The sequence below is a fragment of the Ramlibacter rhizophilus genome, assembly GCF_004681965.1.
In the GTDB taxonomy this organism is placed as follows: Bacteria; Pseudomonadota; Gammaproteobacteria; order Burkholderiales; family Burkholderiaceae_C; genus Ramlibacter; species Ramlibacter rhizophilus.
This window is the reverse complement of sequence record NZ_SMLL01000001.1, coordinates 221360-276808: the sequence shown is the minus strand read 5'-3', so window position 1 is coordinate 276808 and position 55449 is coordinate 221360. Positions and strand designations below refer to the sequence as shown.

General features: G+C 71.5%; 52 protein-coding genes (2 of these 52 only partly in view). 29 read left to right on the top strand and 23 right to left on the bottom strand.

Annotated features, from left to right (window positions below):
* On the bottom strand, window positions 1-217 hold the 5' portion of the coding sequence (locus EZ242_RS01325) for a FadR/GntR family transcriptional regulator (RefSeq protein WP_240786940.1). 584 nt of this gene lie to the left of the window's left edge; 217 of the gene's 801 nt are visible here — the first part of the coding sequence; it begins with the start codon at window positions 215-217; its stop codon lies off the left edge, out of view.
* Window positions 218-359: 142 nt separating this feature from the next.
* On the opposite strand from EZ242_RS01325, the gene EZ242_RS01320 reads away from it, so the two are divergent.
* The gene (locus EZ242_RS01320) at window positions 360-557 is read left to right on the top strand and encodes a CsbD family protein (protein WP_135283304.1); all 198 of its coding nucleotides are present in this window, start codon (window positions 360-362) and stop codon (window positions 555-557) included.
* 36 nt (window positions 558-593) lie between these two features.
* Here EZ242_RS01320 and EZ242_RS01315 read toward each other — a convergent pair whose 3' ends face one another.
* Window positions 594-1304, bottom strand: coding sequence for a type 1 glutamine amidotransferase domain-containing protein (locus EZ242_RS01315; RefSeq protein ID WP_135283303.1), 711 nt, complete (start codon window positions 1302-1304; stop codon window positions 594-596).
* 121 nt (window positions 1305-1425) lie between these two features.
* Between EZ242_RS01315 and EZ242_RS01310 the strand changes: the two genes are divergently transcribed.
* Complete coding sequence (locus tag EZ242_RS01310; RefSeq protein ID WP_135283302.1) at window positions 1426-2148, top strand: ankyrin repeat domain-containing protein; 723 nt, start codon at window positions 1426-1428, stop codon at window positions 2146-2148.
* Window positions 2149-2194: 46 nt separating this feature from the next.
* Here EZ242_RS01310 and EZ242_RS01305 read toward each other — a convergent pair whose 3' ends face one another.
* Complete coding sequence (locus tag EZ242_RS01305) at window positions 2195-2488, bottom strand: hypothetical protein (protein WP_135283301.1); 294 nt, start codon at window positions 2486-2488, stop codon at window positions 2195-2197.
* A 647-nt stretch (window positions 2489-3135) separates the two neighbouring features.
* Here EZ242_RS01305 and EZ242_RS01300 point away from each other — a divergent pair.
* Entirely contained in the window at window positions 3136-3489 is a 354-nt protein-coding gene (locus tag EZ242_RS01300; RefSeq protein WP_205960573.1) for a DUF1622 domain-containing protein, read from the top strand.
* 74 nt (window positions 3490-3563) lie between these two features.
* On the opposite strand, the gene EZ242_RS01295 is transcribed toward EZ242_RS01300, so the two are convergent.
* From EZ242_RS01295 to EZ242_RS01280, 5 genes are all read right to left on the bottom strand, one after another.
* A complete protein-coding gene (locus tag EZ242_RS01295; protein WP_240786939.1) occupies window positions 3564-4523 on the bottom strand; it encodes a Bug family tripartite tricarboxylate transporter substrate binding protein in 960 nt (319 codons plus the stop codon).
* A gap of 159 nt (window positions 4524-4682) precedes the next feature.
* Window positions 4683-5606, bottom strand: coding sequence for a LysR family transcriptional regulator (locus EZ242_RS01290; RefSeq protein WP_135283300.1), 924 nt, complete (start codon window positions 5604-5606; stop codon window positions 4683-4685).
* Between the two features lie 235 nt (window positions 5607-5841).
* Window positions 5842-7512 (bottom strand): response regulator, encoded by a 1671-nt coding sequence (locus EZ242_RS01285; RefSeq protein ID WP_167784601.1) that lies wholly within the window; start codon window positions 7510-7512, stop codon window positions 5842-5844.
* A 46-nt stretch (window positions 7513-7558) separates the two neighbouring features.
* Window positions 7559-8212, bottom strand: coding sequence for a hypothetical protein (locus EZ242_RS21885; RefSeq protein WP_167784600.1), 654 nt, complete (start codon window positions 8210-8212; stop codon window positions 7559-7561).
* Window positions 8213-8757: 545 nt separating this feature from the next.
* Complete coding sequence (locus EZ242_RS01280) at window positions 8758-9606, bottom strand: IclR family transcriptional regulator (RefSeq protein ID WP_167784599.1); 849 nt, start codon at window positions 9604-9606, stop codon at window positions 8758-8760.
* A 109-nt stretch (window positions 9607-9715) separates the two neighbouring features.
* On the opposite strand from EZ242_RS01280, the gene EZ242_RS01275 reads away from it, so the two are divergent.
* From EZ242_RS01275 to EZ242_RS01260, 4 genes are read left to right on the top strand one after another with little or no spacing between them, the layout of a single operon-like run.
* Entirely contained in the window at window positions 9716-11260 is a 1545-nt protein-coding gene (locus tag EZ242_RS01275; protein ID WP_135283297.1) for an AMP-binding protein, read from the top strand.
* Window positions 11261-11283: 23 nt separating this feature from the next.
* Complete coding sequence (locus tag EZ242_RS01270; protein ID WP_135283296.1) at window positions 11284-12111, top strand: enoyl-CoA hydratase/isomerase family protein; 828 nt, start codon at window positions 11284-11286, stop codon at window positions 12109-12111.
* A gap of 10 nt (window positions 12112-12121) precedes the next feature.
* Complete coding sequence (locus EZ242_RS01265) at window positions 12122-12895, top strand: SDR family oxidoreductase (protein WP_135283295.1); 774 nt, start codon at window positions 12122-12124, stop codon at window positions 12893-12895.
* Window positions 12896-12939: 44 nt separating this feature from the next.
* Complete coding sequence (locus EZ242_RS01260; protein WP_135283294.1) at window positions 12940-14157, top strand: ABC transporter substrate-binding protein; 1218 nt, start codon at window positions 12940-12942, stop codon at window positions 14155-14157.
* A gap of 144 nt (window positions 14158-14301) precedes the next feature.
* Here EZ242_RS01260 and EZ242_RS01255 read toward each other — a convergent pair whose 3' ends face one another.
* From EZ242_RS01255 to EZ242_RS01235, 5 genes are read right to left on the bottom strand one after another with little or no spacing between them, the layout of a single operon-like run.
* Entirely contained in the window at window positions 14302-15498 is a 1197-nt protein-coding gene (locus tag EZ242_RS01255) for a CaiB/BaiF CoA transferase family protein (protein ID WP_135283293.1), read from the bottom strand.
* A 2-nt stretch (window positions 15499-15500) separates the two neighbouring features.
* Window positions 15501-16283 carry an enoyl-CoA hydratase/isomerase family protein gene (locus EZ242_RS01250; protein ID WP_135283292.1) on the bottom strand — a complete coding sequence of 261 codons (783 nt, stop codon included), beginning with the start codon at window positions 16281-16283 and terminating at the stop codon, window positions 15501-15503.
* Complete coding sequence (locus tag EZ242_RS01245; protein WP_135283291.1) at window positions 16270-17511, bottom strand: MFS transporter; 1242 nt, start codon at window positions 17509-17511, stop codon at window positions 16270-16272. The genes EZ242_RS01250 and EZ242_RS01245 overlap by 14 nt, the downstream gene beginning before the upstream one ends.
* Complete coding sequence (locus tag EZ242_RS01240; protein WP_167784598.1) at window positions 17508-18284, bottom strand: GntR family transcriptional regulator; 777 nt, start codon at window positions 18282-18284, stop codon at window positions 17508-17510. The genes EZ242_RS01245 and EZ242_RS01240 overlap by 4 nt, the downstream gene beginning before the upstream one ends.
* A 28-nt stretch (window positions 18285-18312) precedes the next feature.
* Window positions 18313-19086 (bottom strand): SDR family NAD(P)-dependent oxidoreductase, encoded by a 774-nt coding sequence (locus EZ242_RS01235; protein ID WP_135283289.1) that lies wholly within the window; start codon window positions 19084-19086, stop codon window positions 18313-18315.
* Window positions 19087-19224: 138 nt separating this feature from the next.
* Here EZ242_RS01235 and EZ242_RS01230 point away from each other — a divergent pair, with 138 nt between their 5' ends.
* The 9 genes from EZ242_RS01230 (at window position 19225) to hpxZ (ending at window position 27056) form a co-directional block, all read left to right on the top strand.
* Window positions 19225-20202: a Bug family tripartite tricarboxylate transporter substrate binding protein gene (locus EZ242_RS01230; protein ID WP_167784597.1), complete on the top strand. Its 978-nt coding sequence runs from the start codon at window positions 19225-19227 to the stop codon at window positions 20200-20202.
* Between the two features lie 4 nt (window positions 20203-20206).
* A complete protein-coding gene (locus EZ242_RS01225; RefSeq protein ID WP_240786938.1) occupies window positions 20207-21355 on the top strand; it encodes a CaiB/BaiF CoA transferase family protein in 1149 nt (382 codons plus the stop codon).
* On the top strand, window positions 21352-22149 hold the full coding sequence (locus tag EZ242_RS01220; RefSeq protein ID WP_135283287.1) for an enoyl-CoA hydratase/isomerase family protein: 798 nt from the start codon (window positions 21352-21354) through the stop codon (window positions 22147-22149). The genes EZ242_RS01225 and EZ242_RS01220 overlap by 4 nt, the downstream gene beginning before the upstream one ends.
* Before the next feature lie 4 nt (window positions 22150-22153).
* Window positions 22154-23101: a hydroxymethylglutaryl-CoA lyase gene (locus EZ242_RS01215; protein WP_135283286.1), complete on the top strand. Its 948-nt coding sequence runs from the start codon at window positions 22154-22156 to the stop codon at window positions 23099-23101.
* A 13-nt stretch (window positions 23102-23114) separates the two neighbouring features.
* Window positions 23115-24296: an acyl-CoA dehydrogenase family protein gene (locus tag EZ242_RS01210; protein WP_135283285.1), complete on the top strand. Its 1182-nt coding sequence runs from the start codon at window positions 23115-23117 to the stop codon at window positions 24294-24296.
* Between the two features lie 7 nt (window positions 24297-24303).
* Window positions 24304-25638: an MmgE/PrpD family protein gene (locus tag EZ242_RS01205; RefSeq protein ID WP_167784596.1), complete on the top strand. Its 1335-nt coding sequence runs from the start codon at window positions 24304-24306 to the stop codon at window positions 25636-25638.
* A gap of 64 nt (window positions 25639-25702) precedes the next feature.
* Window positions 25703-25954 (top strand): type II toxin-antitoxin system Phd/YefM family antitoxin, encoded by a 252-nt coding sequence (locus tag EZ242_RS01200; protein WP_135283283.1) that lies wholly within the window; start codon window positions 25703-25705, stop codon window positions 25952-25954.
* A complete protein-coding gene (locus tag EZ242_RS01195) occupies window positions 25951-26364 on the top strand; it encodes a type II toxin-antitoxin system VapC family toxin (RefSeq protein WP_135283282.1) in 414 nt (137 codons plus the stop codon). The genes EZ242_RS01200 and EZ242_RS01195 overlap by 4 nt, the downstream gene beginning before the upstream one ends.
* A gap of 314 nt (window positions 26365-26678) precedes the next feature.
* Window positions 26679-27056 (top strand): oxalurate catabolism protein HpxZ, encoded by a 378-nt coding sequence (gene hpxZ / locus EZ242_RS01190; RefSeq protein ID WP_135283281.1) that lies wholly within the window; start codon window positions 26679-26681, stop codon window positions 27054-27056.
* A 338-nt stretch (window positions 27057-27394) separates the two neighbouring features.
* On the opposite strand, the gene EZ242_RS01175 is transcribed toward hpxZ, so the two are convergent.
* Window positions 27395-27916 (bottom strand): response regulator, encoded by a 522-nt coding sequence (locus EZ242_RS01175; protein WP_135283280.1) that lies wholly within the window; start codon window positions 27914-27916, stop codon window positions 27395-27397.
* 328 nt (window positions 27917-28244) lie between these two features.
* Between EZ242_RS01175 and EZ242_RS01170 the strand changes: the two genes are divergently transcribed.
* A complete protein-coding gene (locus tag EZ242_RS01170) occupies window positions 28245-29501 on the top strand; it encodes a hypothetical protein (RefSeq protein ID WP_135283279.1) in 1257 nt (418 codons plus the stop codon).
* Here the strand turns inward: EZ242_RS01170 and EZ242_RS01165 are convergent.
* The gene (locus EZ242_RS01165) at window positions 29498-29695 is read right to left on the bottom strand and encodes a YqaE/Pmp3 family membrane protein (protein WP_135283278.1); all 198 of its coding nucleotides are present in this window, start codon (window positions 29693-29695) and stop codon (window positions 29498-29500) included. The two genes, EZ242_RS01170 and EZ242_RS01165, sit on opposite strands and share 4 nt — an antisense overlap.
* A 92-nt stretch (window positions 29696-29787) precedes the next feature.
* On the opposite strand from EZ242_RS01165, the gene EZ242_RS01160 reads away from it, so the two are divergent.
* From EZ242_RS01160 to EZ242_RS01150, 3 genes are all read left to right on the top strand, one after another.
* The gene (locus tag EZ242_RS01160) at window positions 29788-30777 is read left to right on the top strand and encodes an NADPH:quinone reductase (protein WP_135283277.1); all 990 of its coding nucleotides are present in this window, start codon (window positions 29788-29790) and stop codon (window positions 30775-30777) included.
* A gap of 127 nt (window positions 30778-30904) precedes the next feature.
* Window positions 30905-32095, top strand: a complete 1191-nt coding sequence (locus tag EZ242_RS01155) for an alpha-hydroxy acid oxidase (protein ID WP_135283276.1) — start codon at window positions 30905-30907, stop codon at window positions 32093-32095.
* Window positions 32092-33075 (top strand): Bug family tripartite tricarboxylate transporter substrate binding protein, encoded by a 984-nt coding sequence (locus EZ242_RS01150; protein ID WP_135283275.1) that lies wholly within the window; start codon window positions 32092-32094, stop codon window positions 33073-33075. The genes EZ242_RS01155 and EZ242_RS01150 overlap by 4 nt, the downstream gene beginning before the upstream one ends.
* Here the strand turns inward: EZ242_RS01150 and EZ242_RS01145 are convergent.
* On the bottom strand, window positions 33062-34051 hold the full coding sequence (locus EZ242_RS01145) for a LysR family transcriptional regulator (protein WP_135283274.1): 990 nt from the start codon (window positions 34049-34051) through the stop codon (window positions 33062-33064). The genes EZ242_RS01150 and EZ242_RS01145 overlap by 14 nt on opposite strands.
* An 85-nt stretch (window positions 34052-34136) precedes the next feature.
* Here EZ242_RS01145 and EZ242_RS01140 point away from each other — a divergent pair, with 85 nt between their 5' ends.
* Genes EZ242_RS01140 through EZ242_RS01125 form a run of 4 tightly spaced genes read left to right on the top strand, consistent with a single transcriptional unit; the run spans window position 34137 to window position 37564 of the window.
* Window positions 34137-34550 (top strand): nuclear transport factor 2 family protein, encoded by a 414-nt coding sequence (locus EZ242_RS01140; protein ID WP_167784595.1) that lies wholly within the window; start codon window positions 34137-34139, stop codon window positions 34548-34550.
* A complete protein-coding gene (locus EZ242_RS01135) occupies window positions 34547-35698 on the top strand; it encodes an iron-containing alcohol dehydrogenase family protein (RefSeq protein ID WP_135283272.1) in 1152 nt (383 codons plus the stop codon). The genes EZ242_RS01140 and EZ242_RS01135 overlap by 4 nt, the downstream gene beginning before the upstream one ends.
* 20 nt (window positions 35699-35718) lie before the next feature.
* Entirely contained in the window at window positions 35719-36633 is a 915-nt protein-coding gene (locus tag EZ242_RS01130; protein WP_135283271.1) for a TauD/TfdA dioxygenase family protein, read from the top strand.
* 10 nt (window positions 36634-36643) lie between these two features.
* Window positions 36644-37564, top strand: a complete 921-nt coding sequence (locus tag EZ242_RS01125) for a fumarylacetoacetate hydrolase family protein (RefSeq protein WP_135283270.1) — start codon at window positions 36644-36646, stop codon at window positions 37562-37564.
* 2 nt (window positions 37565-37566) lie between these two features.
* On the opposite strand, the gene EZ242_RS01120 is transcribed toward EZ242_RS01125, so the two are convergent.
* Genes EZ242_RS01120 through EZ242_RS01110 form a run of 3 tightly spaced genes read right to left on the bottom strand, consistent with a single transcriptional unit; the run spans window position 37567 to window position 39477 of the window.
* Complete coding sequence (locus EZ242_RS01120; protein WP_135283269.1) at window positions 37567-38226, bottom strand: glutathione S-transferase family protein; 660 nt, start codon at window positions 38224-38226, stop codon at window positions 37567-37569.
* A 49-nt stretch (window positions 38227-38275) separates the two neighbouring features.
* The gene (locus tag EZ242_RS01115; RefSeq protein WP_135283268.1) at window positions 38276-39094 is read right to left on the bottom strand and encodes a class I SAM-dependent methyltransferase; all 819 of its coding nucleotides are present in this window, start codon (window positions 39092-39094) and stop codon (window positions 38276-38278) included.
* Window positions 39091-39477, bottom strand: a complete 387-nt coding sequence (locus EZ242_RS01110) for a cupin domain-containing protein (protein WP_135283267.1) — start codon at window positions 39475-39477, stop codon at window positions 39091-39093. The genes EZ242_RS01115 and EZ242_RS01110 overlap by 4 nt, the downstream gene beginning before the upstream one ends.
* A 140-nt stretch (window positions 39478-39617) precedes the next feature.
* Between EZ242_RS01110 and EZ242_RS01105 the strand changes: the two genes are divergently transcribed.
* The gene (locus EZ242_RS01105) at window positions 39618-42752 is read left to right on the top strand and encodes an ATP-binding protein (protein WP_135283266.1); all 3135 of its coding nucleotides are present in this window, start codon (window positions 39618-39620) and stop codon (window positions 42750-42752) included.
* 203 nt (window positions 42753-42955) lie between these two features.
* On the top strand, window positions 42956-44176 hold the full coding sequence (locus EZ242_RS01100; RefSeq protein ID WP_135283265.1) for a glycoside hydrolase 100 family protein: 1221 nt from the start codon (window positions 42956-42958) through the stop codon (window positions 44174-44176).
* A 4-nt stretch (window positions 44177-44180) separates the two neighbouring features.
* On the opposite strand, the gene EZ242_RS01095 is transcribed toward EZ242_RS01100, so the two are convergent.
* Window positions 44181-44894 carry an alpha/beta fold hydrolase gene (locus tag EZ242_RS01095; protein WP_135283264.1) on the bottom strand — a complete coding sequence of 238 codons (714 nt, stop codon included), beginning with the start codon at window positions 44892-44894 and terminating at the stop codon, window positions 44181-44183.
* A 189-nt stretch (window positions 44895-45083) separates the two neighbouring features.
* Here EZ242_RS01095 and EZ242_RS22500 point away from each other — a divergent pair, with 189 nt between their 5' ends.
* From EZ242_RS22500 to glgP, 3 genes are read left to right on the top strand one after another with little or no spacing between them, the layout of a single operon-like run.
* A complete protein-coding gene (locus tag EZ242_RS22500) occupies window positions 45084-46373 on the top strand; it encodes a hypothetical protein (RefSeq protein ID WP_276606527.1) in 1290 nt (429 codons plus the stop codon).
* A gap of 60 nt (window positions 46374-46433) precedes the next feature.
* Complete coding sequence (locus EZ242_RS01085; protein ID WP_135283263.1) at window positions 46434-47372, top strand: 1-phosphofructokinase family hexose kinase; 939 nt, start codon at window positions 46434-46436, stop codon at window positions 47370-47372.
* A gap of 21 nt (window positions 47373-47393) precedes the next feature.
* Window positions 47394-49073 carry an alpha-glucan family phosphorylase gene (glgP, locus tag EZ242_RS01080; protein WP_135283262.1) on the top strand — a complete coding sequence of 560 codons (1680 nt, stop codon included), beginning with the start codon at window positions 47394-47396 and terminating at the stop codon, window positions 49071-49073.
* 11 nt (window positions 49074-49084) lie between these two features.
* Here glgP and EZ242_RS01075 read toward each other — a convergent pair whose 3' ends face one another.
* From EZ242_RS01075 to recB, 3 genes are all read right to left on the bottom strand, one after another.
* On the bottom strand, window positions 49085-50272 hold the full coding sequence (locus EZ242_RS01075; protein ID WP_135283261.1) for a sensor histidine kinase: 1188 nt from the start codon (window positions 50270-50272) through the stop codon (window positions 49085-49087).
* Between the two features lie 84 nt (window positions 50273-50356).
* Complete coding sequence (gene recD / locus EZ242_RS01070) at window positions 50357-52447, bottom strand: exodeoxyribonuclease V subunit alpha (protein WP_135283260.1); 2091 nt, start codon at window positions 52445-52447, stop codon at window positions 50357-50359.
* Window positions 52444-55449, bottom strand: partial view of an exodeoxyribonuclease V subunit beta gene (gene recB / locus EZ242_RS01065; RefSeq protein ID WP_240786937.1) — the 3' portion only. 618 nt of this gene lie beyond the right edge of the window; the window shows 3006 of its 3624 coding nt (coding positions 619-3624); its start codon lies beyond the right edge, outside the window; the stop codon is at window positions 52444-52446. Before recB ends, recD begins: the two co-directional genes overlap by 4 nt.

The window sequence follows — 55449 nt, the reverse complement described above, 5'->3', positions numbered from 1 at the left end:
GCAGCAGCCCGATGGACTTGAGCCGGCTCACCGCTTCGCGCACGACGGTGCGCGAGACACCGTACTCCAGCATGATGCGCTGCTCGGTCGGCAACTGGTGGCCCGGGGGCCAGTCACCCGAATCGATCCGCTCGCGCAGCTTGGCCGCCAGCCGGTCGCTCAGGCGATCGGGCTGCAGGAACGACGTGGTCTGGAGACTGGACCGGGAGGGCGGCACGGGAACGCGTACGGATGAAGTTGTCGGGTCATCGTACGAATCCCGAGCGCGCCACGCCTTGGTAGTTTCCCGTGCCGCACCGCTGGGAGGCACGTGGCGGACGGCGTATGCTTGCCATCACCTTGGCTTGGAAGCGGCTGCTATGCACGACCATCTCTGGCGAGACAACTGGATCGAGTTCAAGGCGCGCTTGATGGCGCAATGGGAACACCTCACCCACCACGAGCTGGACACCGCAGCAGACAAGCGTGAGCACGTCCTGCGGCACATCGAGCACCGCGAGGGCGTGGATCGGCCGGAAGCGGAACGGCGCTTGCGGGAAATCGAAACCAAGCGCTGACGCGCCCGGCGCGCGGCGCGTCAGCTCGGCGCCGACTCAGTTCGCCGGTGCGCCCTGGTTTGCCGTGCTCTCCTGCAGCGCCTGCAGCAGGGCCTTGGCGCCTTCGGCCGACGAGGCGGGGTTCTGCCCAGTGACGAGCAGCCCGTCGGTGACGACGTGCGACTGCCAGTCGGCACCCTTGCTGTACTGGCCACCGTTGGCCTTGAGCATGTCCTCGACCAGGAAGGGCACCACTTGGGTCAGCCCCACGGCCGCTTCCTCGCTGTTGGTGAAGCCGGTCACGCGCTTGCCCTTGACCAGCGGCGTGCCGTCGGGTGCCCGCACATGGCGAAGCACGCCGGGCGCATGGCATACGGCAGCGACGGGCTTGCCCGCGGCCAGCGTGGACTCGATCAGCGCGCGCGAGTCCTGGCTCTCGGCCAGGTCCCACAGCGGACCGTGGCCGCCGGGATAGAACACCGCGTCGAATTCGTCTGCCTTCACCGAGGCCAGGGGCTTGGTGCTGGCCAGGGCCTGCATCGCGTCGCGGTCGGCGCGGAAGCGCCGGGTGGCTTCGGTCTGCGCGTCGGGCTCGTCACTCTTGGGATCGAGCGGCGGTTGCCCGCCCTTGGGGGAGGCGAGCACCAGTTCGGCACCCGCGTCCTTGAACACGTAATAGGGCGCGGCCAGCTCCTCCAGCCAGAAGCCGGTGGGCTTGCCGGTGTTGCCGAGTTGGCCGTGCGAGGTGAGGACCAGGAGGATTTTCATGGGGGCACTCTTCGCTCGAAAGTGAGGGGGGGCCGATGGTAGGTGGCGACCCGCGGCTGGGCTTGTAGGCTTCGACGCCGCACCGACCGATGCGCCCCGGTCGCGTGCAAGAATCCGCGGCATGCGCGGCCTCCTCCATGACTCGTCCACATGGCGTACCGGCTTGCGCGCGGTGGTGCTGGCCGCGCTGCTCGGCAGCGCCGGGCTGCCCGCAGGCGCCCAGGTGGCGCCCTCCCCCGCCGAGGTGGCGGCCTACCAGGGGCTGCACGCCGCAGCGCACCGCGGCGACATCGAACTCATCGACAAGCTCGTGGCCGCGAAAGCCGACCTGAACGCACGCGATCGCCACGGCCGCACGCCCCTCCACGTCGCCACCTTCGCCAGGCAGCACGCCGCCATCCGCGCCTTGGCGCGCGCAGGCGCCGGGCTGGAACTGCTGGAACACGACCGCTACGACGCGGTCACCATCGCCTCGGTCGCCGATGACGTGGAGACCCTGGACCTGCTGCTGTCGCTGGGCGCGAGCGCGAAGCTCACGACCAGCCGCTACGACGGCACCGCCCTGATCGCCGCCGCGCACCTGGGCCACGACGGCGTCGTGCGCCGCCTGATCGCCGCGGGCGCGCCGCTGGACCATGTGAACAACCTGCACTGGACGGCTGTGATCGAGGCGATCGTGCTGGGGGATGGGGGGCGGCGGCACCAGGCGACGTTGAAGGCGCTGATCGATGCCAAGGCGGATTTGCAGCTCGCAGACCGGGAGGGGCGGACGCCATTGCAGCTGGCGCGGGGGCGGGGGTATGGGGAGATGGTGAGGATGTTGGAGGGGGCGGGGGCGAGGTGAGTTGAGCTTCGGGCACTCCCCGCGTATGGCGCGCAGCCATGCACTCCTAGCGCTTCGACCTGCACCTCTCCACTGCCGCCCCGATGATTGCCCACTGAAGCAATCCGGCGGCAAAGAATGGCAGCCACACGGCGAAAGCGTTCGAAAACCCGGTTTGAGACATCGAACCGAACTCAGACTGGTTCAGGCCGATGCCGACCAGGATGCTGGACGGAAATGAGGCCACGTACATCAGCATCCCAAGCTCCCCACCCGGCAGGGCATCGCCTGCGACGGGCAGGAAGGAGACCAGGACTGCCAGGGAAAAGAGCGTCCAAGCTCCAACGATGACGAAACCCATCCGTAAGCGCATTTCAACTCCTTAGACCAACAGGCACTGCCAAATCTCGGCGAGTCGGCTTCCCGATCTGCACCCATCTGGCGCCCCGATTCGGCGGTGTGTCCCGGCACGTTCGAGGGTCATGCAACAAGTCTAGACCCGTCCCTGCTTCTTTCGCCACTCTGGTGGCACGACAGGTGCTGCTCCTGGCCCCTCCCTAGCGATGGATGCGCATCCATCATCGGATTCCAGCAACTCGGTTGCGACATGCGGTCTGAATAGCGATCGAATCTGCGGGCTCGACCCGCGCGATGGAAAAAAACGCCGCATCAGCGGCGCTGCTTCTACACAGGCTCTCTCATTGGCCCTGCTTCGGCGTCCACCACGCCCAACACGCACAGCTCGCCGCTGCGGATGTGGGGCAGCGAGCCGGTATGGAGGTGCCGCGGTGGGCAGGTGGCCTGTGAAAGCCGCTCCCCTGCTGGCGCGTGAGCATGCGGCTCAACAGGCGTCCTTGCGCCTAGAGTGGAAGCCACGTCAAGGAGAAGACTTCGATGCCATCCTTTCCTTCGTTGCCGTCGGATGAAGCCGTGCGCGTGTTCGCTCCTGCGGTCCGCAATGCAGACGTGCCCGCTCATTCGCCTGCCCATTCAGCCTGAGGTGACCGCGTGGAGACGATCAAGCAGACTTTCGGCGTGGTGGGTTCCATGGTCGAGGCCGTGGGTGTGGCCGTCATCCTCCTGGGCTTCACCGCAGCACTGGCCGCTTCAGTGCCGCGGCTGCTTTCGCAAGGGTTTGTGCCGGCCTACCAGGAACTGCGGACCAACCTGGGCCGCTCGCTCATCCTCGGCCTGGAATTCCTGATCGCAGGGGACATCATCCGGACCGTGACCTTCACCCAAACCCTGGAGAGTGCAGCGGTGCTGGCCGTGATCGTCGTGATCCGCGTGCTGCTGGCGTTGACGCTGGACTTCGAGATGGGCGACCGTCCGTTCCGGCGTGGCGGTCCACCGGCCGATTGAGCGACGCCCATCGTGTCCCCGCCAATGCAAAAAAAAGCGCCGCGAAAAGCGGCGCTTTCTTCATCCGAGCTCGCTCACTGCCCCTGCTTCGGCAGATTCAAACTCTGCAACACCGGCAGCCACCGGTCCGCCTCCGTCCTGACGAACTGATCCAGTTCCTCCGGCGTGCCGCCGCGCGGCTCCATGCCGATGGCCTGGGCCCGCTCCACGAAGGCCGGGTCGGCGATCACCTCGTTCACGGCCTTGTTCAACTTCTGGATGCTGTCCTTGGGCGTGCCCGCGGGCACCGAGAGGGAATACCACAGGGTGGCTTCCAGGTCGAAGCCCTGCTCCTTGAAGGTGGGGGCCTCGGGCACCTGCGGCATGCGCTTGCTGTCCATCACGCCCAGCACGCGCAGCTTGCCGCTGCGGATGTGCGGCAGCGATCCGGTGATGGAGGTGCCGTGGATGTCGATGTTGCCGCCCAGGAGGGCCTGCACCGCGGGCGCGTCGCCGCTGAAGGGGATGTGCGTGGTGCTGATGCCCAGCGACTTCTCGAAGCTCATGGGCGCCAGGTTGGTGAGGATGGCCGCGCCGGGCGAGCCGCGGTTGATCTTGCCCGGGTTCTTCTTGGCGTACTCCACCATCTCCTTGATGTTCTTGTACGGCAGGTCGGTGCGCCCGACGATGATGGCCGGCTGGTAGGCGATCTGCGTGACCGGGGCGAAGTCCTTGCGCGGGTCGTAGGGCAGCTTGTCGTAGAGCACCGTGTTGTTGGCCAGCGTGCCCAGCGAGGACACCAGCACGGTCTGCCCGTCGGGGCGCGAGCGCGCCACGTGGTCGGCGGCGACGATGCCGCTGGCGCCCGGCTTGTTCTCCACCACGGTCTGCATGCCGCGCTTGGTCAGCTCCGCGGCGAGCAGACGCACGTACTGGTCGGTGCCGCCACCGGCGGGGAAGGGAACGATCAAGCGCGTGGCCTGCTGGGCCTGGGCGGTGCCCAGGGTGGCCATGAGGCCGAACAGCACGCCGGAAAAGAGCCTGCGGGAAATCACATTTGTCTCCTTGGTCCCCTGTGGCGGGGCACGGATGTGGAATCGGGATACGCCGGTACGCAGCCGGCAAGGGCTTGGCGGGGCCAGTCTAGTGGCCGCGTGGACGGCCGGATCGGCAAGGTGTGCAAAGCTGGTTTACAGCGCCCGCACGCGGCCCGGCTATTCGCCCGACGGACGGTCAGCCGGATCGCGCAGCTCGTCGGCGAGGAAATCGACGAAGGCGCGCACCTTGAGCGGCAGCGACCGGCTCTGCCGGAACACAGCGAACACGCCGTTGGAGAACGTTCGGACCGCGAAGCGGTACTCGGGCAGCAGGCGCACCAGCGTGCCGTCCTGCAGGCAGGACTGGATGGTGGGCGCCGACAGCAGCGCGACGCCCATGCCGCCCATGGCGGCCAGGCGCAGCAGCTCGCCGTTGTTGCAGCTGAGGGCCCCCTGGATCGGCAGCTCCTTCTGCTCGCCGCCTTCGTCGAGGTACTTCCAGCTCGTGGCCTCCCGGTCGCGCCGGTAGGTCAGGCAGCGCACCTGCAGCAGGTCGGCCGGGTGCTTGATGCGCGGATGCGCCGCCACGAACGCCGGGCTGGCGACCAGCACCTCGTCGCTGCTCAGCAAACGGCGGATCACGAAACCCGAGTCGTTGGATTCGCCGGTCCGGATGTCCACGTCGAAGTCGTGCTCCACCAGGTTCACCGGCTGCTCCGACAGCTCCATCTCCAGCTGGATGTCCGGGTACTTGCGCGCGAAGGCGGGCAGCAGCGGCGCGACCACCCGCAGCCCGATCTGGGTGCGCGAGTGCACGCGCAGCCGTCCTTCCGGGCGCTGGCGCGTCTGGCGGGCCGCCTGCTCCGCCTCGGCCATGGCCTCCAGCACCTGCTCGGCCCGCACCAGGAAAGCCTGGCCGGCCTCGGTCATGCGCAGGTTGCGGCTGGTGCGGTCCACCAGCTGCACGCCCAGCTCCTCCTCCAGCGCGCTGATGCGCCGCGAGATGGTGGCCGGCGACAGGCTGAGGGCCCGGGCGGCGGCCGAGAGGCTGCCCTTGCGCTGCGTGGCGACGAAGATGCGCAGGGAGTCGAGGGCCTTCATAGGGACAGCGGCCGCGCCTGTCGCCCGCGCCGGTACCTGGAGGAACCGGCGCCCGCGAACGGTCCCTTGGCGACCATGCCTTCCGGTGCCATGCAGCCATCCGGACTGGGTCCGACGTTCACGAAGACCTTGCCCATGCTCACCCCGATCCGCGCGTACGTGCAGCGCGGATCGCATTATCTGGTGGCCGGCAGGTCCGCGGCCCGGGCGCTGGCGCTGGCGCGCCGCCCGGGCCTCAGGCCGGCCGGCCGGACCGCTGCTGCGCCGGCACGGCCAGCCATCGGTCCATGGCGGCGGCGAGCGCTGCCGCATCGATCGGCTTGGTGAGGTAGTCGTTCATGCCCATGGCGAGGCAGCGCTCCCGGTCCTGGGCGATGGCGCTGGCGGTGAGCGCCACGATGGGCACGGTGATGCCCGCCGCGCGCAGTCGGCGGGTGGCCTCGAAGCCGTCCATGACCGGCATCTGGCAGTCCATGAGCACGAGGTCGAAGGCCTGCGCCCGGCACAAGTCCACCGCCTGCTGGCCGTCGGAGGCCGTGGTGACCTGCGTCCATCCGAGCCGGTCCAGCAGCGCAGTGGCGACGAGCTGGTTCACGTCGTTGTCCTCCACCAGGAGGATGGATTGGTTCCTCCTCCTCGCGCGCTGCTGGTTCGCGGCGTCAGCCATCGGCGGCACGGCGCTCGCCTCGGTGCACGGTATGTCGAGCGTGAAGCAGGAGCCGCCTGCGGGGCCGGGCCTGAACCGCACGTCGCCGCCCAGGAGGTTGGCGAGGTCGCGCGAGATGGCCAAGCCCAGGCCCGTTCCTTCGTAGGCCCGCGTCGAGGAGGTGTCGGCTTGCGAGAACCACTTGAACAGCTTGTGGCGGTCCTGCTCGGCGATGCCGATGCCGGTGTCCCTGACCGCGAAGCGCAGTCGCCTTTGCGGGCCATCCGCATCGACGGACACGTCGAGCGAGAAACCACCTTCGCGCGTGAACTTCAGCGCATTGCCCAGGAGGTTGAAGAGGATCTGGCTCAGGCGCTGGCGGTCGCAGTGGATGGAGTCCGGGACATCGGGGCCCACCTGCATCGTGAAGCTCAGGCTTTTGTCCATGGCGGCCGTCCTGAAATAGTCCGCCGTGGTCTCCAGCAGCTCACGCAGGCTGAAGTCGATCGGCTGCACCACCATCTGGCCGGCCTCGATCTTGGAGAAGTCGAGCACGTCGTTCACGAGTCCGGAGAGCGCGTCCGCACAGCTCTTGATCGCCCGGACGTAGCTGGCTTCCAGGGCCGGGAGCGCCGCACTCGTGAGCAGGCTGGTCAGGCCGATGACGCCGTTGAGCGGCGTGCGGATCTCGTGGCTGATGGTGGCCACGAATGCGGCCTTGGCGCGGTTGGCGGCTTCAGCGGCCGCCGCGGCACGGCGGCTTTCTTCCAGTGCCTGCCTGATGGTCTCGGTGCGCGTGATGTCCCGCTGCAGGCCGATGTAATGGGTGATGCTGCCCGATGCATCGCGCAGCGGCGACAGCGTCAGCTCGTTCCAGAACGACTCGCCGCACTTCTTGTAGTTGCGAAGCTTCACCGTGACGGACTCCCCGCCTTGCAGGGCGGCGCGAAGTCGCTCCATCTCCGAAGACTCGGAGTCCGCCCCCTGGAGGAAGCGGCAGTCCCGTCCGATGACTTCGCCGGGCGCGTAGCCGGTTATCGCATAGAAGGCCGCGTTGGCATAGATGATCGGGATCGAGCCCGGCGCCTGCACCCGCCCGATCGTGATGCTGGTGTCCACCGCCCGGACCGCTTCGGCCAGGAGCAGGTTCGAGGCATCGAGGTCCGACCGGCAGGCGACCATCGGCGCCGTGCGCTGCAGCGCATCCTCACCGGAGGGGAATCCGCCGGCGCGACGGGTAGGACAAACTGAAGCTGTCATCGCAGGAACAGACATGAAGCGGCCTGGCGCGGGAAAACCCCCTGGGTCAAGCATGTGTCGCCACCAACTGCAGCCGCGCGGACGGGAGCGGCTGCGCGCGCGCAGCGCCAGCCGCGGCGTGCGCGAACGACAGGCCTGCGTCCGCAGTCTCGCGGTCGGCCAGCTTGAAGGCGGAGACCGATTCCAGCAGTTCCTGCGCCTGGGCGCGCAGGCTCGCTGCCGCGGCGGCACTTTCCTCGACGAGTGCAGCGTTCTGAGCGCGCTCCGACTCACCGGCGGCCTCCAGCGCTGCGACACGGCGGGTGGCATCGACGGCCCGGTCCTCGATGACCTTGATGGCCCCGTACATCTCGCGCAGCCTGGTCGCATCGGAGGACTTGGCGATCATGGCTTCCAGGGGCGCGGCGGGCTGCGCATAAAAGCGCGCGAGCTGGTCGATGGTGCTCACTTCCTTCGCGCGGTCGTCACTGGCAGGCGCCAGGACCACGTCGCGGATGGCGATGGCGCGGTCGTGGGCGGATCCCCTGAAATTGATGGCGAAGCGCTGGATCTGGGAGTGCTCGGTGCTGTTGTCGGTCAGTGCCGTGCGGATGGTCGAGACCTTGACCAGCGACAGGGCAGTCAGTCCGAGCAACAGCAGGACCAGGACACCGAAGTTGGCATACAGGCGGTGGGCGACGCTGAGGCGGGTGAAGGACAAGGGCAGGCTCACTGAGGGTGGGTGGACGTGGCGGCAGCGTTACCGGGTGTGCCGGTCCGCTCGGGCGCGCGCCGCGCCCGGCGGGTCAAGGAAGGACGGATACGGCCGGGTCGCGGGCGCAGGGACACCGAAGCACCCGCGTCGGGCGTCAAGCCAAGTGTTTTGTCTATGACAAATAGGTCAATTTCATCGAGATCACCGGCCCCCACCGGGCCAGCGGCAAACCCCGAAGTGCAGGCTATTTGCTCATTTTCAGAGGGGATATAGGCTAGGCGCGGAGACTGGGTGGGCTGCATAGACGGACGCGACTTTAACATTTTGTACAGGACAATGAGACAGACGCGCCACCGATGACGCCAGCACCAGAAACGCTTTTCATGCGATGGGCCGCGCGGTTCTCGTGCTAGCCGAGGCAGGCTCGCCGGGGGGACGGCGGCACGGCGGCCGGGCGCGCGCACGGGCGCCTTGCCCGCAGGAAGCCGCGGGCATGAAGGACTGGATGTTTCAGGTTTCGGGTGCCGGCGTCGCCGACGCCGGCAGGCGGATCAGGCGCCGCGCCTGCGCCCGCGGCGCACTGGTGCTGGCGCAGGCGCCTCGCCTGGCGCCTGCGGCGCCGCCGCTTCCTCGTAGCCCAGCGCCTTCGACAATCCCGCGGCCGATTCGCGCAGGGCTGCGACGACAGGCCCGCTCCAGCGGTGGTCGAAGCTGCCGCGGTAGCCCAGGATGGTCACGCTCAGCACCAGCCGCCCGCGGTGGTCGAAGACGGGCGCGGCGAAGGCGCTCATGCCCTGCATGAAGTCGCCCTGCGCCCTGGCGATGCCGCGCCGTCGCACCTGCTCGATGGTCTCCACCTCGTCGCCTTCGGTGTCGGCCTCCTGGCCGGCCTTGGCGGCGTACTCGCGCACCAGCTCCTCGGGCATGAAGGCGGCGAAGACGCGCCCAGTGGCCGAGCGGTACAAGGGGAAGACCGAACCCAGGCCGACGTTGACCATGACCGGGTGCGCGGGCTGCTCCCAGCGGACCACCGTGGGGCCGAAGCTGCCCCACACGGCCACGGCCACGGTGTGCCCGGTCTGCGCGCACAGGCGCTCGGCCTCGCGCGTGGCCAGCGAAATGGGCTCCAGCGTGGCCAGGCACGACAGGCTGAACTCCAGCGCCACGGGGCCGATGCCGTAGAGGCCCGTCTCCTCGTCCTGCGAGACGAAGCCTGCGCGCATGAAGCTCACCAGGTAGCGGTGCGCCTTGCCCGGCGACACGCCAGCCTGCTCGGCCACCGCCGTGAGCTTCATGGGCCGGCGGTGGTGCGCCAGCACCAGCACGAGCGCGAGCCCGTTCTCCAGGGACTGGACGCCCGCCTGGGTGCGTTCTGCGTCATCGGAATCGGCAACTGGCATGGATGTGCCCGACTGTAAGTGAAGGCCGCCCGAGGGTTGACACCAATGGGCGGCGACGGGCCTGATTTTATGATTCGCGGAAATCATTTCTGCAAATCGTAAAAACACCATGCTCACGGGCGACATGCTCAGGCGCTCCGCCACCCGCTTCCCGGACAAGCCGGCCATCGTGTTCCGCGGGCCTGCCGGCGTGCGCCGCGTGAGCTACCGCCAGCTCGACGCCGACGCCGACCGCCTCGCCAACGCGCTGCTGGCCCTGGGCCTGCCCCGGGGCGCCACCGTCTCCATGCTCTCGCGCAACCTGCCCGAGTACGGCACGGTGTTCTTCGGCGTGGCGCGCAGCGGCCTGCTGCAGAACAACATCTCAGTGCTGTACGCGCCGGAGGAACTCGCCTGGGTCCTGAACAAGTCGCGCACGCAGGTGCTGATCTTCGACGCGGCCTTCGCGGACAAGGTCGCCGCCATCCGCGCCGAGTGCCCGGGCATCCGGCACTACCTGTGCATCGGCGACTCGGCGGACGCGCCCAGCCTGGCGACCTTCCTGGAAACCGCCAGTGCCGAGCCGCCCGCGGTGCAACTGGACGAGCGCGAGGCCTTCTGCATGACCTACACCGGCGGCACCACCGGCCGGCCCAAGGGCGTGCTGATGAACCACCGCGCCCGCGCCATCACCGCGCACACCGTGGTGGTGGAGGAGCACCTCACGGCCGAGGACGTGGTGGGCATCGTCACGCCCCTTTTCCACGTCGCGGCGCTGAACATCATGTTCCAGCCGGCGGTGCTGATCGGCGCCACCTCGGTGTTCGTCACGCCCTGGTCGGCCGACGCCTACCTCGACGCCGTGGAGGAAGAAGGCATCACCGCCGCCTTCATGGTGCCCACGCAGGCCAATGCGTTGGCCATCCACCCGCAGCTCGAATCGCGGGCGCTGGCCAGCTGGACCAAGCTGTCCTTCGCGGGTGCGCCCATGCCCGACTGGGTGCAGGTGGAGCTGATGCGCCGCCTGCCGGGCCTGAGGCTCACGCAGATCTACGGCCAGTCGGAGATGGGCGTGATCGCCGCCCTGCCGCACACAGCCCTTCCCGCCAAGCTGGGCCAGGTGGGCCGCCAGCCCTACAACGTGGACGTGGCGGTCCTGCGCAGCGACGGCACGCGCGCGGCCGTCGGCGAGCTGGGCGAGGTGGCCTCGCGCGGCGACAACCTCATGATGGCCTACTACGACGAGCCCGAGCAGACCACCGGCTTCTTCCGCGTGGGCGGCGGCTGGGGCCTGTCGGGCGACATCGGCGTGATGGACGCCGACGGCTACCTCACGCTGGTGGACCGCGCCAAGGACATGCTCATCTCGGGCGGCGAGAACGTCTATCCCAAGGAGATCGAGAACGTGCTGTACGAGCTGCCGCAGGTGGCCGAGTGCGCGGTCTTCGGCATCCCCGACGACAAGTGGGGGGAGGTGCCGGCCGCCTACCTGCAGCTCAAGCCGGGCCAGGCCCTGAGCGAAGCCGAGGTCGTCGCGCAGTGCGAAGCCAAGCTGGCGCGCCTGAAGCGCCCGCGCCTGGTGAAGTTCGTCGACGGCTTTCCCAAGACCCCCATCGGCAAGATCCAGAAGAACGTGCTCAAGGAGCCGTACTGGGAAGGCCGCAAGAAGATCTAGTCCCCGGGACTGAAAGGAACACCATGCAGAACGCCGCGCCCTACGCGCACTACGAAGCCCTGGCGCTGCGCCGCCATGACCACGGCATCCTGGAGATCGTCATGGGCGCCGACCAGAGCCCCAACGGCAAGCTCTCCACCGCCGACCACCGCATGCACCGCGAGCTGTCCACCATCTGGCAGGACATCGACCGCGACCCCGAGGTGCGCGTGGCCATCATCCGCGGCGAGGGCAAGGGCTTCTCGGCCGGCGGCGACCTGGGCCTGGTCGAGGACATGGCCAATGACTTCAACGTGCGCGCCCGCGTCTGGCGCGAGGCGCGCGACCTGGTCTATGGCGTCATCAACTGCTCCAAGCCCATCGTGTCGGCCATGCACGGGCCGGCCGTGGGCGCGGGGCTGGTGGCGGGCCTGCTGGCCGACATCTCCATCGCATCGAAAACCGCGCGCATCATCGACGGCCACACCCGCCTGGGCGTGGCTGCCGGCGACCATGCGGCCATCGTGTGGCCGCTCCTGTGCGGCATGGCCAAGGCCAAGTACTACCTGCTGCTGTGCGACGCCGTCTCCGGCGAGGAAGCCGAGCGCATCGGCCTGGTGTCGCTCACGGTGGACGAGGCCGATCTCGTGCCCCGCGCCTTCGAGGTCGCCCAGCGCCTGGCGCAGGGCTCGCAGACCGCCATCCGCTGGACCAAGTACGCCCTGAACAACTGGCTGCGCCTGGCCGGGCCGAGCTTCGACAGCTCGCTCGCGCTCGAGTTCATGGGCTTCTCCGGCCCCGACGTCTATGAAGGCGTCGCCTCGCTGCGCGAGCGCCGCGCCCCGCGCTTCGAGCCGGGTTGTCCTTTCTGAGGGCCGCGCCATGCGCATCGACCTGCAGGGACGGACGGCACTGGTGCTCGGCGGCACGCGCGGACTCGGCTGGGGCTGCGCGCAGGCGCTGGACGAAGCCGGCGCGCGCGTGATCGTCAACGGGCGAGACGCCTCGCACGGACAAGCGGCAGCGGACCAACTGGCCAGCGGCCACTTCGTGCCCGGCGACGTGGGCGACGAGGCGCAGCGGCGCGCGCTGGTCGCCGCGGTGGACGCCATCGGCGCGCCGGACATCATCGTCACCAACGCGGGCGGACCGCCGGCCGCGCCTTTCGAAGAGACCGACGCCGCGCAATGGCGGCGCGCGCACGAGCAGAACATCCTGGGGCCGCTGGAGCTGGTGCGCCACTGGTTGCCCGCCATGCGCGCGCGGGGCTTCGGGCGCGTCATCAACATCACTTCCTTCGTCGTGAAGGAGCTGTACCCGAACATGGCGCTGTCCAACAGCGTGCGCGTGGGCCTGACCGGTGCCATGGGGTCGATCGCCCGCGAGGTGGCCGGCCAGGGCATCACGGTCAACGGCATCCTGCCCGGCCTCATGGACACCGGCGCCCTGCAGCGCGTGATCCGCGACCGCGCGCAAAGGCAGCAGATCGGCGAGGACGCGGTGCGCGCGCAGATGGCGCAAAGCATTCCCGTGGGGCGCCTGGGGACCGCGGCCGATTTCGGACCGCTCTGCGCCTTCCTCGCCTCGCCCCAGGCGGCCTACATCACCGGACAGAACATCTGCATCGACGGCGGGCTGACCCGCAACGTCATCTGACAGGCCCCGGCGCATCCGCGCCACGACAACCAGGAGACAAGCCCATGACCCCCTTCCGTTCCACCCTGCTCTCGGCCGCGCTCGCGCTGGCCCTCGCACCTCTGGCCCAGGCCCAATCGGGCGGCAGTGACGGCACCGTGCGCATCGGCGTGGTCACCGACATGACCGGTGCGCTGTCCGACCTGTCGGGTCGCGGCTCGGCCACCGCCGTGCGCATGGCCGTGGAGGACTTCGGCGGCAAGGTGCTGGGCAAGCCCATCGAAGTGCTGGAGATGGACCACCAGAACAAGCCGGACATCGCCTCCAGCAAGGTGCGCGAGTGGTTCGACCGGGAGGGCGTGGACATGGTGACCGACCTCACCAACTCCGCGGTGGCCCTGGCGGTGATGAACGTGGCCAAGCAGAAGGACCGCATCGCCATCGTCAACGGCGCGGGCGCCACGCGCATCACCAACGACGCCTGCACGCCCAACAGCGTGCACTACGCCTGGGACACCTACGCCATGGCCAACGGCACGGCGCGCGCACTGCTGAAGAAGGGCGGCGACAGCTGGTACTTCCTCACCGCCGACTATGCCTTCGGCCACCAGAGCGAAAAGGACGTGACCGAGGTGGTCAACGCCAACGGCGGCAAGGTGCTGGGCAGCTCGCGCCACCCGCTGGGCGCGAGCGATTTCTCCTCGTTCATGCTCTCGGCCAAGAACTCCGGCGCGAAGATCATCGGCCTGGCCAACGGCGGGGCCGACACCATCAACGCCATCAAGTCGGCGCAGGAGTTCGGGGTCGATCCGAAGAAGCAGAGCCTGGCGGGCCTGGCGGTCTTCATCACCGACATCCACAGCGCGGGCCTGCAGGCCTCGCAGGGCCTGATCCTCACCGAGGCCTTCTACTGGGACCTGGACGAACAGACCCGCCAGTTCGCGCGCCGCTACTTCGAGCGCATGAAGAAGATGCCCACGGCCATCCAGGCGGCCAACTATTCGTCCACCCTGCACTACCTCAAGGCCGTGAAGGCCGCCGGCACCGACGCCGCAGCGCCCGTCATGGCGAAGATGAAAGGCACGAAGGTGAACGACTTCTTCGCGAAGAACGGCACCATCCGCGAGGACGGCCGCATGGTGCACGACATGTACCTGGTGCAGGTCAAGCAGCCCGGCGAATCGAAGCATCCCTGGGACTACTACAAGGTGCTCGCCACCATCCCCGGCGACGAGGCGTTCCAGCCGATCGCCAAGTCCACTTGCAGCCTGGTGAAGAAGTAGGCGAGCGGAGCGCGGAACGCCGTTCGACTGAGGCACCTTCCCCCTCCGGGGGAAGGCTGGGATGGGGGCCTCGCGCGAAGCAGCGTGGTCGGCGTTCGTGGCCCCCTCCCCTGCCCTCCCCAGAGGGGGAGGGAGTGGACAGGCTCACACCACCCCCGCCTCCCGCAGGGCGCGGATCTGCGCGTCCTCGTAGCCCGCCTCGCGCAGGACCTCGTCCGTGTGCTGTCCACAGCCCGGCGCGGCGCTGCGCACCGAGCCCGGCGTGCGTGAGAGCTGCACCGGCTGGGTGATGAAGCGGCGCTTGCGACCGCCGGCGCTGGTCGCCTCGGCCACCACGTCCAGGTGCCGCACCTGCGGATCCTCGAACACCTCGGGCACGGAATAGACCGGCCCGGCCGGCACGCCCGCGCGGTTCAGGGCCTCGACCCAGTGGCTCACGGGCTGCGTGCCCAGCACGCGCTCGATCTCCACCGTGAGCGCGGCGCGGTTCGCGATGCGGTCCTTCACGTCGAGGAAGCGCGCATCCTCCATCCACCCGGGCTGCCCCAGCACCTCGCAGAAGCGCCGCCAGTTGCCGCTGCCGGCCACGCCGATGTTGACCTGTCCGTCGCTCGCGCGGAACAGGCCCATGGGGCTGGCCGTGGGATGGTCGTTGCCGCAGGCCACGGGCACCTGGCCTTCGTTGAGCCAGCGCGCGGCCTGGAAGTCCATCATGGCGATCTGCGCGTGCAGGAGCGAGGCCTGAACCCATTGGCCCTGGCCCGATTGCTCGCGTTCCAGCAGCGCCGCGAAGATGCCCAGCGCCAGGTACAGGCCCGCGCTGGAATCGGCCACGGCGATGCCCGCGCGCACCGGGCCGTGTTCGGGAAAGCCGGTCACCGACATCAGCCCGCCCATGCCCTGGATCACCTGGTCGAAGCCGGGCCGGCCGGCGTAAGGCCCGTCCTGGCCGAAGCCGGAAATGCTGGCGAGGATCACGCGCGGGTTGATGGCGCGCAGCGACTCGTAGTCGATGCCCAGGCGGTGCTTCACATCGGGGCGCCAGTTTTCCACGACGACGTCGGCATCGCGAACCAGGCGCTGCAGCACGGCACGGCCCTGCGGGTGCTTGAGGTTGAGCGTGAGCGAGCGCTTGTTGCGGTTCAGGTTCTGGAAGTCACTGCCCTCGCGGCTGTCCACGAACATGTTCTCGTTGTCGTCCACGCCGGGGGGCGGCTCGATGCGCACGACGTCGGCGCCGAAGTCGGCCAGCATGCGCACGCAGGTCGGCCCGGCGCGCACGCGCGAGAGGTCGAGGACGCGCAGCTTCGCCAGGGCCTGGCCGGCATGGATGGCAGGCATGTTCAGCGCCCCTTCCACCGAGGCTTGCGCCGCTCGGCGAAGGCGCGGCGGCCCTCGGCGAAGTCTTCGCTGGACATGGTGCGGTCGATGCGTTCGCGCAGTCGCGCCGCATCGAATTCGCCGCGCGCCAGCTCGTTGAGGGACTGCTTGGTGGTCTCCAGCGCCAGGGGCGACAGCGTGGCGATGTGCCGCGCGAGCGCGTCCACGCGGGCGGCCAGTGCCGCGCGCGGATGCAGCTCGCTCACGTAGCCCACGCGCAGCAGGGTCTCGGCGTCGAGGGGCTCGGCCGTGAGGAAGGCGCGCTTGGCCACGCTCACGCCCAGCCGGGACACGTAGCGCTGCAGCCCGCTCGGGTAGTAGTGCAGCCCCAGCGCCGCGGCCGGCATGCGCATCTCGATGCCTTCGGCCGCCAGCGCGAGGTCGCAGGCCAGCACCAGATCGGTGGAGCCGCCGTACACGCTGCCCGCCAGCATGCAGATCGTCACCGGGCGCAGGCGCTCCAGCGCCTGCACCACGTCCTCGAACTCGATGGCGGGCCGGCCGCCGTCGAACTCGCCCGTGTGGTAGCCGGCGCTGAAGACCGGCCGCTCGGCCAGCACCTGGGCGTCCAGCACCAGCACGCGGACGGAAGCGTCGCCGTCCACGCGCCCGAAGGCCTCGACCAGCAGGGCCAGGTCCTCGTTGTGCAGGCGGTTGCGGTGCGCCGGGCGGCGCAGCGTGATGCGGGCGACGCCGCCCGCGATGTCGAGCGAGGGTGGAAGGGACTGGGATTCAGGAGTGCTCATGGCTCACGGAAGAAGAAGTGGAAGGCTGGCCGGCCGGCGGGGCCGAGCGCAGCATCAGCACGGCACCCGCGCCGGCCACCCCGGCCAGCGCCAGGTAGCCGGACGCGTGGCTCGCGCCCTGCGCCAGCCACAGGCCGAACAGTACCGGTGCGACCAGGCCGCCGCCGAAGGTGAAGAACTGCACCGCGCCGGCGCTGGCCGCCAGCTCGTGCGGCTCGACCGAACGCACGATCTGGGCGAAGTACACGCCGTTCCAGCCCATGCTGGTGGCGCCGCAGGCCATGACGGCCACGGCCAGCAGGGATGTGGGGGCGGAAGCCGGCAGCAGCGCGAGCAGCGTGAAGCTCGCCGCCGCGCCGACGCCGAGCGCCGCCAGCACGGTGCGCGGGCTGGCCCAGCGGTCGGACAGGTACCCGGTGCCGACCCGCACGAAGACGCACACGAGCTGCGAGGCAGAGAGCAGACCCGCGGCCACCCCCAGCGGCAGTCCGCGCTCCAGGTGCAGCAAGGCGACCACGAAGGTGAGAAAGCCCAGCTGCGCCATCGCATAGGCGAAGGAGCCCAGGCTGAGGTTGCGCAGGCCCGGGCGGCGCAGCACGAGGCGCATGGCCTCACCCCAGCCCGCCTGTGCGGGTGCGGGCGCCGCATCGCGGGCATCGCGGGCATCGAGACTGCGCGCCACCCGCTGCAGCAGCAGCGCGAGGACCAAGCTGGAGGCGCCGGCCGCGAACAGCGAGGCCTGCCATCCCAGCACCGCCAGGCCCAGCGGCATCAGCAGCCCCGCCAGTCCCACGCCGATGGGAACGCCCGTCTGCTTCAGCGCGAAGAAGAGGCCGGCCGATCGCAGGGGCGCGTGTCGCCCCAGGATGTCCGCCGTCGCCGGGTTGGTGCTGCCGTAGCCCGCGCCCATGACGATGGCGGCGAGCAGGAAGAGGCCGGGCTCACCCACCGCCATCAGCAGCAGGCCGGCCGCCATGCAGGCCATCGCCGCCTGCATGAGCCGCGTCGCGCCGTGGCGCGCCACCCAGGCGCCGCTGCCCAGGCCCGCGAGCATGGCCAGCGCGTAGGCCAGTCCCGTGAACAGGCCCACCCGCTCGGGCGCCAGGCCGAGTTGCGGCGCCACCGCAGGGGCCAGCACGGGTGCGACGCTGAGCGAGAAGGTCGCCAGCACCTGCGTGGCCAGCGTGGCCTGAAGCCCCAGCCAGGGCCGGCGCGGCGGCGCGCTCATGGGCGCCCCGCGGCTTCTTCCAGTCGCCAGGTGGTGGTGAGCTCGAAGCGGCCCACCGGATGCACGTTCACCGAGACCGACAGCAGCCGGTCGCCGCGCCCGAGGTAGAAGCGGCGCACCAGCAGGCCCGGCGACTTGGCCCGCACGCCCAGCACGCGGGCGCTGTCGGCCGGCACCGCGACCGCGCCGACCACCTGCTGCGCCTCCAGGATGCGCTCGCCGCCGTACTTCTCCACCAGGCCGAAGACCCAGGCCTGCCCGCGCTCCAGCTCCTCGCGCATGCCGGCCGCCTCGGGCCGCACGTACACGCGCATGTGCACGATGGGCTCACCGCCGAGGGTGGCGTAGCGGCAGGTGTCCAGCTCCAGCCAGTGCTCGCCCTCGCCGCAGCGCAGCTGCGCGGCCAGCGCCTCGTCCGCATCCACCCAGCGCGAGCCCAGGACCTCGAGGCGCGTGCCCCGGGCGTAGGCCATCAGGTCCCCCAGCGTGGACAGGGACGCCACGTACTGCTTGTCCCCGCGGGCCGCCCGCACCCGCGTGCCCACGCCCTGGTGGCGCGAGACCAGGCCCATCTCGCACAGGTGGCGCACGGCCTCGCGCACGGTGTGGCGCGAGACGGCGAAGCGCTGGCACAACTGGGGTTCGGGGGGCAGCAGCGAGCCGACGGGGTAGCGGCCTTCGCGGATCTCTCGCACCAGCGTGTCGGTCAGCTGCTGGTAGCGCGGGCCGCGCGCGGCGGCGGCCTCTTCGGTCATGGGAGTCTCGGCGTTCACGGCCGCGATCATGCCAAGGCCCGCCGGGTCAATACATGTAGTGGCCGCCGTTGACGTGGATCACCTGGCCCGAGATGAAGCCGCCGCGCTCGGCGCACAGCAGCTCGCAGGCCGCGGCCACCTCCTCCACCTTGCCGTAGCGGCCCAGGGGAATTTCCTTCTCCAGCTGCTCGCGCTGCTGGTGGGTGTACTGCGACCAGTCGCGCACGGTGTCGATGGCGCCCGGGGCCACCGTGTTCGCGGTGATGTTGTCGGGGCCGAATTCGCGGGCCAGCGCCATGGCCAGGCCGTGCAGGCCGGCCTTGGCCGTGATGTTGTGCGCGCGGTGCGTGACCTGGCCCCAGAAGCCGTCGAAGCCGGAGATGAACACCAGGCGCCCCCAGCGCCGCGCCTGCATGTGCGGGATGGCGTGGCGCGCGAGGTAGAAGGCGGCCGACAGGTTGGTGCGCAGCACCTCGTCCCACTGCTCGGGCGTGATCTCCAGGAAAGGCTGCTTGCGGCGGATGCCGACGTTGGAGACGACGATGTCCAGCGAGCCGAAGCGATCGACGGCCGAGCGCACCAGGCGCGCGACGTCCTCGTCGCGGCCCACGTCGGCCATCACCCCCGCCGCCTCGCCGCCCTGGGCCTCGATCTCGGCCACCACGCCGTCCACCGCCGCGGCGTCGCTGTGGCCGTTGACGACCACGCGCGCGCCCTGCGCGGCCAGTGACAGCGCGATGGCGCGGCCGATGTTGCGGCCGGAGCCGGTGACGAGGGCCACGCGGCCGGACAGGGGCGAATGGGAACGGTCTGCGGTCATGGCGTGCTGGTTTGACAGGCGAACGGGGAGGAGCATAACATGCGGACGTCCGGACGTTTAGGCCCCTTCCATGCCCGCGGCCGGCAGCGACTGCATTCATGTTCACGAGAGACCGAGCCCCCAACAGGAGACAACGTGATGAATCGACGCCAAGCCGCCCTTGCCGCGGCCGCCCTCGCCTTCTCGCTCGCCACCCCCGGCCTGGCCGTGGCGCAGGGCACGTACCCGGACAAGCCGATCCGCATCGTGGTGCCCTACCCGCCCGGCGCCTCGACCGACGCGGTGGCGCGCATCGTGGCGCAGAAGCTCTCCGCCAACGTGGGCCAGTCGGTCGTGGTGGACAACCGTGCCGGCGCCAGCGGCAACATCGGCTCCGAACACGTGGCCCGCTCGGCGCCGGACGGCTACACCTTCGTGATGGGCACGGACGCCACCCATGCGGCCAACACCCACCTCACCGCCACCCCGCCCTTCGACCCCATCCGCGACTTCACGCCGCTGGCCCTGGTGGCCATGAACCCGATCGCCCTGGTGGTCCACCCGTCGGTTCCGGCCAAGAACCTCGACGAGCTGGTGGCCTGGGCCAAGGCCAACCCCGGCAAGGGCAGCTACGGCAGCTCGGGCACCGGCTCGCCCCACCACCTGGCCGGCGAACTGCTGAAAGCCCGTACCGGCGCGCCCTTCACGCACGTTCCCTACCGCGGCGGCGGCCCGGCGCTCAACGACCTGCTGGGCGGGCAGATCCCCATGCTCTTTGCCAGTGCCATCACCGTCATCCCCCACATCCAGGGCGGCAAGGTCAAGGCCATCGCCGTGACCGGCGGCAAGCGCGCCGAGGGCCTGCCCAACGTGCCCACCATGAGCGAATCGATTCCGGGCATCGAGATGCCGTCCTGGCTCGCCTTCTTCGGCCCCGCCAAGATGCCCGAGCCCGTCGCGAAGAAGCTGAGCGACGAGCTGGTGAAGGTGCTGCGCGACCCCGAGGTCAAGGCCAAGCTCGCCACCGCGGGCATGGAGGTGGTCGCCGGCGGCAGCAGCGAGCTGGCCGAGCTGCAGAAGCGTGAGTTCGAGCAGCGCGGCAAGCTGATCCGCGAGGCCAACATCAAGGTGGAGTGACGGCTTGGGCGCTCCTTCCTCCGACGCGCGCGGCGCCCTGCCGCTGGCCGGCTGCACGGTGATCGAGCTCGGCCACAGCGTGGCCGCGCCCTTCGCGGGCCAGATCCTCGCGGACCTGGGCGCGGAGGTCATCAAGGTCGAGAAGCCGGCCGGCGACGACGCGCGGCACTGGGGGCCGCCCTTCGTGGACGGCGCGGCCGCCACCTTCCAGGCCATCAACCGCGGCAAGCGTTCGCTGGTGCTGGAGCTGCGCAAGCCCGAGGACTTCGCGCGCCTGAACGCGCTGATCGACGCGCGGGCCGACGTGGTGCTGCAGAACATGCGCCCCGGCCAGGTGGAAGCGCTGAAGCTGGACGCCGCCACCCTGCGCGGGCGCAAGCCCGCCCTCGTGTACTGCAATCTGGGCGCCTTCGGCCCGGTGGGACCGCTCGCCGGCCGCCCCGGCTACGACCCGCTGATGCAGGCCTTCGGCGGCATCATGAGCGTGGTGGGCGAACCCGGCGGCGCCCCGGTGCGCGTGGGCCCGTCCATCGTGGACATGGGCTCGGGCATGTGGGCGGCCTTGGGCATCGTCTCGCTGCTGATGCGGCGCCAGGCCACGGGCGAAGGCGGCGTGGTGGACGTGTCCCTCTTCGAGACCGCCGCCTGCTGGATGACCATGTACGTCACGCAGTTCCTCGCGGGTGGCCAGCTGCCCGGCAAGCTGGGCTCGGGGCAGGCCGGCATCGTCCCCTACCGGGCCTACCGCACGCGCGATGGCGACCTGGTGGTGGCCGCCGGCAACGACAAGCTGTTCCGCGCGCTGTGCGAGGTGGTGGGCCATCCCGAATGGGCGCAGGACGCGCGCTTTGCCGGCAACGCGCAGCGGGTCGGGAACGCCGCGGCGCTCTACGCCCTGCTCGAAGCGGTCTTCGCCACGCGCACGAGCGACGAGTGGCTCGAACGGCTCGACGACGCGGGCATCCCCTGCGCACCGGTGCAGGACGTCCGCCAGATGCTCGCGCACCCGCAGACCGAGGCGCTGGGCCTGATGCAGCAGGTGCCCGGCAGCAGCATCCCGCTCATGGGCCTGCCCTTCAGCCTGGACGGCCAGCGCCCCCGGCCCCCGGGCCCGCCTCCGCGCCTGGGCGAGATGGACTCCCCGACACCATGAACCTCCCGACGTACGACACCCTGCACCTGTCCGCGCAGGAACCGCACTGCCTGGTGGTCACGCTCGACCGCCCCGAGGTGCTCAACGCCATCAACACGCAGATGGGCCGCGAGCTGCTGGACCTGTGGACGCGCCTGGCCGCCGAGGGCGAGGACCTGCGGGCCGTGGTCCTCACCGGCCGCGGCGAACGCGCCTTCTGCGCCGGCGGCGACCTCAAGGAGCGCCACGGCATGAGCGACGCCGCCTGGCGCGCGCAGCACGAGATCTTCGAGCGCGCCTTCTTCGCGCTGCTGGACGTGCCCGTGCCCGTGATCGCCGCCGTGAACGGGCACGCCTACGGCGGCGGCCTGGAGACGGCGCTGGCCTGCGACTTCATCTACGCCAGCCGCAACGCGCGCTTCGCGCTGTCCGAAGTGCGCCTGGGCATCATGCCCGGCGGCGGCGGCACGCAGAACCTCGCGCGTGCCGTGGGCGAGCGCCGCGCCAAGGAGCTGATCCTGCGCGCCCAGGCCTTCGACGCCGAACAGGCGCTGGGCTGGGGCCTGGTCAACCACCTGAGCGAACCCGGCCGGGTGCTCCAGGATGCCCTCGCCGCCGCGCGCGAGATCGCCGCCAACGGGCCGCTGGCCGTGCGCCAGGCCAAGAAGTCCATCCACTTCGGGCTGCAGGGCGACCTGCGCACGGGCTGCCGCTTCGAGATCGAGGCCTACAACCGCCTGGTCTCCTCCGAGGACCGGCACGAGGGCGTGCGCGCCTTCAACGAGAAGCGCACGCCGCAGTTCAAGGGAAGGTGATGCCATGAGTTCCGACATTGACGTGCTGGTGCGCGAGGTGGGCCTGCGCGACGGCCTGCAGAACACCGAGACGATCGTCCCCACCGAGGGCAAGCTGGCCTGGATCGAGGCCGAACTCGCCGCGGGCGTGCGCGAGATCGAGGTCGCCTCCTTCGTGCCCGCCCGGCTCATGCCGCAGTTCGCGGACGCCGAGGAGGTGGTCACCCGCGCCATGGCCTTGCCGGGGCTCACGGTGATGGCGCTGGCCCCCAACCTCAAGGGCGCCGAGCGCGCCTTCGCCCTCGGCGTGCACAAGGTGGACTACGTCACCTCCGTGAGCCGCACGCACAACATCAAGAACGTGCGCCGCGAGCGCGAGGCCTCGCTGGAGGACTTCAAGCGCATCGTGCAGGCGCGCGACGCGGCGGGCCTGAAGGGCCGCACGCAGCTCGCTGCCGGCCTGTCCACCGCGCTGGGCTGCTCCTACGAGGGGCGCATCGCGGTCGACGAGGTGCGCCAGTGCGCGGCCTTCCTGGCCGAGGCCGGCGCCGACGAGATCATGATCGCGGACACCGTGGGCTATGCCGACCCGCGGCAGGTGCGCGAGGTGTTCAAGGCGGTGCTCGCCGAGACCGGGGACATCCCCGTGGCCGCGCACTTCCACGACACGCGCGGCACGGGCCTGGCCAATGTGTCGGCCGCGCTGGACTGCGGCATCCGCCGCTTCGACGCCTCGCTCGGCGGCCTCGGCGGCTGCCCCTACGCGCCCGGCGCGAGCGGCAACATCGTCACCGAGGACCTGTGCTTCATGCTCGACTCCATGGGCCTGCGCACGGGCATCGACCTGCAGCGCCTGCTCGCCGTGCGCGACATTCCGGCCCGCTACCTGGGCGCGGACAGCCTCTCGGGCGCCCTGGCCCGCGCGGGGCTGCCAAGACACTACCGCACCGCCACCGAGCGCGCCACCGCCTGAAGCGACGAACACCATGAGCGAGAACCCGAACCTCACCCTCGACCTCGGCGAGGATTACCCCGAGATCCGCGACGGCGTGCGGCGCATCTGCGCCGACTTCCCCGGCAGCTACTGGCGCGACCTGGACGAACGCGAGGCTTATCCCAGCGAGTTCGTCAAGGCCATGACCGAGGCGGGCTTCCTCTCGGCGCTCATCCCCGAGGAGTACGGCGGCGCGGGCCTTCCCCTGCGCGCCGCGGGCGTGGTGCTGGAGGAGATCCACGCCAGCGGCGGCAACGCCGGCGCCACGCACGCGCAGATGTACACCATGGGCACGGTGCTGCGGCATGGCAGCCCCGAGCAGAAGGCACGCTACCTGCCGCAGATCGCGGCCGGCGAACTGCGCCTGCAGGCCTTCGGCGTGACCGAGCCGACCAGCGGCACCGACACCACGCGCCTGAAGACCCGCGCCGTGCGCGACGGCGACCACTACGTGATCGACGGCCAGAAGATCTGGACCTCGCGCGCGCTGTACTCGGACTTGATGCTGCTGCTGGCGCGCACCACGCCGCTGGACCAGGTGAGCAAGCGCACCGAAGGCCTGTCGGTCTTCCTGGTGGACATGCGCGAGGCCGTGGGCCATGGCATGACCATCCGCCCGATCAAGGCCATGATCAACCACAACACCACCGAGGTGTTCTTCGACAAGCTCCGCATCCCCGCCGACGCCTTGGTGGGCAAGGAGGGCCAGGGCCTGCGTCACATCATGGACGGCATGAACGCCGAGCGCATCCTGGTCTCGCACGAGTCCATCGGCGACGCCAAGTGGTTCGTCAAGACGGCCGTGAAGTACGCCAACGAGCGCGTGGTCTTCGACCGCCCGATCGGCAAGAACCAGGGCATCCAGTTCCCCATCGCCAAGGCCTACGCGCAGACGCAGGCCGCCGAGCTGATGCTGCGCAAGGCGGCAGCCGTGTTCGAGGCGGGCCAGCCCTGCGGTGAGTTCGCCAACCTGGGCAAGCTGCTCAGCGCCGAAGCGGCCTGGGAAGCCGCCGAGGCCTGCATGCAGACGCACGGCGGCTTCGCCTACGCGCGCGAGTACGACGTGGAACGCAAGTGGCGCGAAGCGCGCGTGCAGCGCACGGCGCCCATCTCCACCAACCTGATCCTGTCCTACCTGGCCGAGCACGTCCTCGGCCTCCCCCGTTCCTACTGAAATGAGCTTGACCGCCTCCCTCGGCGAGTTCGTCGCGGGCATGTCCGCCCGGGACGTGCCTGGCGCAGCTGTTGACGCCATCCGCGGCGGCATGGCCGACACCGTGGGCGTGGCCTTCGCCAGCGTGGGCGAGCCGGTGCTGGACCACGCCGCGTCCCTGGCCACGGTCGGCCCGCGCGGCCAGGCGCGGGTGTGGACGATGCCGGGCTTCGCGAGCGCCGCCGACGCGGCCTTCCTCAACGCCGTGGCCGGCCATGCCCTGGACTTCGACGACACCGGCCTGGACGGCCACCCCAGCGTGGTGCTCGCCCCGGTGGTGCTGGCCGAGGCCGAGCGCCTTGGCGCCGACTGGAACGCCGCCGTGCGCGCCTATGCGGCCGGCTACGAGACCTGGGCCGAGCTGTCGGGGCGTGACGCCGACAAGCACCACGGCAAAGGCTGGCATCCCACGGCCGTCTTCGGCGTCGTCGCCAGCGCCGCCGCCAGCGCCTGCCTGCGCGGGCTGGACGCGCTGCACGCGGCGCACGCCCTGGGCATCGCGGCCTCGATGGCCGGCGGCCTGGTGGCCAACTTCGGCTCCATGACCAAGCCGCTGCAGGTCGGGCTGGCTGCCCGCAACGGCATCGTGGCCGCCCAGCTCGCCGAGCGCGGGCTCACCGCCTCGTCCGATGCGCTGGAAAGCCCGCGCGGCCTGCTCGCGGCGCTGTCACCCGCGGGCCAGGTGCGGCGGGATGGCCCCGCCACGGCCGGCGCGCCCTGGCAGCTGCTTCAACAGGGCCTGAACATCAAGCGCTACCCGGCCTGCTACGCCACGCACCGCATCATCGATGCCGCCCTCTCGCTGCGCGATCGCCTCGGTGGCGCCCCGCACGAGATCGAGTCCGTCACCGCGCACCTCGGCCACCTGCAGGCCGCGATGCTGCGCTCGAGCCGGCCCACCACGGGCCTGGACGCGAAGTTCAGCGCCGAATACACCATCGCCTGCGCCCTGCTGCGCGGCCACGTGGACCTGCCGGACCTGGAGGACGATGCGGTCAACGAGCCCGCGGTGCAGGCGCTCTTGCGGCGCGTGGAAGTGGTCACCGTGAGTGAGGCCGATCCCGAGGAGCCCCTGTTCTCCCCGGAGGACCGCCTGCGCGTGCGGCTCACGAATGGCCGCGAGCTCGAGGCCGAACCCGTGCGCCGCGCGCTCGGCCACGCCAGCCGGCCGATCACGCGCGAGGCGCTGCGCGAGAAGTTCATGGCCTGTGCACGGCGCAGCCTCGCAGAAGGCGAGGTGAAGGCGTGGTGGGAGGCCGCGACGGCGCCGGGAACGGCGGCGGTGCGCTGGCCGAGTGGGTGAGTTTGGCCAAAGCGCGTGCCTGCAGCGACTACAATCTGACCATTCTGACCAGATTGGAGCAGTCGTGCGTGCCTGGCAAATTCAAGAAGCAAAGGCTCAACTCTCTGAGCTTGTAAGGGAGACGGAGCACAGCGGCCCTCAGGCCATCACCTGGCATGGCCGCGAAGTGGCCGTGGTGCTGTCCATGTCCGAGTACCGCCGGATTACCGGCACCGGGACTTCATTGGTCGAGTTCATGCGCCATTCACCGCTGTTCGGCGCCGAGGACATTGAGTTCGATCGCGACACCAGCCCGACCAGGGATGTGCAGCTTTGAGCTATCTCATCGACACCAACGTGCTTTCGGAGCTACGCCGACGCGAGCCGGAGCGCAAGGTTGTCCGCTGGATGGCCGACCGCCCGGCGACAACGCTGTACCTGTCTGTGCTCACCCTCGGCGAACTCCGCCGGGGTGTCGAGGCTTTGCCCGAGGCCGATAGAAAGCGTCGCCTGGTGGACTGGCTCGACGTGGAACTGCCCGCCTACTTCGCCGGGCGCGTCTTGCCAGTCGATGCCGTCGTGGCGGAGCGCTGGGGTCGCTTGATCGCTAAGGCTGGGCGTCCCTTACCCGCGATCGACAGCTTGCTGGCTGCGACCGCGTTGACCCACGGGCTGACGCTGGTCACCCGAAACCAAAAAGACTTCAGACACCCGGATTTGACCGTGCTGGATCCGTGGGCAACGTAAACGAGAGGTCCAAGTCATGCGCGGTGCACCGGCCGCGCCCGCGGCCTATCCGGCACGGGCACTGCACCGCCATCGTGCACCGTGCACCGTGCACCGCGCACCATCCTGTCTTCTCCCCGCCCGCCTCGGCAACGCCGAAAAAAGGCCCGGACCACAAGGGACCGGGCCTGAACCACCGTCGAGGGTGGAGGAGACAACCTGAAGAGACATCTCGAACCGTGCACGCCGGCTCGCCCGGGCAGGCACGCAGTTCCTGAAGCATGCACCGTGCCAACCCGCCCCGCTGCGGGCATGGGGCTTGCAGAAGGGCTCCCATGCAGATCAATCTTCCGGAAGTCCTCGCCGACGTCAGCGAGCAGTTCGAGCGCTACGAACAGGCGCTCACGAGCAATGACGTCGCCGTGCTGGACGAGCTGTTCTGGAACAGCCCGCACACCCTGCGCTACGGCGCCACCGAGAACCTCTACGGCTACGGGGCCATCCAGGCCTTCCGCGGCGCGCGGCCCGCGCAGGGCCTGGCGCGCGAGGTGCTCAAGACGGTGATCACCACGTATGGGCAGGACTTCGCCACTGCCAACATCGAGTTCCGCCGGGAAGGCAGCCCACGCACGGGCCGCCAGAGCCAGACCTGGCTGCGCACGCCCGAGGGCTGGCGCGTGGTCGCGGCGCACGTGAGCCTGCTGGCCGCCTAGAGGCCGCCCTCACGCGCATGCTGCATCTGCCGCGCAGCTACGTGATGCTGGATGCGGTTGCCCGCGCCGGCTCCATCCGCAAGGCGACCGAGAAGCTGCACGTGGCCTGCGCTCAATCGCAAGCGTCATCGTCGCGGAGATGTTCATCGGCTCGACCGACGGCCTCGGCCAGCGCGTGATGAACGCGCAGATGATCTTCGACATGCCGAGATGTACGCGGCCATCTTCGCCGCCGGCCTGCTCGGCTACGCCGTGAACCTGGTGTTCATCCTGGCCGAGCGGCGCTTCGCCCACTGGGGCGGGAAGTAGCCTGGCGAGCGCCCGATGCGCCGCGCCTCCTAGGAGACGGTCGAGGAACTGGAAAGCAGTTCCTCGACGGCTCGGGGAATCGCCGGCCGCCATTCGTGCGCCGCAGGCGCACCGGACCGCGTCCCTTCCAGGCGGCGGCCGAGAAGCGCCTGCGCCGCCCGCCGTGAACGCGTCGGGTTCAGGTCCCGCAGCGTCGCAGGCGCGGGATCGGCCAGCGCGGTGGCGGCCCGGTCCGCGGCGACCGCGATGAGGCTCGACACGCGGTCCACGTCCACGGCGCCAGGCAGGTAGGCGTCAGCACCATGCAGCCACGGCGCTTGCGCATCCGCAGCGCCCGGGCACCGCGCCAGCGTGATCGTGAACAGGGCCTGGCAACCGGGGAGCGCCCGGATGCGCTCGCGCACCTCGCAGGCGTGGGGCATGGGCATGCCGCCAAGGACCAGCACCTGGGGGGCGCAGCGACCGGCCAGGCCGACTGCCTGGGCTTCGGTGTGGGCGACGGCACACGGGTGGCCGCGGAATTCCAGCAGCAGCGACAGGATGTCGGCCACTTCCCGGTTCGGATGGAGCAGGAGAACCTGGCGCCCTTGCCGCGCACCCTGCCTGTCGACGCGAAACTCCGCTGGCAACCGAGGCTGCGTCCTCATTTCCACTCCATTCGGCGCAAACGACCGAAACCCCTTGAGTAGATGAGCATTTGAGCCTCGCGTCTGTAGGAAGCGAGCCTGACCCGCGTCCATCCCGGTTCGAGCCCGGCGCGCCTACACCTTGCCTTCAAGCTTTGCACCTTGTGACAGGCCTTGGCTCGACAGCCGTCCAAGAATCACGGCTGAGCTCCAGGCGGGATGCTCGGTCAGATCGATCAGGAGGAGGAAGCGTATGCAGAAACGATGGGACGGGCGGGGCAGCCGCATGGTCGTGGCGGTCGCGGCGGCACTGCTGGTGGCGGCCTGCGGGGGCGGCTCGACGGCCAGCGCGCCCGAGGCCGCCGCCGCGCCGAACACCGAGGCGAGCCCACCGGCCGCACTGCCCGGGGCCAGCACGGGCACGGGCAGCGGTACCGGCAGCGGCAGCGCAGTCCAGCCGCTTGCCCAGCCGGCGCCCACGCTGGGCGGCTGCGAGCTGTTCCCGTCGGACGCCATCTTCAACACGCGCATCGACGACCCCGTGCGCTTTCCTGTGCACCCGCGCAGCGCCGCGTGGATCGCCTCCGTGGGCGCGAGCACGCCCTTCCGGGCCGACTGGTGGCGCGGCGAGGACCCGAACGATCTGGGCAACTACTTCGGCATGCCCGTCAACCTGGTGGACGGCACCTCGGCCACGACCGACTGGCCCACCGTGCAGTTCGACTTCACGCCCTCCGGCGTGAGCACCGAGAAGGGCTGGCCGCACGAGAGCGACTGCGCCGTGGCCCAGGGCGGCGGCTTCGAGCTGGTGCGAGGCTGCAGCACCGTCGCGCCCGAGGCGCGGCGCTTCCCCTTCCCCAAGTCCAATCCCAAGCACGGCGGGGGCAACTGCAACGACCCCAACACCTGCGGCGACCACCACCTGCTGGTGCTGGAGCAGAACGCCTGCCGACTGTGGGAGGCCTACTTCCCCTACCAGCTGTCCGGCCAGTGGTACGCCCTGGCGACGGCCGGCTGGAACCTGAACTCGCTGTCCATGCGCCCGGACCGCTGGACCGCCGCGGGCGCCGCGGCGCTGCCCATCACGCCCTTCCTCGCCAAGGTGGAAGAAGCCTCCACGGGCGAGATCCGCCACGCGCTGCGCGTGACCTTCCGCGACGCCGTGCTCTCGCGCGAGTACGTCTGGCCCGCCAGCCACGGCGCGGGCGGCGACACGCCCGGCGGCATTCCCTGGGGCGCGGTGCTGCGCCTGCGCGCGGACTTCGTCATCCCGTCCACCTGGAGCACCCACGCCAAGGCCATCGCCACCGCCGCCAAGCAGTACGGCCTGTACGTGCACGACATCGGCGAGGACTTCTACGTCCCGGGCGAGCCCGGCGCGGGCTGGGACTCGCGCCTCTTCGGCGAGCTCTCGTCCATCCCGCTGTCGCAGATGGAGTTCGTGGACCTGGGCGCGATCACGCGCGATCCGCGCTTCTCGGCGGACTCGATGGCGGCGCGCTGGCGCTAGCGCTGGCGCTCGCGCAGGCGTTCCTCCACCCGCTTGTCCGACTTGTATTCGCTCCACGCATACACGGCCCAGATCGCCGCCGGCAGCCAGCCGATGATGGTGAGCTGCAGCACCAGGCAGACGATGCCGGCCAGCGGCCGGCCGATGGTGAAGAAGGTCAGCCAGGGCAGGAGCAGGGCAATGAGCAGGCGCATGGTTCCTCGCAGTTCGCTGCGGTGAGTCTATGCCGCGCGGGGCTGCTGCGGGGGCCCGGCCGCACGGCGGCCCGCGCCCCTAGACTCGTCGCATGAAAGCTGCCTACTACGAACGCCTCGGTCCGGCACGGGAAGTCCTCGTGCTGGGCGATCTTCCCTGTCCCGAACCCCTGCCCGGCGAGGTGCGGGTGCGCGTGCACTGGTCGGGCGTCAATCCCTCCGACGTGAAGAGCCGCACGGGGCTGCGCAGCGGCGGCACCATGCCCTATCCGCGCGTGATCCCGCACAGCGACGGCATGGGCGTGATCGATGCACTCGGGGACGGCGTGGACCCGGGCCGCCTCGGCGAGCGGGTCTGGGTCTGGAACGCCGCGCGCGGGCGGGCCCACGGCACGGCCTGCGAATGGCTGTGCCTGCCGCAGGCGCAGGCCGTGCGGCTGCCGGACGACACCCCCGGCGAGGCCGGGGCCTGCCTGGGCATCCCGGCCCTCACGGCCATGCATGCCGTGCTGATGGACGGCGGCGTGGCCGGGCGCACGGTGCTCGTGGCGGGCGGCGCGGGGGCGGTCGGCCACTACGCCGTGCAGATGGCCAGCCAGCTCGGGGCCGCGCGCGTCATCGCGACCACCAGCACGCCCGAGAAGGCCGCCCTGGCACGGGCGGCGGGTGCGGACGAGGTCGTCCTCTACAAGAGCGAACCCGTGGCCGAGCGCGTGCTGGAGATGACCCGGGGTGCCGGCGTGGACCGCATCATCGAGCTGGACCTGTCGGCCAACGGCGAAGCCGACCTGCAGATGCTCAAGGACCACGGCGAGTGCGTCGTGTACGGCAACACCGGCGCGTCGGTGCAGCTGCCCTTCTACCCCCTGCTGGCGCGCAACCTCCAGCTCAAGTTCTTCCTGGTCTATGCCCTGAGCCCGCAGGACCGCCAGCGCGCCACCGCGACGCTCACCCGCCTGCTGGAGCGGGGCGCCCTGCAGCACCGCATCGCCGATCGCATGCCGCTCGCGCAGATCGTCCAGGCGCACGAGCGCCTCGAACGCGGCGAGGTGAACGGCAACCTGGTGCTGAAGGTCGCGTGAAGCCGCCGGCGCCGCGCTGCAGGCGCGGGTAAACCCGGACGCAGCGCCGGCCAGCGTTCACGATTCGGAAACCTCGTATTTCGCCCGGCCCCACCCCGCGGGGCCAACGAGTTCGCATACTCACCGGATGCGTTCTTCCGTTTCGCGGCCACGCACGCTGGCCGCCTGCCACTCCATCGAGGACCTGCGCGGGATGGCGCAGCGGCGCCTGCCGCGCAGCATCTTCGACTTCTTCGATGGCGGTGCGGAGGATGAGTCCGCCCTGGCGGCGAACCGCACGGCCTTCGAACGCCACCGGCTCGCACCGCGCGTGCTGGTGGACGTCGCGCAAGCCCAGCCCACCACGCGTCTCTTCGATCGGCCCATGGGCATGCCCATGGCCATCGGGCCGACCGGCGGCCTGGGCTTCGGCTGGCGCGACGCCGACCTGCACCTGGCGCGCGCGGCCGCCCGGCACGACATCCCCTTCACCCTGTCGAGCAGCGGCACCGCCTCCATCGAGGCCGTGGCCCAGGCCTCGTCCGGGCGCCTGTGGTTCCAGGCCTATGTGCTGCGCAACCAGGAGTTCTTCTGGAAGATGGTCCAGCGCGCCGAGCACGCGAACTTCGAGGCCCTGGTGATCACGGTGGACCTGCCGGTGGGCGGCAAGCGCGAGCGCGACTTCCGCAATCACTTCTCGGTGCCCTTTCGCATCACGCGGCGCAATGCCGTCGATTTCGCGCTGCACCCGCGCTGGACCCTCGACCTGCTGCGCCGCGGCATCCCCGCCTTCGAGAACCTGCGCGGCCTGGAGATGGCCGCCAAGTCGGCCACCGAGATCGCTTCATCGGTCGGCCGCAGCTACGACCCGAGCTTCGACTGGGAGCGCCTGGCGCAGGTGCGCGAGCGCTGGCCGCGCCGGCTCATCGTCAAGGGGATCAGCCGCGGCGACGATGCACGACGCGCCTGCGAGCTCGGCTGCGATGCGATCGTGGTGTCCAACCATGGCGGACGCCAGCTCGATGGCGCCGTGGCCACCCTCGATGCCCTGCCCGAGGTGGTGTCGGCCGTCGGCGGACGCATCCCCGTGCTGCTGGACGGCGGCATCCGCCGCGGCACCGACGTCGCCAAGGCCCTGGCCCTGGGGGCCAGCGCCGTGCTGCTCGGGCGCGCCACCCTCTTCGGCGTTGCCGCCGCAGGCCCGGCCGGGGCCGACAAGGCGCTGGACATCCTGCGAGACGAGTTCCTGAGAACCCTGCAACTGTGTGGCGCCGCGGACCCGCGCGCGCTGACGCACGAGCTGATCCGATCACCCCGCACCACCAAGGAGACGACATGAAATTCACTCGACGCGCGGCCCTCGCCGCCACCCTGTTCGCGGCCGCCTGCGCCCCGCTGGGCACGGCACTCGCCCAGGACTTCCCCAACAAGCCGATCAAGCTCGTCGTCGGCTATGCCGCCGGCGGTCCCACCGACGTCATCGCCCGCATCGTGGGCCAGGAGGTCAGCACGACGCTGGGCCAGCCCGTGGTGGTGGACAACCGCGCGGGCGCCAACGGCAACATCGGCACCGAGTACGTGGCGCGCTCGCCGGCGGACGGCTACACGCTGATCGTGAACACGCTCTCGCACAACGTGAACCCGCTGCTGAACCCCCAGGTGGCGAAGTACGACCCGGTCAAGGACTTCACGCCGGTGAGCCTGGCCGTGGTGCTGCCGCAGCTGGTGGTCGTGCCGCACGACTCGCCCTACCAGACCCTGGGCGACCTGATCAAGGCGGCCAAGGCCGACCCCGGCAAGATCAGCTACGGCTCGGCCGGCAACGGCGGCTCGGCGCACCTGTCCGCGGAACTGCTGGCCCAGCGCGCCGGCGCCAAGATGACGCACGTGCCCTTCAAGGGCAACGGACCGGCGCTGACCGAGGTCATGTCCGGCCGGGTGAACTTCATGTTCTATCCCATGATCGGCGTGGCCAACCACGTGGCCGACAAGAAGCTGCGCATCCTGGGCGTCACGACCGACAAGCGCCACCCCGACTTTCCCAACGTGCCCACCATGGCGGAAGCCGGATTCCCGGGCTTCGAGGAGTACGTCGGCCCGGTCGGCTTCCTGGCGCCGGCCGGCACGCCCGCGCCCGCGGTGCAAAAGCTCAGCGGCGCCATCCGCGCGGCCCTGAACAAGCCGGAAGTGCGTGACCGCCTGCGCGGCCTCGGTGCGGTGGTGGTGGCCTCCTCGCCCGAGGAATACGCCGCCTGGCTCAAGGGCGATGCCCAGCGCTGGGCCCAGCTGATCAAGTCCGCAGGGCTCAAGTCCGAGTAAGGCGCGGCGCGCGGCGAACGCGCGCGGCCTTCGCGGGCGGCGCCTTTCCGGCGGCGCCCGCGTCCAGCCCCTGCGGCTGGGCCCAGGCCGGCGGATGGGCCGCCCAGTCCTTGAGGAACTCCAGCAAGGCCCGCACCCGCACCGGCATGTTGCGGCGGGTCGAGAACACGGCGTAGATGTCCAGGCCTTCGGGCACGAGCCCGGGCAGGACCACCTGCAAGGCGCCGCTGCGCAACTCGTCCGACACCATGTAGTAGGGGTGCAGCGCGATGCCCGCGCCCAGCAGGGCCGACTTCTTCAGCACCTCGCCGATGTTGGACCGCACGGTCCCGCGCACGCGCACTTCCTCCGGCGGATCCCCCTCGAAGCGCCAGTGGCCCACGCCCGACTTGAGCGTATGCACCAGGCAGTTGTGGCGCTGCAGGTCCCTGGCCGTGCGGGGAACGCCGGCGCGTTCCAGGTAGGCGGCCGAGGCCACCAGCACCTGCGGCGCCTTCATCAGCGGATAGGCGATGTAGGAAGCATCCTCCAGCTGGGGCGCGATGCGGATGGACAGGTCCAGGCCCTCGGACAGCAGGTCCAGCCGGCCGTCGTCCAGGAGCACCGTGATCTCGATGTCCGGATAGCGCTCGCTGAAGCGCGACACCACCGGCGTGAGGTGGTGGATGCCGAAGGCCGGCGGTGCCCCCACGCGGATGCTGCCGCGCGGCAGGTTCACCGAATCGCGAACGTCGGCCTCCAGACGCTCGTAGCGCTCGAGCAGGTCCTGGGCGGTCTCCAGCACCCGCAGGCCGGCTTCCGTCAGGGTCACCTGCTTGCTGCTGCGGTGAAGCAGCTGCGAGCCCATGCTGGTCTCCAGCCAGGCGACGTGCTTGGTCACCGTCGCCTTGGACACCGACAGCTTCCAGGCGGCGCGCACGAAGCTCTGCGATCGCACCACCTCGGCGAACACCTGAAGACATCGCAGCCGGTCCATGAACGCCCCTCGGTTTCTGATTCGGAAACCCCGGATTATCGATTGGCGGTCGCCGAAGCCCCGCGCCGTTCCTAAACTCGATCGCATGACGAAGTCCATCGACGCCACCGAAGTGGTGCGGCTCACGCAGCAGCTGTACGCCCTCATCAGCCACCTCGACGAGCGGCGCTACGAGGAGATCGCGGACATGTTCGTGCCGCAGGGGCGGTGGCTGCGCCAGGGCCGGTGGCTGGAAGGCCGCGAGGCCATCCTCGCCGGACTGCGGGCGCGGCCCGCCGACATGCGCGTGCGGCACCTGTTCAGCAACGTCTGGGTCACCGCCGTCGAGGGCGACGAAGCCCGCGCCGAGGCCACCATGACCGCCTTTCGCCAGCTGCCGGGCCGCCCTCCCGAGCTGTTCACGATCAACCGCGTGCACACGGTGTTCTGCCGCGACGGCGACGGCTGGCTGATCCGCGAGCAGCAGATGGTCCGCGAGTTCGAGTTCACCGTCGCATGAGGGCCAGCGCCGTGGAACGCTTCATCCAGCGCCTGCCGGCCATGAAGACCATCGCCCGCGAAGGCGCGGTCGATGCGCTCGGGGCCGAGCTGGAGCTGCTCGGCGCCCGGCGCGTGCTGCTGCTGTCCAGCGCAAGCGCCCGGCGTTCCAGCCTGCACGCCCGCGTGATGCGCCAGCTCGAAGGGCGCGAGCTGCTGGACGGCGGCGACGTGCCGGCCCACTCCTCGGTCGCCCTGGTGGAGCGTCTTGCGGCGCAGGCGAACGCCCACGGTGTGCAGGCCATCGTCGCCGTCGGCGGCGGCAGCAGCTCCGACACCGCCAAGGCCGTCGCGCTGCTGATGGCCGAAGGCGGGCGCCTGGCGGACCATGCCAGCCGGTTCACGCCGCCCGCCCAGCTGCACGTGCCGGTGCTCTCGCGGCCCAAGGTCCCCATCGTCTCCATTCCCTGCACCGCCTCGGGCGCGGAGGTCACCCCCAGCCTGGGCATCCGCGACGCGGACGGTCGCAAGCTGCTGTTCACCGACCCCCAGCTCGCCAGCCGCGTGGTGCTGCTGGACGCGGCGGCCAACGTCGAGGTGCCCGCGGCCATCATGCTGTCCACCGGCATGAACGGCATCGCGCACTGCATCGAGGGCCTCTACAGCCGCGAGCGATCTCCGCTCGCGGAACTGGTGGGACTGGACGCACTGGCGCGCTTCGCCCACGCGCTGCCGCAGGTGCAGGCCCGACCGCAGGACGTCTCGCTGCGCGCCGAGCTGCTGTATGCGGCCCATCTGTCGGGCCTGGTCCTGGTGAACGCCCGCACGGCGCTGCACCACGCCATCTGCCACGCGATCGGCTCGGTCACGGGCGCCGCGCATGGCGAGGCCAATGCGGTGATGCTGCCGCACGCGCTGCGCTTCAACCGGCCCTGCGTCGAGGAGGCGCTGGCCCGCGCGTCGGCCGTGGTGGGCCAGGACGTGATCGACTGGACCGAATCGTTCGCCGCCGCGCTGGGCGTGCCGCGCCGCCTGCGCGACATCGGTGTCGGCGAGGACGCCCTGGCCGCCATCGCGCGCAAGACCATGGGCGAGCGCGGCCTGTACTTCAACCCCCGCCAGGTCGAGAACGACGGCGAGATCCTGGACCTGCTGCGGCAGGCCTACTGAACACCTGAAGGAGCAACACCATGGACCTGCGAATCATCCCCAGTGGCGCCACCCTCGGCGCGCGCGTCGAAGGCCTGGACCTGTCCCGGCCGCTCGACGACTCGACCTTCGAGACGCTGCTGCAGGCGCTCGGCCAGCACGGCGTCCTCAAGTACCCCGACCAGCACCTCACCGCCCGCCAGCTGCGCGACTTCGCCGCGCGCTTCGGCGAGCTGGAGGTGAACGTCGCCAATGCCTACCAGGAGCCGGGCCTGCCGGAGGTCATGATCCTCTCGAACATGGTGCAGGACGGAAAGCCGCTGGGCCTGTCCGATGCCGGGCAGGACTGGCACACCGACATGTCCTACAGCCGCATGATCGCCTTCACCAACGTGCTGTACGGAACGACCATCCCGCGCCGGGATGGCAGGTCGCTGGGCAACACCGAGTTCTGCAACATGCATGCCGCCTACGAGGCGCTGCCGCAGGAATGGAAGACGCGCCTGGCGGGCATGACCTGCACGCACGACTTCAACAAGTTCTGGGAGATGATGCGGCGCGAGCGCGGCAGCACGCGCCCTCCCCTGACCGAGGCGCAGCGCGCGGCCAAGCCGCCGGTCTCGCACCCCGTCTTCCTCACGCACCCCATCACCGGGCGCAAGGTGCTGTACGCCAACCCCGGCTATGCCGTGCGCATCGACCAGATGTCCCAGGCCGAGAGCGACGAGGCGCTCGCCTTCCTGTTCCACCACCAGACCCGCCCCGAGTTCCGCTATGCCAACCAGTGGCAGGAGAACGACGTGCTGATGTGGGACAACATGGGCACCATCCACAACGCCGTGGCCGACTACCTGCCGCACGAGCATCGCTACATCAAGCGCTGCCAGGTGGCCGCCACCCGTTTCTTCGATGAAGCCGGCCAGCCGCGCGCAGCGACCGCTGCCGTCGCCGCCTGAGGACTGCGGCATGAAGTTCGTGAGCTACGAGGGCCCGGGCGCCAGCCGTCGCACGGGGGTGTTGCAGGACGAGCGCGTGGTCGACGTGAGCGCACTGCTCGCGGGCTGTCCGCTCGGCGCTGCCGAAGCGGCCCTGGCCGGGCGCGGCATCGAGCCGGCGTCCGGCGGGCTGATGCGCTGGCTGCAGGCCGACGAGGCTGCGCGTGCGCAGGTGAACCTTCGCATCGCCGAGCACCTCGCGGGCGCGGCCGAGCGCCTGCCGCTGGACAGCCTGCGGCTGCACGCACCCATCGCGCGGCCAGGCAAGATCGTCGGCGTGGGCCGCAACTACGCCGACCATGCCAAGGAGACCGGGGTCGATCCCTTCGAGAAGCCGCGCATCATCTTCAAGATGCCCTCCAGCGTGGCCGCGCCGGGCGCCACGGTGGCCCGGCCCGCGAACGTCACCAAGTTCGACTTCGAGGGCGAGCTTGCGGTCGTGATGGGCCGCGTGGCCTCGAAGGTCACGCCGCAGGAGGCGCTCTCGTGCGTGGCAGGCTACACCCTGCTGAACGACCTCAGCGCACGCGAATTCCAGTTCGACATCACGCCGCCGCAGACCACCTTCGCCAAGAGCATGGACGGCTTCTGTCCGCTCGGTCCCGCCCTGGTCAGCGCCGATGAGATCCCCGACCCGCAGAGCCTCACCCTGCGCACGCACGTCAACGGCCGGCTGATGCAGGAAGCCAGCACGGCCGACATGCTGTTCCCGGTGGCCACCCTCATCAGCTACATCAGCGACTACATCACCCTGGAGCCAGGCGACGTGCTGGCCACCGGGACGCCGGCCGGCATCGGCGCCTTCCGCAAGCCGCCCGTGTGGCTGGCGCCCGGCGACCGGATCGAGGTGTCCATCGAGGCGCTGGGCACCCTCGTGACCCGGATCGGATAGCCTCAATCCCGGTCCGGCGCCCCCAACGGAAAGAGCGGGCGGAAGGGCCGCGCGGCCTCGACGGCCCGCGCGAAGGACGGACGGGCGAGCAGCCGGGCCCGGTAGGCGCGCAGCGTGGGATACGTGTCGGCGATGCGGTGCGTCCAGTCCGCGTAGAACAGCGAAGGCGCGGCGGCGCAGTCCGCCATGCTGAAGTCCTCGCCGGCCGCCCAGGCGCGCCCGGCCAACGATGCCTCGAGCCAGGCGTAGGCGCGCTCCAGCTTCTCCTTCGACAGGGCCATGCCCTCCTCCCGCTTGCGCGCATCGCCGGTCAGCGCACCGTCCACCGCATGCTGGGCCGCGTTCATCACGTGCAGGTCGAAGAAGCGGTCCAGGAAGCGGACCTCCAGCGCGGCCCGCGGATCGGCGGGTATCAGGCGCACGGGGCCCGGGTGGGCGAGCTGCAGGTACTCGATGATGATGCTGGTCTCCACGACTTCCCGGTCTCCATCCACGAGCAGCGGAAACTTGCGCAGCGGCCAGCGCGCGAGCCACTCGGCCGTGTGCTGCGGCTGGTCCGGGCCGAGACAGCGGAACTCGCAGGCGATGCGGTTCTCGTCGAGCGCGATGAGCACCTTCTGCGTGTACGAGGAAAACGGGTGGCCGTAGAGCGCCAGGGTCATGGGGGTCGCCTCCAGGTGCGCATTGTGTGCGCACCTGGTCCGAGCCCCGTCAGTTGACCTCCACCGTCACCTTCAGGAACACCGCCGAAATGAGCGTGCGCTGCGGGTACTGGCACTGGTTCTCGCGCTCGAACAATGCCACCAGCTCGGTGCGCAGCTGCTCGCCACGTCCCTGGCTCGTCGCCGCCGCCAGCGCGTTCATGGTCGGCCCGTAGTACTGCAGGAAGGTGTCGGCGAAGGCGGCCGGCGTGCCGTCGAAGTCGAAGACGAAGCGGTCGCGTTCGCACAGGATGCCCTCCCAGGCGATGCCGGCGGCCCCGAAGCGCTCGATGACGTTCCCCGGCACGCCCCAGGCCATGGGACTGACGAAGCCCTCCGGCGGCGGTGGCGTGTAGGCCGCGCACACCTTGAGGATCTGCGCCACCAGCGTGGGGTCGCCCGGGATCCAGTTGCCCATGACGATGCGCCCGCCCGGCCGGGTCACGCGCACCATCTCCCGGGCCACGTCGAAGGGCTGGGGCGCGAACATCGCGCCGAAGATGCTGATGACCCGGTCGAAGCTCTTGTTCTCGAGGCCGGCCAGCCGGCACGCATCGCCCTGGATGAACTGGCAGGTGTCCGAGAAGCCGGCCTGCGCGGCGCGCCGGTTGCCCGCCTCGACCAGGTTGCGGGCGATGTCCACGCCCAGCACCTTCGCGCCCAGCCGCGCCGCCGGCAGGGCCGTGGTGCCGTCGCCGCAGCCCAGGTCCAGCACCTGCATGCCGCAGGAGATTCCGAGCTGCCGCACGAGGTCCTCGCCACTGGCGCGCATGCTGGCGGCGATGCGGGTGAAGTCGCCCTGCTCCCACAGGGCCTGGTTGGCATTCATGACTTCACCTTTTCCTTCATGTGCTCGATCACGTGGGTGTGCTCGTGCTGCGGGCTGAACATGATGAGTTCGGCATCGGCGTCGACGCGCACGTTGTGGCCGGGCGGCCAGTAGAAGAGGTCGTTGGCGCGCACCGTCTCGGTTTCGCCGTGCGCGTCGGTGGTGGTGATCTCGCCCTGCAGCACGTAGCCCCAGTGCGGACATTGGCAGGCGTTGCCCTGCAGCCCCTGGAACAGCGGGGTGGTGTCCACGCCGGCGGACAGGCTGAAGTACTCGCCGCTGATCTTGCCCAAGCCGCTCGCGTCCCCGAAATCCTTGCGCTGGCGCAGCACCGCACCCGGAATTTCCATCTGGACGTCCACTTTTTCCTTGGCGATATGCATGGTCTGTCTCCTTGAGGAAAGGCCCGGGTGCTGGGAAGAGCCGATCCATTCGCCGCACCCGGAAGAAGCGATCGGTCGCATACTGATCGTCCACACCGGCCGTTCCCGAAACGTTCCCGGTGCGGGCTGGAGATCACGCGATGCCACTGCACGCAAGGCTGCTGGGTCCGCTCGTACTCGAGACAGGGCGCAAGCCGCCGCCATCCGACGCCGAGCCGGCCGCGCCCACGCGCCGTGCCACCGAGCTCATCGCGCTGCTGTGCCTGCAGCCCGGGCGCGCGATGGCCAACGAGGCGGCGGTCGAGGCGCTGTGGCCCCACCTGGACCCGCATGCCGCCAGTGCCAACCTGCGCAAGGCAGCGCATCACGCGCGCCACTTCCTGGGCACGGGCGACGCGCTCGTGCTCAAGGGCGGCCAGGTGCTGCTCATGCCGGGCGAGGCGGTCGATTGCGACGCGAGCCGCTTCGAGGCCGCCGCCGACGCGGCGCTCGCCAGCCGCGATGCGCAGGCCTGCAAGGCTGCGGCCGCGCTCTACACGGGCGAGCTGCTGCCGGCCTGGCGGCTGGAGTCCTGGACCGAAGCGCCGCGCCAGCGCCTGCGCGGCAAGTTCCTCGCGCTGCTGCGGCATGCCGGCGAGCTGGAGCGCCTGGTGCGCGAAGACCCGGCCGACGAAGCCGCGCACGAGCAACTCATGCGCGAAGAGCTGGCGGCGGGCCGGCGCTCCTCGGCCCTGCGCTGGTACGGGCACCTGCAGGACCACCTGCAGCAGTCCCTGGGTGTCGCGCCGGGGCCGCGGGTGCAGGCGCTGTACCGGGAATGCGTGGCCGGCCTGGACGTGCCGGCGCCGGCCTTCGTCGGCCGCGCGCTGGAGCTCGTGCGCGCGCTCGCGGCGCTGCGCGCCAGCACCGCCGGCACGCCCGGCGGGCTCCTGCTGCGCGCCGCGCCCGGCATGGGCAAGACGGCGTTCTGCCGCCGCCTGGCCAAGGAGGCGCGGGGGCTGGGCTGGGAGGTGCGCTCGGTGCAGGCCAGCGACTGGACCGAGCCCTACGGCATCACCGCCGACCTGGTCGAACCCCTGCTGTCCGCGAACCCGCAGGCGCTGCAGGCCATCGGCGAGCCGGCGCGCGCCATCCTCGCCGCGCTCACGCCGGCCGCGGGCCACGCGCCGGCGCCGGCGCTGCCGATCAGCCGTCACCAGGTGCTGGGCGCGGTGCGCCGCCTGCTGGCGGCCACCGCGGCCGGGCGGCCGGTGCTCGTCATGGTGGACGACGCGCACGCGGCCGACGACGCCAGCGCCGAACTGCTCACGCAGCTGGCGGCTAGCGGCCCCCCCATCTTCGTGCTGCTGGCCTGCCGCCCGGCCCTGCCGCCGGCGCTGGACCGCAACGTGGCGCGGCTCTTGCGCACCGGGCAGTTGCAGGCCCTGGAGCTGGGCCTGCTGACCGAGGACGAAGCCGTCCTGCTCGCGCAGCGGACGGCGGGCGCGCCGCTCTCGCCCGAGCAGGCGCTCGCCATCGCGCGACAGGCCGAGGGGCTGCCCTTCGCGGTCGTGGAGCTCGCGCACGCGCTCGCCCGTGGCGGGGACGCGCACTTCGAGAATCTGCCGCGCGACGTGTCGGCCGCGCTGGCCGCGCGCCTGTGTGACGAGAATCCGCAGGCGCTGGAAGGCCTGCGACGCCTCGCGCTGGCCGGCGAAGTCTTCGACGTGGCGACCGCCCTTGCGCTCATGGAGGAAGACGGCGCGGACACGCCGGTCCGCCTCGACCGGGCGCTGGCCACGGGCGTGCTCGTGATCGACGAGGCGCACTACCGCTTCCGCCATGCGCTGCTGCGGCATGCGCTGGCCGATGCGATCCCGCCGCACCGGCTTGCGGGCCTGCGGCGCGAGGTCGCCGCGCGGCTGCAGCATGCCGGCGCGGCGCCGGGCCTGGTGGGCCAGCACTGGCTCTCGGCAAGCGACATCGACGCGGCCCTGCCCTTCTGCCTGGAAGCGGCGCGCCAGGCCGCGCGGCTGGGCGCTTTCGAGGACGTCCTGCGTCACGTGGAGCCGCTGCTCGTGCAGCGCCCCGCGCAGCCCGAGGCCCTGGCGCTGCGCGCCGAGGCGATGGACGCGCTGGGCCGGCCCGGCACGCTCGCCGCCTACGACGCCGCCGCCGCGCTCGCGCCCGAGGCCCTGGCCCACGAGCTGCGCGCCAAGCGTGCACTCGCGCAGGTGAAGATGAGCGACCCCGCCGGCGCCCTCGAGTACCTGCGCGACGTGCGCCCCAGCACCGTTCCCGGCCGCCTGGCCGAAGCGCTGGCCTACAGCGGCGCCGCCGCCCTCGGCTTCGGCGACCCGGCCGAAGGCACGCGCCGGGCAGGCGAGGTGCGCCGCCTCGCGCTGGAGACCGGCGACGAAGGCACGCTGGTCATCGCCTCCTGGGCGCAGGCGGCGGCGGCGCATGCGCGCGGCGACCTGCACGGCAGCGTCTGGGCCGACCTGCACGAGACCAGCCACCTGCCGCAGCTGGCCACGCGCGTCTTCGACGGCCACCTGTGCATCACCCAGCGCTTTCTCTATGGCTCGCGGCCCTACGAGGAGGTGATCCGCTTTGCCGACGCGCTGGCCGCCGAGGCGCAGCGCCTGGGCGCGGCGCGTGGGCATGCCTTCGCGGTCACCCTGCGCGGCGAGGCGCTGCTGCTGAACGGACAGCTGGACGCGGCCGAGCAGGACCTGCTGGCGGGCGGGCGCCTGCACCGCGCCATCGGCGGCGCCGCCGGCGAGGCGCTGTGCCTGCAGCGCCGCTCCGAACTCGCCCTGCACCGCGGCCGGCGCGACGAGGTGCGCGCACTGCTGGACGAAGCGCTGGATGTCGCCCGCCAGTCGGGCGTGGGCTTTCATTTGCTGGACCGCATCTACGGCACGCGCATCGCCCTCGCCGCGGGTACCGACGCCGCGCTCGGCGCGCTGGAGGAGGCCGAGGCCGCCGTGCGCGGCCCGCTGGAGACCTGCCCCGGCTGCCGCATCACCTTCGCCATCCCCGCCACCATCGCCGCCGCGCGCGCGCACGAGCTGCCGCGCGCGGCGCAGCACGAGCAGGCCTCGGACTACCTTGCCAACACGGTCATGAAGCTGCCGGCCTGGTATGCCGCGCTGCACGAGGCGCGCGCCCACGTGGCCTGGGCGCAGGGCGATCGCACGCGGGCGCGGGAACGCTTCGCGGCCGCGGCGCAAGGCTTTCGTTCGGCGGGCCACCGCCTGGACGAGGCGCGCTGCCGGGACCTCCCCGGCTGAGAAGCGCGCAACGCGGCGCGCGAGCAACATTGCTGCGCTGCGAAAGACCGCGAAATAACGCACTTTTTGGCGCCTGAGTCCGCCTGCGGGGAAACATCCCGGCTGAGCGCACCAAACTACGGCAGACTTGCGCCCGCAGTGCTCAACAGTAAGCGTCATTCGTCACCGGTGCGAAGTCCGCTCAGGGCCTGCGGAGACTTCCCATGAACGCAGTTCTCGCGCCCCAGCCGCCGACCTCCCATGAACTCGCCCGTGAGCGGGCCATCGCCCTGCTGCGCCGCAACCTGACGCCCCAGGGCATGCTGGCGGCCAGCCGCACGCAGCAGGCCGAAGCGCGCCGCTACACCCGCATCTTCGGCCGCGATGCGGCCATCTGCATCCTCGCGATGACCGGCAGCGGCGACCCCCTGCTGGAGCAGGGCGCCATCGCCAGCCTGGATGCGCTCGCGGCCCAGCAGGCCGGCAACGGCCAGATCGCCAAGTACGTGGACCCCGAAGGCGCGGGCGCGGACTTCTGGTACGTGGGCTGCATCGACGCCACGCTGTGGTGGCTGATCGCCGTGGACCACGTGCGAAGCGCCGGCCAGGTGGAACCCGAGCGCTGGGCGGTGCAGATCGACAAGGCCCTGGCCTGGCTGCATGCGCAGGAGCATCCGCACTTCCGGCTGCTGCAGCAGAACGAAGCCAGCGACTGGGCGGACATCATGCCCCGCTCGGGCTTCGTGCTCTACACCAACGCGCTGTGGGTCGAGGTCAAGCAGCGCTACGGCCTGGAGCAGGCCGAGGCCACGCGCCAGCACTTCGGCGACCTGTTCGACCCCTTCACGCCGCAGCTTCCGAGCTACCCGCGCGCGCGCCTCATGCGCCACTACGCGCGGCGCGGCCAGACGCACGACGGGCTGCTCCTGAGCTTCGTGAACCTCTCGGTCTGCGGCATGGAAGGCGACGTGTTCGGCAACATCCTGGCGGTGCTCAGCGGCGCGGTGGACGAACAAGCTGGAATCCGCATCCTGGAGACCATCCACGCCGCGAGCGCGAGCGATCCCTACCCCGTGCGCGTGGTGCTGCGTCCGCTGGACAAGGGCCACAAGCTCTGGCGCGCCTACATGGGCCGCCACAAGCAGAACCTGCCGCACCAGTACCACAACGGCGGCATCTGGCCCTTCGTGGGCGGCTTCTGGGTGGTGGCCCTGGCCCGCCTGGGCCTGGCCGATCTGGCGCGCCAGGAACTCGAACGCCTGATCGCCATGAACGACGAGGACGACTGGCGCTTCACCGAGTGGTTCCACGGCCAGTCCCTGGCCCGCGGCGGCATGCCGGGCCAGAGCTGGAACGCGGCGGCGCTGCTGCTGGCGCTGGACGCGGTGGAGAAGCTGGAGCGGCCGCCGCGGCGACCCGCCGCAAAGGTGGCCGTGGTCGCCTGAGCAGCTAGTTTTCGAGCCACTCCCGCAGCGCCCGCGTCACCGCCTCGGGCTGCTCCATCGGGCTCATGTGGCCCGCGTCCTCGATCACCACCAGCCGCGCCTGCGGCAGCTCACTGCGCATCTGCTCGTGGCGCGCGAGCGGGCTCCAGGCGTCCTGCCGCCCGCAGACGAGCAGCGTGGGGCAGCGCAGCGACGCGAACACCGGCCGCACGTCGGGGCGGGCCAACAGGGCGCGCTGCTGCGCCTCGAAGCGCTCGGGCGTGCTGCGCTCGATCATGTCCAGGATGTCCTCGAACACCGGCGAGTCCAGGCGCGCCGGGTGCACCATGCCGCGGGCCCATTCGCGGCCCATGGCGCGCATGCCTTCGCGGCGGGCGCGCTCCAGCAGGGCCATGCGCTTGGCGCGCTCCTGCTCGCCGGCCTCGCCGGCCGCGAGCGGCTCGGTGCCGGTGTCCAGCAGGGCGATGCGCTGGAGCCGCTCGGGCGCCAGGCGGGCCACCTCGAGGGCGACGCGCCCGCCCATGGAATGCCCGGCGAGCGCCAGCGGCCCCGCGGGCACCTGGGCCAGCACGGCCCGGGCCATCGCGGTGATGGCGTCGGCATCGCCATAGCTCGCGACTTCGCATGCGGTGAGGGCTGACAGGGCCTCGAACTGGTGGCGCCAGGCGGCGGCATCGCAGAGCAGGCCAGGGAGCAGGACGAGCGTCGGATCGTGCATGGTGGGCGGGTTATCGAACGGGGCGGGATGGTCGCACGCGCGCGGCACGCCTCGGCTTGCGTTTGTCGTGCCAGGTTACACAAGTGACCACTTTGTGCACAACAGCGCGACCGCACACGGCAAGAATGCCTCACGACGACAGTCGAGGGGAGGTCGGAAGCGATGCAGCAAGCATGGATGAGACTGGGCATGGTCACCGCGCTCATGGGCGCCTTGGCGGCATGCGGTGGCGGTGGTGGAGGCGACGCGGCCAGCGCGTCCGACGGCACCGGCTCACCGGTGGCGGTCGCTCCACCCGCACCGGCACCCGGGCCCGCGCCTGCGCCCGCGCCCGCGCCTGCGCCCGCGCCTGCGCCTGCCCCGGCGCCTGCCCCGGCGCCCGCTCCTGCACCCGCCCCTCTGTCGGGCGAACCCGCTGAGCGCGTGAACGTGCAGACGGCCGGCGACCAGCTCCTGGCCGACGTCGGCGCCGTCGCGGGCGGCGGCCATGCCGTGGCCTGGCGCTCGCAGGACGGCTCGCTGTGGCTGCGGCGCTTCGACGCTGCCGGACAGCCTGTGAACGCGGGCATCGCCCTGCCCTTCACCGTGGAGAACGCGGGCGCGCCCGGCGTGCAGGACCTGTCCCTGGCCGTGCTGCCGGATGGCGGCGTGGTGGCGGCCTATGCCGTGTGGCGCGAGCTGCCCGGCACCATGCCGCCGCGTGCGCGCACCGGGGTGTACTGGCAGCGCTTCGATGCCGCGGGCCAGCGCATCACCGCCGAGACGGCGGTCTCGGAGCTGAGCTACGAGCCCAACTACCGCTCGCCCAGCAAGGGCCTGGTCCAGGCGATCGGGCTGGCCGATGGAGGCTTCGTGATCGGCTGGGGCGACATCGCCCCGTCCTCCGTCACCATCCGCTTCACGCTGTCGCAGCAGCACTATGCAGCCAATGGCCAGCCCGTCGGCGCGCCCACCATCCTCGGGCGCGCCGGCTCGCCGGGCGACGCGTCCCTGCGCCTGCTGGCCGACGCCCAGGGCGGCTGGACCGCGGCGGTGGACCAGCAGGACGAGAGCTACCAGCCCGCCAACGTCCTGCTCCACTTCGCCCCCGCGCTGCGCCTGACCCTCTCCGGCGTGCCCGAGGACAGCACATTGCTTGCGCTGTCCAGCGGCCGCTACCTGCGCATCGCGCCGCAGTCCGTGACGCTGCTCGATGCAAGCGGCCAGGCACTGGACAGCGTCGCGCTCGCGGGCTCGCCCCTGTCCGCTGCCGGACTGGCCGGCGGCGGTTTCCTGCTGGCCTCCCAGCTGCCGGACGCACGCGTGCAGCTCGAACGCTTCGACGCGAACGCGCAGCGCCTGGGCGACGCGCTCGTGCTCGACACGGCAGGCGGCGAACCTCGGCTGGAGGCGCTCGTCGGCAGTGGCGCGGTGGCCGCATGGTCCAGCGCCGCCGGTGGCGACTTCGACGTGTACACACAGCGCCTGCGCACGCCCTGAGCGGCGCGCCGCTTGAGCCGGGTCAACCCGAACGCATCGCCGGCGTCGCAGCATGCGGGCATGACGTCCCTGCTGACCCTCACCCTCAACCCGGCCGTGGACGTGTCCACGCGCACGCAGCGGCTCGTGCCCTCGCACAAGCTGCGCTGCGAAGCCGTGCAACGCCATCCTGGCGGCGGCGGCATCAACGTCGCGCGCGTGGCGATGCGCCTGGGCATGCGCGTGCAGGCCGTCTTTCCGGCCGGGGGCAGCAGCGGCGGGCAGCTGCAGGACCTGATGCGCGCCGAGTCGGTGCCGTTCGAAGCGCTGCCCATCGAGGGCGAAACGCGCGAGAACTTCACCGTGCTGGAAGCAGGCAGCGGACATGAGTTCCGCTTCGTGCTTCCCGGACCGGCGCTCACCGACGCGCAGTGGCACGCCTGCATCGACCGCGTGCTGGCGCTGGCGGACGCAGGCAGCTGGGTGGTCGCCAGCGGCAGCCTGCCGCCCGGGGTGCCGCCCACCGCCTACGGTGAGCTCGCCCGCGAGCTTGCGGCCCGGCGGGTTCCGCTGGCCCTGGACACCTCGGGGGCGGGGCTGGCCGCCGGCCTCGCGGCGGGGGTCCACCTGTGCAAGCCCAGCCTGCGCGAGCTGGAGGAGCTGCGCGGCGAAGCGCTGCCCGACGAGGCCGCGCAGCTTCGGGCCTGCCGCGACCTGGTCGAGCGCGGCGCCAGCGCGCTGGTGGCCCTGTCGCTGGGCGCCCAGGGCGCGATGCTGGTCAGCCGCGAAGGCGCCTGGCGCGCGGCGGCCCTGTCCGTGGCCGTGGCCGGCACCATCGGCGCGGGCGACAGCTTCCTCGGCGGCCTGCTCTGGGCCCTGGACCGCGGCGATCCCGCGCCCGAAGCGCTCGCCGAGGCCATGGCGGCCTCCGCCGCCGCCCTGCTCGCGCCCGGCACCACGCTGTGCCGGCCCGAGGACGTGCGCCGCCTGCGGCCGCAGGTGGTGGTCCGTTCGATCTGATGTCTCGTGGAGCGCCTTGCCATGACCTCCGTCCGCATCCCCCACGTCGCCTACTTCTCCATGGAGATCGCCCTCCAGAGCGACGTGCCCACCTACAGCGGCGGCCTGGGCGTGCTGGCCGGCGACACCCTGCGCAGCGCCGCGGACCTGGCGCTGCCCGTCACTGCGGTCACGCTCGCCTCGCGCAGCGGCTACTTCCGCCAGCAGATCGAGGGCGGTCGGCAGCTGGAGCACCCGCAGGCCTGGAATCCGGCCGATCACGCGCGCCATGTCCCGGTCAAGGTGCCAGTGCGTGTCGGCGCGCGCGAGGTCTGGGTCACCGCCTGGGAGTGGCGCATCGAAAGCCACTGCGCCGAATCCCAGCCCGTGTCGGTCCTGCTGCTGGATACCGACCTGCCGGAGAACCACCCCGAGGACCGCGCGCTCACAGGAACGCTGTACGGCGGCGATGCGGCCTACCGGCTCGCGCAGGAGATGGTGCTGGGCATCGGCGGCGTGCGCCTCCTTGCGGCCATCGGGTGTCCGGTGGAGAAGTACCACCTGAACGAAGGCCACGCGGCCCTGCTCACCCTGGAGCTGCTGCGCGAGCAAATGGAGCGCAGCGACTGCGACCTGGACGCCGCCATCGAGGCCGTGCGCCGGCGCTGCGTCTTCACCACGCACACGCCGGTGCCGGCGGGCCACGACCAGTTCGAGCACGACCTGGTCCATTCGCTGCTCGGAACCCTCGCCTCCGCCGAGCTGCTGCGGCGCCTGGGCGGCGCCGAGCGGCTGAACATGACGCTGGTGGCCCTGGAGCTGAGCGGCTGGGTCAACGGCGTCGCGCAGCGGCACGCCGAGGTGTCACGCGCCATGTTCCCGGGCTTCGAGGTGCATGCCATCACCAACGGCGTGCATCCCTGGACCTGGGCCTCGGACGGGCACCGCGCGCTGTTCGACCAGCACGTGCCGCACTGGTGCCACGAGCCCGAACTCCTGATCCATGCCAGCCGCATCCCGCTGGAGGACATCGCCCGCGCGCATGCGCGGGCCAAGGCGAGCCTGCTGGCGCACGCGCAGCGGGTGGCGGAGCCGGTCGCCTTGGCGCCGGATTGCCTGACCATCGGCTTCGCCCGCCGCATGACCAGCTACAAGCGGCCGCTGCTCCTGTTCAGCGACCTGGCGCGCCTGCGGCGCATCGCGCGCCGCTATCCGCTGCAGATCGTCATGGCCGGCAAGGCGCATCCGCGCGACTGGGAGGGCAAGCAGCACATCGAGCAGTTGCATGCCATCGCACGCGAACTCGAAGGCGAGGTGCCGCTGGTCTTCCTTCCCGGCTACGACATGGACCTGGGCCGGCAGATGACGGCCGGCGTGGACCTGTGGCTCAACACGCCGCAGCGTCCGCTGGAAGCCTCGGGCACCAGCGGCATGAAGGCGGCGCTCAACGGCGTGCCCAACCTGAGCGTGCTGGACGGCTGGTGGCTGGAGGGCTGGGAGGAAGGCGTGACCGGATGGGCGGTCGGACCGGACGGCCCGCACGATCCGGCCGTGGACTCCCTGTCCCTGCACGACCAGCTGGAGCAGGTGATCGCGCCGCTGTTCTACGAGGACCCCCAGGCCTGGCTGCACGTGTGCCGCGAAGCCATCGCCCGCAACGGCTCGCAGTTCAACTCGCACCGCATGCTCAGGCGCTACGTGCTGGAGGCGTACACGCGCTAGCGGGCGGACGCCTAGGAGCGCGCCGTCGGCAGCTTCAGCACGAAGCTCGCGCCCCGCCCCGGCCCGTCGCTGTGGGCCTGAACGCTGCCGCCGTGCGCCTGCGCGATCTGGCGCACCAGCGCGAGGCCGATGCCCAGGCCGCCCTGGCGCGCGTCGGTGCCGGCCTCCTCCTGGTGGAAGAGGTCGAAGATGCGCTCCAGCGAGGGGCGCGCCAGGCCGATGCCGTTGTCGGACACGCAGATGACCGCGCCCTGCCGCGCGCAGGACAGCTGCACCTCGATGCGTCCGCCCGGCGCGGTGTACTTGGCCGCGTTGGTGAGCAGGTTGCACAGCGCGCGGTCGAGCCTGAGGGCGTCACCCTGGAGCACGACGTCCGGCTCGGGCATCAGCACGCGCAGCGCGTGGCCGCGCGCGTCCAGGAGCGGCGTGCACGCCTCCACCGCATGGCGCACCACGTCCTGCAGCACCACGCAGTCGGTCATCGGGGCGGCGCTGCGTCCGAGCTTGACGCTGGCCAGGTCGGCCAGCTCGTCGATCAGGCTGCCGATGCTGCCGGCCTGGTGGCGCACGATGCGGACCATGCGCTCCACCGGCCCCGAGACCTGGCCCGGGCGCCGCGCGAGCACCTCCATCGCGCCGCGGATCGCGGCCACGGGCGTGCGCAGCTCGTGGACCAGCTTGGTGAGGAAGACGTCCTGGTTCTGGGCGGCGAGGCGCTGCGCCTCGCCGAGCCGGTGGCGCTCGGTCACGTCGTGCCACTGCAAGAAGATGCCCGCCATGTCGCCGCGCTCGTCGAAGACGGGCTGGAAGACCAGGTCGGCGAAGAGCTCGCGCGCGTCGGGGCGCGTTCCGATGCGCACCGCCACGCCCCGCCCCACGTAGGGCTCGCGCGTGGTCCACAGCCGATCGAGCAGTTCCTCGAAACCCTGGCCGCGGACACCGGAGAGCACGTCGAACGCCGGGCGGCCGCACAACTCGGAAGCGGGCTGGCCGATCCACTCGGCATAGGCGTCGTTCACGAAGGCGAAGACATGCTGGCGGCCCATGACCAGCGCGATGAAGGCAGGCGCGTGGCGCAGGCACTGCTCCAGCACGGCCGGGATCCCCGCGGCGGGGATCCCCGCGGGCAGCGAGGGCAGCGCGCAGGCGCGCTCGCTGGATCGGGCTGCGCCGCCCGGACGTGGCTGGTGCTGGGACATGGCGGTCGGCCGAAGCCTGTGGGGTGCCGACCAGTGTAGTCCCGCCGGTCGGGTGCGACTCAGAGGATTCCCTAGGAGGGTCTTTCAGGCCAGCGGCCCGCCGCTTCGCTCCAGCCGCCGCGACACGGCCTGCGCGAGCAGGCGCTCGTCGCCGCCGGAGACCAGCGTGAACCACCGGCGCGCGCGCGTGATGCCGGTATAGACCAGCTCGCGCGTGAGCACGCGGCTGTCCTGCGCCGGCAGCACCAGCGCCGCATGCGAGAACTCGGAGCCCTGCGACTTGTGCACCGTCATTGCGAACACCGTCTCCACGGACGAGAGCCGGCTCGGAAGCACCCAGCGCACCGGCTGGTTCGCACCGCCGCCAGCGAAGGCCACGCGCAGCTTCCACTGCAGCTCGCCGCCCGCGTCGGGCACCGGCGTGGCCAGCGTGATGCCGACGTCGCCGTTCATGAGGCCCAGGGCATAGTCGTTGCGCGTGACCATGACCGGGCGGCCCAGGCTCCAGCCCTGCGCCGTGCCGAGCAGGCCGGCTTCGCACAGCCAGGCGCCCACCTGCCGATTGAGCTGCTCCACCCCCTGCGGTCCGCGGCGCACCGCGCACAGCAGCTGGAACTCGCCGAAGGCGGCGAGCACGCCGCGCGCCCAGGCGTCGAGGGCCTCGGGCGAGGCGTCCAGCGCGGGCTGCGTCGCCTGCAGCAGGCGCAGGTAGTGCGCGTGGCCGAGTGGACCGGTGGGCCCGTCGAACAGGTCGGGCGTCGAGGCACCGGCGGCGGTCCCGTGCAGCGCGAGCTGGCGCAGGGCGCCCGGGTCCCGCGGCAGCCAGACGAAGGCCAGGTCCGGCAAGCGGCGCCGGGCCAGGCGCGGCAGCGCCTCCGCGCGGCCCGCGTTCACCGCCTCGGCGAGCTGGCCGATGCCGCTGTCACCCTGGAAGCGCCAGCTGCGACGCAGCTTGACCACCGCCTGGTCCCAGGCGAGGCCCTGCGGGTCGACGAATTCCTCGGGCAGCCGCTGGCCGGTGAGCTCGGCCAGCGCCTGCCGCGTGGCCGGTGTGTAGTGCCCCGCGTCGGCGCGCCGGCACAGTGCGCCCAGCACGGCGCCGGCTTCCACCGACGCGAGCTGGTCCTTGTCGCCCAGGAGGATGAGGCGGGCCGCGGGCGGCAGCGCCTGCAGGAGGGCGGCCATCATCTCCAGGTCCACCATGGAGGCCTCGTCCAGCACCAGCACGTCCAGCGGCAAGGGCTGGCCCGCGTGGTGCCGGAAATGGCGGCTGTGCGGCAGGCTGCCCAGGAGGCGGTGCAGCGTGACGACCTGCGTGGGGATGGCCGCGCGCACGGCTTCGCCCTCGGGCAGCGCCTGCAGCGGGAGGCTGCGCACGGCCCCGGCGATGGACTCGTTCAGGCGCGCCGCGGCCTTGCCGGTGGGCGCGGCCAGCCGGATGCGCAGCGGCCGCCCCGCCGCGCGGCCCGCGAGCTGCCCGCCCAGCGCCAGGTGCTGCAGGGCGGCCAGCAGCTTGACCACCGTGGTGGTCTTGCCCGTGCCCGGCCCGCCGGTGATGACGCCGATGCGGCGCCGCACCGCGACCGCGCAGGCGGCCTTCTGCCAGTCGAACGCCTCCGGCCCTGCGTCGCCGGGGAAGAGGGCGTCCAGCACCTCGCGCAGGGCCGCGGCCGGCGGGCCCTGCGCATCGTCCAGGCGCGCGGCGATGCCGGCGCGCACCACGCGCTCGTGCTCCCAGTAGCGCCGCAGGTACAGGCGCCCGTCTTCCAGCACCAGCGGACCGGCGCCCTCCCCGGCGCCGACCAGCGCCGGATGCCGCAGGCGGCTCGCCCAGCCCGCCGCGTCCAGGCCGGCCAGCAGGGCCGCGGGAGGCTCCGGCGCGGACGGCACGCCGGCAGCTTCAGCGGTCCAGCCCTCGGGGGGCAGGTCCAGCGTGCCGACGGGATCGCGCAGCACCGCGCCCAGCACCAGGCACGGGTGGCCGCGTCCGAGCTGGTGGCTGGCCAGGGCGGCGGCCAGCAGCAGGGCCGCGTCGGCATCCGGCGCCTCGCGCGCGAGGAAGCCGGCGAAGGCGGCGTCCACCGCGCGCAGCCAGCCGGCGTCCACCCAGGCCTGCAGCGTGCGCAGCAGCGCGTCCGTCCCGGGCGGCACGTCGGCGCTCCGGTGCAGGTTCATGGCCTGGCCTCCCCGGCAAAGAGCGCATCGAGCGCCTCGATGAGGGCCCGTGGCGGGCGGTCCGCGTGCAGGCCGCGTACCGGCCCGGCGTGCCCGCGCAGGAACAGGTAGGCGGCCCCGCCGACGTGGCGCTCGTAGTCGTAGCCGGGCAGGCGCGCGCGCAGGTGCCGGTGCAGGGCGAAGACGTACAGCACGTACTGCAGTTCGTAGCGATGCCGCAGCACCTCGCGGCGCAGGGCCGCGGCGTCGTAGTCGGCGTCGTGCTCGCCCAGGGCGTTGGACTTGTAGTCGGCCACCCACCAGCGGCCCGCGTGCTCGAAGACCAGGTCGATGAAGCCCTTGAACATGCCGTGCAGCGCCTGCGGCGCCAGCGCCGGCCGCGGTTCGCCGGGAAGCTGGTGGCGGCGCACCAGCCGGTCCAGCGCGCCGGCGTCGACGCGGGCGGTGGCGAACCAGAACTCCATCTCCACCTGGTAGTGGCGCAGGTCCCGGGGCGCGGTCGGCGCAGCGCCGGGAAGGACCAGCGGCGTGCGCAGCCAGCCCGCCAGCCAGTCGGCCATCAGCGGCGCGTGCGCCTGCCAGCCGCGCGCGCGGCAACGCCGTTCGACCTCGGCGCGCACCAGCGCCGGCTGCTCGGCCAGGCGACCGAAGCCTTCGCGGCCGGCCCATTCCAGCAGGCCGTGCAGGAACGTGCCGGTGGATGCGCCACGCGGCAGGCCATGCAGCTCGATGGCCGGGTCGGCCCCTGCCGGGCGCGCGCCGGGGACGGCGGCCTCGCCGGCTTCGAGGAAGGTGTCCTCGCCGGCGGTCTCGGGCGCGGCGAGCTCCTCGTACGGGTCCTCGCCCTGCATGCGCAGGCGCGAATAGCTCGCCACCCACCAGGGCGGGCGCGGGGCGGGCAGGGGCGGCTCGGGCGCCCAGCGGCGCAGCGGAGCCGGCTCCTCGAAGCGCTCGGCCGGCGCGGCCGGCGCAGGCGCGACGGCGATACCCTCGCACTCGCCGGGCAGCGTGCGCAGCGCCACCTGCAAGGCGTCGGCCTCGAAAGGCCCCGCGCCCACCAGCAGCCGGCCGAGCGCACTGCGGTGCGGCTCCCGGACCGGCGCGACGCCGATCCAGGTGGCATGGCGGGCCCGGGTCAGCGCGACGTACAGCTTGCGCAGGTCCTCGGCCAGGCGCTCGCGGTCGGCGGCGGCGAGCTGCGCGTCGTCGGGTGCCAGGCTCAGGCGCAGCCGGCCGCCCTCGTGCCAGCGGATCGGGAGGTCGGCGGCCTTGACGGGGCGGAAGCTGCAGCCGAAGGGCAGGAACACCAGCGGGTATTCCAGGCCCTTGGACTTGTGCACCGTGACCACCTTGAGCAGTTCGGCATCGCTCTCCAGGCGCAGGATGCGATCGTCCTGCCCGCCCGGCCCGGGTTCGCCGCGCTGCTCGTGCAGGAAGCGCAGGAGCGCATGCTCGCCCTCGAGGCGCGTACTGGCCTCCTGCAGCAGCTCGGCCAGGTGCAGCACGTCGGTGAGCCGGCGCTCGTCGCCGCCCGCCAGCAGGCGCCGCGGCACGCCGAAGTCATGCAGCAGCCGCCGCAGCATGGGCAGCACGCCCTGGCGGCGCCACTGCTCGTGCAGGCGGCGGAACTGCAGCACCGCCTCCTCCCACGCCGCCTCGTCGGTGCCGAGGCGATCGAGTGCGGTCCAGTCCAGCCCCAGCAGCGGCGAGGCCAGCGCGGCGCGCAGCAGGCGCTCGTCGTCCGGGGCCGCGCAGGCCGCCAGCAGGCGCTGGACGTCGGCGGCAGCCTCGCTGCGAAAGACCGAGTCCTGGTCCGAGAGGTAGACGCTGCGCACGCCCGCGCGGCGCAGCGCCGCGCGCACCGCCTGCGCCTCGCGGCCGGTGTTGACCAGCACCGCCATGTCGCCGGGCCGCACGGGCGCCAGCGGCGCACCGGGCCGCTGGAAGCCCGCCTGCCCCGCGCGGCCCAGGCGAAGCAGGCGCAGGACCTCCGCCGCGCAGGCGGCGGCGAGCGCGCGCGTGTCCTCGGCCTCGTGCCACCAGAAGGTGAGCGCGGGCGCGGCCTGCCCCTCGACGTGCCAGGCTTCGGCCCGGCCCTGCGCCCGCACCGGCAGGAAGGGCAGCGGATTGCCCGCCGGCCCCGCGAACAGGAAGGCGCCCTCGCCGTCCGCGCGCGCCTCGGCGCGCGAGAAGAGGTGGTTCACCGTCCGCACCATGGCCTCGGCGCCGCGGAAGTTGGTGCCCAGGGTGCTGTGGCGGCCTTCGGTGTCCGCCCGGGCGGCGAGGTAGCTGTGGATGTCCGCGCCGCGGAAGGAGTAGATGGCCTGCTTGGGGTCGCCGATCAGCACCAGGGCCTGCTGCGGCCGGTTCTCGCGCACGCCGTAGATGGCGTCGAAGATGCGGTACTGCAGGGCGTCGGTGTCCTGGAACTCGTCGATCAGCGCCGCGGGGAACTGCTCGCGGATGCTGCGCGCGAGGCGCTCGCCCTGGCCGGGACGGCGCAGCGCCGCATCCAGCTGCACCAGCATGTCGTCGAAGCCCATCTCGGCCCGGCGGCATTTCTCCAGGGCCAGCCGCTCGGCCACCCAGTGCACGGCGTGGTGCTGCACGGGCAGGCGCCCGTCCGGGAGCGTGGCCAGGCGCGCCGGCAGCGACGCCAGGTCGTCCAGCGCCGGATGCCGCAGCGGCGGGCCGCCCAGGAGCGCCTCGTCCAGCCCACCCGGCGTGAGGCGCGCGTACGCGGTCTCGGTCAGGGCCGGCGCCCGCGCATCGCCTTCGGCCCACTCGCGCAGCGCCTCCAGCCAGGCCTTGCGGCGGCCGAGTTTCTGGCCGTTCAGGCGGCGCTCGGCGACGGCCCCCTCGATCAGGCCGGAGAGCTCTCCCACCCAGCGCGCCCAGGGCCGCTTCCATTCGGCCAGCCGCTCGCCGGCCTCCTCGCCCGCCTCGCGCAGGGCCTGCGCGGGTGCCGCGCCCGGCGCCAGGAGCTCGCGGTGCACGAGCAG

Coding starts and splice junctions, on each gene's coding strand:
- EZ242_RS01075 (WP_135283261.1), bottom strand. CDS start 50,272: ATGTCCCAGCACCAGCCACGTCCGGGCGGCGCAGCCCGATCCAGCGAG.
- EZ242_RS01120 (WP_135283269.1), bottom strand. CDS start 38,226: ATGACCCTGGCGCTCTACGGCCACCCGTTTTCCTCGTACACGCAGAAG.
- EZ242_RS01115 (WP_135283268.1), bottom strand. CDS start 39,094: ATGAATGCCAACCAGGCCCTGTGGGAGCAGGGCGACTTCACCCGCATC.
- EZ242_RS01235 (WP_135283289.1), bottom strand. CDS start 19,086: ATGACCGCAGACCGTTCCCATTCGCCCCTGTCCGGCCGCGTGGCCCTC.
- EZ242_RS01140 (WP_167784595.1), top strand. CDS start 34,137: ATGACGAAGTCCATCGACGCCACCGAAGTGGTGCGGCTCACGCAGCAG.
- EZ242_RS01165 (WP_135283278.1), bottom strand. CDS start 29,695: ATGCGCCTGCTCATTGCCCTGCTCCTGCCCTGGCTGACCTTCTTCACC.
- EZ242_RS01270 (WP_135283296.1), top strand. CDS start 11,284: ATGCAGAACGCCGCGCCCTACGCGCACTACGAAGCCCTGGCGCTGCGC.
- EZ242_RS01230 (WP_167784597.1), top strand. CDS start 19,225: ATGAATCGACGCCAAGCCGCCCTTGCCGCGGCCGCCCTCGCCTTCTCG.
- EZ242_RS01170 (WP_135283279.1), top strand. CDS start 28,245: ATGCAGAAACGATGGGACGGGCGGGGCAGCCGCATGGTCGTGGCGGTC.
- EZ242_RS01290 (WP_135283300.1), bottom strand. CDS start 5,606: ATGAAGGCCCTCGACTCCCTGCGCATCTTCGTCGCCACGCAGCGCAAG.
- EZ242_RS01315 (WP_135283303.1), bottom strand. CDS start 1,304: ATGAAAATCCTCCTGGTCCTCACCTCGCACGGCCAACTCGGCAACACC.
- EZ242_RS01260 (WP_135283294.1), top strand. CDS start 12,940: ATGACCCCCTTCCGTTCCACCCTGCTCTCGGCCGCGCTCGCGCTGGCC.
- EZ242_RS01250 (WP_135283292.1), bottom strand. CDS start 16,283: ATGAGCACTCCTGAATCCCAGTCCCTTCCACCCTCGCTCGACATCGCG.
- EZ242_RS01220 (WP_135283287.1), top strand. CDS start 21,352: ATGAACCTCCCGACGTACGACACCCTGCACCTGTCCGCGCAGGAACCG.
- EZ242_RS01305 (WP_135283301.1), bottom strand. CDS start 2,488: ATGGGTTTCGTCATCGTTGGAGCTTGGACGCTCTTTTCCCTGGCAGTC.
- EZ242_RS01145 (WP_135283274.1), bottom strand. CDS start 34,051: ATGGACCGGCTGCGATGTCTTCAGGTGTTCGCCGAGGTGGTGCGATCG.
- EZ242_RS01310 (WP_135283302.1), top strand. CDS start 1,426: ATGCGCGGCCTCCTCCATGACTCGTCCACATGGCGTACCGGCTTGCGC.
- recD (WP_135283260.1), bottom strand. CDS start 52,447: ATGAACCTGCACCGGAGCGCCGACGTGCCGCCCGGGACGGACGCGCTG.
- glgP (WP_135283262.1), top strand. CDS start 47,394: ATGACCTCCGTCCGCATCCCCCACGTCGCCTACTTCTCCATGGAGATC.
- EZ242_RS01245 (WP_135283291.1), bottom strand. CDS start 17,511: ATGAGCGCGCCGCCGCGCCGGCCCTGGCTGGGGCTTCAGGCCACGCTG.
- EZ242_RS01130 (WP_135283271.1), top strand. CDS start 35,719: ATGGACCTGCGAATCATCCCCAGTGGCGCCACCCTCGGCGCGCGCGTC.
- EZ242_RS01105 (WP_135283266.1), top strand. CDS start 39,618: ATGCCACTGCACGCAAGGCTGCTGGGTCCGCTCGTACTCGAGACAGGG.
- EZ242_RS01085 (WP_135283263.1), top strand. CDS start 46,434: ATGACGTCCCTGCTGACCCTCACCCTCAACCCGGCCGTGGACGTGTCC.
- EZ242_RS22500 (WP_276606527.1), top strand. CDS start 45,084: ATGGTCACCGCGCTCATGGGCGCCTTGGCGGCATGCGGTGGCGGTGGT.
- EZ242_RS01150 (WP_135283275.1), top strand. CDS start 32,092: ATGAAATTCACTCGACGCGCGGCCCTCGCCGCCACCCTGTTCGCGGCC.
- EZ242_RS01215 (WP_135283286.1), top strand. CDS start 22,154: ATGAGTTCCGACATTGACGTGCTGGTGCGCGAGGTGGGCCTGCGCGAC.
- EZ242_RS01095 (WP_135283264.1), bottom strand. CDS start 44,894: ATGCACGATCCGACGCTCGTCCTGCTCCCTGGCCTGCTCTGCGATGCC.
- EZ242_RS01160 (WP_135283277.1), top strand. CDS start 29,788: ATGAAAGCTGCCTACTACGAACGCCTCGGTCCGGCACGGGAAGTCCTC.
- EZ242_RS01320 (WP_135283304.1), top strand. CDS start 360: ATGCACGACCATCTCTGGCGAGACAACTGGATCGAGTTCAAGGCGCGC.
- EZ242_RS01285 (WP_167784601.1), bottom strand. CDS start 7,512: ATGACAGCTTCAGTTTGTCCTACCCGTCGCGCCGGCGGATTCCCCTCC.
- EZ242_RS01275 (WP_135283297.1), top strand. CDS start 9,716: ATGCTCACGGGCGACATGCTCAGGCGCTCCGCCACCCGCTTCCCGGAC.
- hpxZ (WP_135283281.1), top strand. CDS start 26,679: ATGCAGATCAATCTTCCGGAAGTCCTCGCCGACGTCAGCGAGCAGTTC.
- EZ242_RS01155 (WP_135283276.1), top strand. CDS start 30,905: ATGCGTTCTTCCGTTTCGCGGCCACGCACGCTGGCCGCCTGCCACTCC.
- EZ242_RS01255 (WP_135283293.1), bottom strand. CDS start 15,498: ATGCCTGCCATCCATGCCGGCCAGGCCCTGGCGAAGCTGCGCGTCCTC.
- EZ242_RS01210 (WP_135283285.1), top strand. CDS start 23,115: ATGAGCGAGAACCCGAACCTCACCCTCGACCTCGGCGAGGATTACCCC.
- EZ242_RS01265 (WP_135283295.1), top strand. CDS start 12,122: ATGCGCATCGACCTGCAGGGACGGACGGCACTGGTGCTCGGCGGCACG.
- EZ242_RS01135 (WP_135283272.1), top strand. CDS start 34,547: ATGAGGGCCAGCGCCGTGGAACGCTTCATCCAGCGCCTGCCGGCCATG.
- EZ242_RS01125 (WP_135283270.1), top strand. CDS start 36,644: ATGAAGTTCGTGAGCTACGAGGGCCCGGGCGCCAGCCGTCGCACGGGG.
- EZ242_RS01100 (WP_135283265.1), top strand. CDS start 42,956: ATGAACGCAGTTCTCGCGCCCCAGCCGCCGACCTCCCATGAACTCGCC.
- EZ242_RS01110 (WP_135283267.1), bottom strand. CDS start 39,477: ATGCATATCGCCAAGGAAAAAGTGGACGTCCAGATGGAAATTCCGGGT.
- EZ242_RS01280 (WP_167784599.1), bottom strand. CDS start 9,606: ATGCCAGTTGCCGATTCCGATGACGCAGAACGCACCCAGGCGGGCGTC.